The sequence below is a fragment of the Prochlorococcus sp. MIT 1307 genome, from assembly GCF_034092395.1.
Classification (GTDB): Bacteria; Cyanobacteriota; Cyanobacteriia; order PCC-6307; family Cyanobiaceae; genus AG-363-K07.
In genome coordinates this window covers 1,035,621-1,092,022 of sequence record NZ_CP139301.1, presented here as the reverse complement: position 1 = coordinate 1,092,022, position 56,402 = coordinate 1,035,621, and the positions used below count along the sequence as shown (strand labels likewise).

Below are 56,402 nucleotides of genomic sequence, written 5' to 3'. Positions count from 1 at the left end.
GCTGCTCCAATTGGGTGGATTGATAACTCAGGGAATGCTGAGTTTAGAGTTGCTATTCGTTGTGGTATGGCAAGAGGTAGAACGCTAGAGTTGACTGCAGGAGCAGGGCTTGTAAGAGGCTCGATAGCTCAAAGAGAGCTTCAAGAGGTTGGGCTTAAATTGGCAGTCTTAGCTGATCAACTTGACATTCGCTCGAAACGATCTAGTAGTCGTTCCATTACTTGATCGGCTAAAGGAATAGTCATAAGGCGTTCAACTTCTCTAATGCCAGTTGGACTAGTGACATTGATTTCACTTAACATTCCTCCAATTACATCTATCCCAACGAAGAATAAGCCTTGACTTTTTAAGTCTGGCGCTAGTTCTTCACATATTTCTTGTTCACGAATAGATAGTTTTGTTGCCTCTGCTTGGCCCCCTAAAGCAAGATTACTTCGAAAATCTCCCAACTTAGGGCGACGATTTATTGCTCCCAAAGGTTCGCCATCTACTAGCAAGATTCTTTTGTCACCTTCGACTACATCTGGTAAGAAGCATTGCATCATTACTGGCAAGCGTTCTTGATCAGTCATTAATTCGATTAAAGCCTCCAGTCCGGGAGCATTTTTGGCGACTCGAATTACTCCTTGACCACCTTTTCCTCCTAGAGGCTTCACTACAACTTCTCCTTGCTCTCTTGCGAAGTCTGTTAATTCAACAACTCGACTAGCTACAAGTGTAGGTGCCATCAATTTGCTATATCTCAGGGCTCCTAATTTTTCATTCCAGGCTCTTAATGAAGCTGGTTTATTCAAAATGACAACGCCTTCTCGTTCTGCTACTTCAAGTAAATGTGTTGCATATAGAAAGGCTTCATCTACTGGAGGGTCTTTGCGCATCCAGATGCAATGGAAATCAGTTAATGGTTTACTTTGAGGTTTATCTATATCGATCCATGGCTCTGGAATAACAGGATTTGTCACTACCCAAGCCTTATCTCCATGAGCTTGTAAAGCGGAGGGAGTGCAGGTCCAAACTTCAATGGATGCGCGTTGTGCTGCTTGCATCAAAGCAGCTGACGAATCTTTCTCAGGATTTATGTTCTTAATTGGATCGAGTACAAAAAGATGTTTCATAGCCTTAATTCACGAAACCAAGCAGAGTGTTGAGTTGTTTCTTGTCTTCAAGAGCGTGTAACTCATCACATCCACCAATCCCTTTCTCATCAATAAAAATTTGGGGCACTGTGGTCCGACCATCTGCTCGATCAGCCATTGCTCTACGAGCTGCTTGGTCTCCATCAATTGCATATTCAATGTAATCGACACCTTTGCTTGTTAGTAGGCTTTTTGCACGCATGCAAAATGGGCATGATTGCCAGGTGTAAATTTCAACTTTTGCCATTGGGTCATTTTTAGTTGTTGAAGATCCTATGAGGCTTCTTAAACTGATAGCGTCTTTGTGCTTTGAGACTTGACGATTGCTCGACCTAACTGACTTTAAAAGAGATCTGTCTGAGCTCACTGACCGCCTGGGCAATGCTCAGGACTGTCTTTGACGTTCCTGCGTTAAATGCTCGAAAAAAAGATCTTGAACAACTTGCAGCACAGCCGGATTTTTGGAACAACCAGAAGAACGCTCAAAAGCAAATGCGAAAGTTGGACGAGGTGAAGGCCCGATTATCAGAATTAGTGAGATGGCAAAGCGCTATTGCAGACGCAAAAGCCACACTTGAGCTTTACGAGCTAGAACCCGATATGGAGATGCTTCATGAGGCCCAAGATGGCTTGGCTCAGTTGAGGATAGACCTCGATCGATGGGAATTAGAACGTCTTTTAAGTGGCCCTTATGATAATGAAGGAGTTGTTTTATCTATAAATGCAGGAGCAGGAGGGACTGATGCTCAGGATTGGGCGCAGATGCTCTTGAGGATGTACACACGATGGGCCGAAGATCATGGTATGAAAGTCACCGTCGATGAATTGTCTGAAGGAGAAGAGGCTGGAATAAAAAGTGCAACTGTTGAGATTGAGGGGCGGCATGCTTATGGCTACCTTCAGAATGAGAAAGGGACCCATAGGTTGGTCAGGATCTCTCCTTTTAATGCGAATAGCAAGCGTCAAACAAGTTTTGCAGGTGTTGAGGTCATGCCCAAACTCGACCATGAAGTTCAGTTGGAAATTCCTGAAAAAGACCTAGAAGTAACGACAAGTCGTTCTGGTGGAGCTGGTGGTCAGAATGTCAATAAAGTTGAAACTGCCGTACGTATCTTGCATATTCCTACTGGTTTAGCGGTTCGTTGTACTCAAGAGCGTTCTCAATTACAAAATAAGGAGAAGGCAATGGCTTTGTTGAAAGCTAAATTACTGATCATTGCCGAGGAACAACGTGCTGCTGAGATTGCTGATATAAGGGGTGACATAGTTGAGGCAGCATGGGGGAATCAGATTCGAAACTATGTCTTTCATCCCTATCAAATGGTCAAAGATTTAAGAACCGAGTATGAGACGACGGATGTCCAAGCTGTAATGAACGGAAAGTTGGACCCATTTATTCAATCTCTTTTAAGGCAAGGTTTAGATCGTTCAGATATCAACTTAGATAATTAAAAAGCTCACATCAATAAAAATTCATCAATGAAGAATTCAGATTCGCAGAAAACACCTTCCCCCAGTTTTGTGAAATTGGCGATGAAGAATATGGTTCAAAAGGGTAATCAGAGCCTGACACATTTTGCCTTAACAGCCTTTGGCTTTGTTGTGTTTATAGTTGTTGTTGCTTCATTAGGGCGTCCTACACTTCCGCAATAAAGTGATAATGAAAAGATCTTTAACTAGCGGGATAGATCTTCAGCTTGACTTGTCTTTTACTGGAGCCAATCAGGACGTGTTGGCGCAACTTTCAGATCAACCTACAAAAAGTTCTCTTATTGAAGCTGCTCCTTGGGAAAAGGCCCTAAGAGAATGGATACATTTTATTCGGTCTGATAATTCCTTACATTGCCCTGAATCAGTTAGGAAAACACTAGTTGTAAGTATGGGGTTGCAATTTACGGACGATAAAAATATCACTTTTTTAAATTCTACCTGGTGTGGTAAATCAGAAAAAACAGATGTTCTTTCATTCCCTATCATTGATGACAAGATTATTGTTCCAAAAGATCAATCTATAGAGTTGGGAGATATTGTTGTTTCTTTAATTACAGCAGAACAACAAGCTATGGAACAAAAGCATACTTTAGAAGAGGAACTTAGATGGTTGGTCAGTCATGGACTCTTGCACTTATTGGGCTGGGAACATCCCAATCCTCAGAGTTTAAAAGCGATGCTTTGCTGTCAAGAGCAACTTTTGTGTATCGACGGTAATCTTCCAACAAATGGAGGTAACGAGTAAGAATTTAATGACGCCACTTGAACGAGCCAATTCTTTGGCAGGAAAAATTACTCCACTTTCGACTCGGTTCAGAAGGACTAGAAAACGTGGTTCTTGGAGAATCTCTAAAGACCTTCCTTCCAGTTTTCGCTATGCGGCTCAAGGAATTGTTTATAGCTTTTTGAGCCAAAGGAACTTTCGTATTCATGCAGTTATTGGCATTTTTGTATTTGCTCTGGGAATTTATTTAAAACTTAATGCCAACCATATGGCTGTGTTGGTGTTAACTGTAACTGCTATTTTAGTATTAGAGTTATTAAATACTGCTATCGAAGCTGTTGTCGATCTGGCTATTGGGCGTCGTTTTCACCCTTTGGCACGCATTGCTAAGGATTGTTCTGCTGCAGCTGTTCTAGTAGCCTCATTTAGTTCTTTGATTGTTGCACTTCTTCTTTTATTACCACCTTTACTAACCCAATTGGGGACATAAATTCAGTAGGCTCATGATTCTTGTTATTGATAACTACGATAGCTTTACTTTTAACCTTGTTCAGTACTTGGGGGAGTTAGCCCAAGAACATCCTGTTGCGGCTGATGTAAAAGTAGAGCGTAACGATTCTCTTTCAATTAGTGAGATTAGTGATCTTGCACCTGAAGCAATTCTTCTGTCACCTGGTCCAGGTGATCCAGACCAGTCTGGAGTTTGCTTAGAAGTTTTGAAAAGCCTGGCTCCTAGCATTCCTACTCTTGGAGTTTGTTTAGGCCATCAAGCTTTAGCTCAGGCATATGGAGCGAGGGTTGTGAGGGCTCATGAATTGATGCATGGGAAAACATCACAAGTCTTTCATCAAGGATTAGGCGTTTTTGCAGGTTTGTCTCAACCATTTATTGCGACTAGATATCACAGCCTTATTGCAGACAAGGAGACTCTGCCTGACTGCCTTGAAATTACTGCCTGGTTAGCGGATGGAACGATAATGGGATTAAGACACCGTAAATACCCTCACCTTCAGGGAGTTCAATTCCACCCTGAGAGCGTGCTAACAGAAGGTGGGCATAAGTTGCTGAGCAACTTTTTGGGCCTCATTTAATTCAGCTAAGGAAACTGCTAATTTCCTGGGCCTATAGGTTTTTAATTAATGCCAATCAAATTTTGTTTCTGGAGCTCTTTTTTTAAAAGAGTTTTACTGGCATTTGCCTTAGTGAGCTCTTCAGGCCTTTCTGCTATGGCTGGAGGGGTCCGGATCACTAATCATGGCCATAGCTCTCTCTTGATTAAAGGGGGTGGACAATCTGTTTTGTTAAATCCTTTCAAGGCTGTGGGATGTGCAGCAGGACTAAAGGAGCCAAGATTGACTGCCAATGTGATTCTGGCCAGCTCGGAATTGGCTGATGAGGGCGCACGAGTTGCTAAAGGAGTATTTCTTGTCAAGCCCGGGTCATATCGAGTCAACGGATTGGCTTTGGAAGGCTTTACTGCTCCTCATGATCGTTTTGGAGGGCGTAGATATGGACTTGCGACTCTTTGGGTGTGGAATCAGGGTGGTTTGCGCTTCGCTCATTTGGGTGGCAGTGCAGCGCCTCTTTCTGGCGAAGATAAGGTCTTGTTGGGTCGCCCTGATGTATTGATTATTGCAGTTGGTGGCGGAGCAAAAGTCTATGACGGGATTGAAGCAGCAAAGGTTGTTAGAGATTTACGTCCTAAGCGGGTTATTCCAGTTCACTATCAACGGGGAACCAATACATCTTTGAGTAATTGTGATCAAGGAGGTGTTCAACCGTTTTTAGATGCTATGCAAGGAAATGAGGTAAGAAAAGTAGGAAAAACTCTTTACCTCAAAAATAAACTTTCCGATCAAACTGTTATCAACGTTATGCGATAGAGACCAACTTTCATTCAATTGCAGTCGACTTTTAAAAAAGTTTTCCAAAATTGCTTCATTTGATCAGTTGTGCCGATACTTATTCGTAAGGCTCCTTCTAGTAGTGGTTTCCTATCCATATCCCTAACTAGAATGCCTTCTTTCCTAAGAGACTCTGTTACTTTTGATGATTCGTTGTCAGGCCAAATCAAAAGGTAATTACCCCCGTCGATATGATGACGTTTCCCACTTGTGATTAGCTGATGTTTTAGCCATTCTCGTGCTCGTAATACTTCTTCGACATAATCATTTGTATATGCTTGGTCTTCAAGAGCAGCTAAAGCTGCTGTTATAGCAAAGCTATTGACATCATAAGGACCAGTCACACGACAAATTCGTTCTACAACATTAGCGTTCCCAATTGCAAATCCAATTCGCAAGCCAGCTAAGCCTGCTGTTTTGGAGAGAGACCTGAGTACTAAAAGATTTGGCGTCTTATCAAAATCAACTTCTGATAAGACGCTGTCACCTGTGAAGGCTTCATAGAGCTCATCAACTATCACCAAAGTGTTAGGTGCAATTGCTGCAAAGTTCAGTATTTTTTGTGCTTCTAACCTTGTACCAGTTGGATTATTTGGATTGCAGATCAATAAGAGCTTTGGTTTTTGCTTTAGCAATGCGACTGTGACCTTTTGTGTGGGGAACTTGAAGTTGATTCCTTCATATTCGATTGCGACTATTTCCATTCCTTGCATATGGGCGCAGGGCGTGTAGTAACCAAAAGTTGGCGATGTTGTAATTAGTTGCTCACCTCGGTCGCCGTAAGCATGAATAGTTGCATGTATTGCTGCATCAACTCCGTTGAAGAGTCCAACTTGTTCAGGCTCTAAGTTTTTGGAAGTCTCTATAGAATTGAGATTGGCTATCAGTGCTTCTCTCATCCCATCATATTCTGGGTAGATAGAGATGTGATGTGGTGGAATGTTTTGAAGTGCTTTTACTACAAGAGGACTTGGTCCAATTGTATTTTCATTGAAATCAAGTCGAAGCAATTTACGCCGACCTTCTAATGGTGCTTTATAGGCACACATTCTTTCTACTTCACCTCTAGGTGAAGGCCCTTTAAATATTTGAGGTCTTTCTAAAAATCCCATTACATCCTTTCGAGAGTAGGAATGCCTAGTAGTGTCATTCCTAGCTTTAGAGTGTTAGCAGTTGTTCGACAGAGCGCCAATCTGCAACTTCGGTTTGGTTCATTGGCTTTTAAGACAGGCACTTTGTCGTAGAAGCGATTAAATACTTGACTCAGGTCAAATAAGTAACTACAGAGACGATTGGGCAGTAGCTCTTCTTCTACTTTGATAATCACTTCATCAAATTTCAGGAGTTCTCTAATAAGGCACCACTCTTGAGGCTGATTAAATTCAAGAGTATCTATATTAATTCCAAGATTACCTCCTTTCCTGGCAATACCAGCTATTCGTACTAAGGCATAAAGTAAATATGGCGCGGTATTTCCCTGCAAGGCAAGCATTTTATTAAAACTAAATTGATAGTTCGTTATTCTGTTCTGACTTAAATCGGCATACTTGACTGCTGCTATCCCTACAGTGGTAGACACATGTTTGATAAAGGCTTGACTCTCGTCTCTCCCTTCTTTTTTTAGTCGAATTCGAAGATCTGATTCAGCACGATCTATTGCTTCATCCAGCAAGTCTCGTAGTCGTACGGTTTCACCTGAACGAGTTTTTAGCTTTTTACCATCTTCACCTTGAACAAGGCCAAATGGTACATGTTCAATGTGACAACCATTTGGTATCCATTTTGCACGCTCCGCAATTTCAAATACTCCTGCAAAATGATTAGATTGGCCTGCGTCGGTTACGTAGATCAAACGTTGAGCTCCATCTCCATCGGGATAGCTATTCAAACGGTATCTGATGGCCGCTAAATCTGTTGTAGCGTAATTAAAGCCGCCATCTTGTTTTTGAATGATCATTGGAAGTGACTTACCGTCTTTCCCAGTTATGCTTTCTAGAAATACACACTTGGCTCCCTCATCAGTGACCAACAGTCCTAAGTCATCAAGATCATTTAGTACATTTTTTAAATAAGGGTTATAGAACGATTCGCCTCTTTCATTGAGACGAATATCTAATCGATCATAAATTTTTTGGAATTCTTGTCTTGATTGGTCACAAAGTAATTTCCAAGCTTTCAAAGCTTGAAGGTCTCCGTTTTGTAGCTTTATGACTTCTTCACGAGATTCATCTTGAAAAAGCTCATCTTCATCAAAGCGCTGCTTTGCCTGACGGTAGAAGTTAACAAGATCACCTAAGTCAATTGCATCAGCGGTTGTCAGGGCTTCAGGAGCAACAAGTTTGAGATGAGATATCAGCATTCCAAATTGTGTCCCCCAGTCTCCTACATGGTTGAGGCGCAATACAGAATGGCCTCGAAATTCCAGTACTCTTGCTAGTGAATCACCAATAATTGTTGATCGTAGGTGACCGACATGCATTTCTTTTGCAATATTTGGACTAGAAAAGTCAATGACTATTGGGGCACTTCCCCCTGATGTTTTTGACAAATCTATTAATGGAACACCAAGTCGGTGGTCGTTCATTTGGTTGTTTATTTCTCTTATGAGGCATTGGGTTGTGAGAGTTAGGTTTATAAAGCCAGGGCCTGCGATTTCTGGAGACTTGCATAAGTTTAAAAATTCTTCATCTTCGTGTAATTGTGCGACGATCGCTAAGGCAATATCGCGAGGTGATTGTTTTAAGGCTTTAGCTAAGTTCAATGCCCCATTCACTTGAAAGTCACCAAATTCGGGCTTACTTGCTGGAACTAGTACTGGGTCGAGAGTTGAGCCTGATACTCGGGCTGCGTTTGCTGCATTTGGGAACGCTCTTTCTAGAGCTTTTTTCAGCTGAATATTGAGGATATTAGAAAGTCTGAGCATGGGTGTTAATTGGCTACTTTTTGAGCAGAAGGACGTTGCTTGTGACTAGTAGGTAAACCTGTTTCATTGATTAACTTGTTTCGAAACGCATGCTGAAATCGATCCAGCTACTACGGGTCATTGGAGCACTGGTTGAGATCAAATCAATCCCAGTCCCGGCATATGCTTTCAAATTCATAGGATCTATACCTGAGACCTCAATGACAATTTGATTAGAGCCCTCATATTGTGTTCTTGTTGACGCTAACTTCCTTAACTGCGGAACGAGGTTGTCAAGTTGTGCAGGAGTGAGTTCATCAAGTAGCACTCCGTCAGCGCCCGCCTGGATGGCCTCTTTTGCTTGTTCTGGGTACTCAACTTCAACAATTATTTGTGAAGGCCACGGGGTTGTTGCCTTTATAGCTTGCATCGCTGGCTTAATACCTCCAGCCCATGCAATGTGATTTTCTTTAAGCATCGCTGCATCATCAAGGCCAAGGCGATGATTAATACCACCGCCACATCTAAATGCATATTTTTCAAGAACACGAAGTCCAGGTGTTGTTTTTCTCGTATCAGCAAGGAGGATTCCTGTTCCTTTGAGTTCGTTTACTAAAGCTGCTGTGGCAGTTGCAATACCTGATAGACGCATGGCTAGATTTAATGAGGTTCTTTCCCCTGAAGCCAGAGTTGCTGCTGGGCCTTGGATTTTTAATAACTTTTGTCCGCTTTCGAAGGATTCACCATCTTTGATGAGCAAATTGACTTCGATAGATTTATCCATTCTCTTGAAAATTCGCTCAACCAATTTTCCTCCACAGAAAATCCCGTTTTGTTTTGCAATCCAGTGGGCGGATCCTGTTCGATCTACAAGTGCAATGTTGGTGAGATCTCCACGACCTAAGTCTTCATCTAGCCAGCTGTCTAAGAGATTATTCAATTTCGGGGTATTGATATCCACGATGGCTTTTGGCAGGCAAGTATGTCTAAAAGAGCTTATGCAGTCATGAGCCTTAGCCATCATTTGCAACTTTCTATTTACCAATACAAAATCGTGAAAAGATTCGATCTAATAAAGCTTCTGTCACTTCAATTCCTGTGATCTCACCTAAACTATGAATAGCTTCTCTGAGATCAATAGTCCAGAAATCCCAGGGTAATTGTTGATTTGCGACTTCTTCAGTTCTCTTCAACGCAGCAGCAGCAGAGGCAGCAAGGTCCTTTTGTCTTTCATTTAGGGCAATTTGCAGTCCCTGAGTTTCATTGGCACCACAAATGTGCAGTAAGGATTGAATAAAAGGTTCTTCTCCTTCGCCTGTAAGTGCACTAAAAATCAGATCAGGTTTGATAGCAGCAATCTTTTTGGCTTGCTGAGTAATAGTCAATTTGCTTTTGATATCGGCCTTATTTCCTACCACTAGTCTTGGAATCTCATTTGGAACCTTGGCGAGAAGGGCAGCGTCTTCTTCCGTCCAGCCTTGACTCAGGTCAAAAAGCAACACAACGATATCCGCTGTTAACAAGGCTTCTTGACTTTTTGCTATTCCAAGTTGCTCTACAGCATCTTCTGTTGGGCGCATACCAGCGGTGTCAAGGAGGGTGATTGGGACACCTTCAAATAAGACTTCGCTTTCAAGAAGATCTCTTGTAGTTCCTGGGATATTGCTGACTATCGCTCGCTCTCTTCTACTGAGCCTATTTAATAAGGAGCTTTTCCCAACATTGGGGCATCCGATGATTGCAACCCTTAGTCCTTGACGTACCAAAGCACCTCGTGTTGCGTCATCTAACAGCTCATAAAGCTTGGATTGAACTTTTAGTATTTCTTTTAACACTTCATCTCCATCGAGGGGAGGTAATTCATCTTCAAAATCCACCCTGGCCTCTAATTCAGATAGTTGATCTAATAACGCTTCTCGAAGTGCAGTGATACGTCGTTGGATTCCTCCATCAATTCCGGCCATCGCAAGTTGTGCGGCTCTACGACTGCGCGCTCCGATTAGTTCACTGATTGCTTCTGCTTGAGTGAGATCAAGACGACCATTAAGTACTGCGCGCTGAGAAAATTCTCCTGGTAATGCTCTGCGAACCTCAGGGTGGGTTAGAACTCTTTCCAATACACGCTGGACGGCTATTAAGCCACCATGACAGTGAATTTCTACGACGTCTTCTCCTGTGAAACTTCTTGGCCCGCGCATAATCAATATCAAGACTTCATCAATATGTTCATTTTTTTCTGCATTCATGACATGGCCATAAAAAACCTTATGACTGGTCCAAAGTTTTTCTCCTGGTACAGATACGATGCTTTCGCACACTGTTAATGCCTTGGGCCCTGAGATACGTACTACAGCAATTCCTCCTTGCCCAGCTGCTATTGCGGTAGCAATTGCAGCGATTGTTTCTTCGATAGGAAATGGCAGAGTCATTAATAACTAATCCTTTGCTCTTTCTTGCAATTTCCTCCAGTCTGTAACTTCGCAGCTCAGTTGGCTTTGTTATGGTTCAAATACGACGATACTTGAGTCATTTACTTCGTAGCTTTTTTCGTTGGCTTTTGCAGCAGGAAGGTTCTCCTGGATATAAAGCGCGAGGGTTAGGCATAGGTATTTTTTGTGGATGTTTTCCCCTGTTTGGCTTGCAAACAATCTTGGGCATAACGTTGGCAAGCTTTTTCCGAGGAAATTATTTGTTTGCCATTAGTGGAACGTGGATTAGCAACCCTGCAACTTATTTGCCGCTTTATTGGTTGAACTATCAGGTTGGCTCAGTCCTCTTAGGTTATGAGATCCAGATGAGCGAAGTTAGTCAATTTGCTTGGCGAGAAATCTGGAGTCAGGGTTTGATCGTCTGTAGCCGATTATTATTGGGCTCTGCTGTGGTAGGTGCCTTTTTGGGGGTATTGACAGGACTCATTGTTTATTGTTTCTTAAAGTCTCGTTCTTATTGAAGTGGCTTCAGCTCAGAATTCATTTTAATCATTCATTTTATGTAGGCAGATCGTTTTTAACCAAGATTGGAATGGCTCCCAGTTGTTATGTTGTTCAATTGATGTCCAGATATTTTCTATGTTTGACCTTATTGGAGTTTGAGAAAGATTCCAACGTTGTAGACGTTTAGGGATAGCTCGAATTTCTTCTGGATCAGCTACTGATGCTAAATGTTGATGATTCCACCAGCTATCTCGCCATTCTAACCAGGTGGTTCGAGGGGGAGCTGAGTCACTAAAGAGCATGTGCGACAAAGCTTCAGGTTCCTGAGGAAGACCATATGTATTGATTTGGTTAGTTAAGCCTGTAAAAAACGAACCATACGAAATTGACCACGTTCCTAATAGATTCAGGGTTTTTTGCAGTAGGTCACGATTATTAATGTCTCCAGAATTAGCCGGATTGTCTAGGTACTTGAGATTAGGAGGTAAGCCGATACGCCTGTTCATACAAAATTGGTAGTGACTTGCATAAATAGGGCCAAAACGATCTAATAGTTCGTTCATTGCTTCCTTTGGCAGAAGCATTGCGAGTGGTTCTTGCAGTAGTCGAAGATTGCTTTTGCAGATACTTGGCTGACGGCCAAAGGAATAGATGCCATTTTCATCAAAGTACGCAGCTGTAAAGTTGGGATCTAATTCTTCAATGAATGCGAAAGGCCCGTAGTCGAAGCTCTCCCCTGCGATAGACATATTGTCAGTGTTGAGAACACCATGGACAAATCCTGCTGCCATCCATTCAGCCGCAAGCTTGGCAACTCTCTCAATGAGACTTGCGTAAAATGCAAGAATCTGGGATTCCAGTACGGAATGAGAGTCTCCAGATTGATAAGGATGTGAAATGGCAATATCTGGATAGTAGATAGTAATTATATGACGAAGTAATCGTTCCAGTCGTTTGGGTTGCCTTAGATAAAGCAATCTTTCGCATGTGCCAAAACGTAAGTGTGTATGGGCGACTCGAACCATGACCGAACTCCTTGTTGGTGATGGTTCATCTCCTCTCCACAGACTTTCTCCTGTTTCTATTAAGGAAAGGGTTCTGCTTGTCTTTACTCCAAGTCTATGCAGTGCTTCACTCGCGATGATTTCTCTAAGACCACCTTTTAATGTTAGACGTCCATCACCTCCTCTACTCCAAGGAGTCGTTCCAGAGCCTTTGGTCCCTAGATCTTGTAGATTCCCATCCCGATCTCTTAGCTGACCATAAAGAAATCCACGACCATCTCCAAGACAAGGGTTATAGGTCCCAAATTGATAGCCGTGATATCTCAAGGCAAGGAATGGAGTGCGCCCTTTAAAGGTGCCAAAAGCTTCTTCAAAATGGATGTCTTGGATTGATGTAGAGTCCAGGCCTAGTTGTTTGAGTACTGCGTCATTTCGAAAACATAATTTTGTGAAGGGAAACTCAGCTGCTTTCACTACGTCCCAATAAGAGTCTCCTAGCTCTTCTAGATAGGGTTCAAATGGGAGCGATAGCAAAGGATTATTCAAAGTATTGAACGCACATTAACTTGATTGAATTGTATGGAAAGATAAGAAATTCTTCTGGTATTTAACTTAAGCCTGTACGTGCAATATCAATCACGTCTGCCATTGATCTAATTTGATCCATGGTTTTATCTAATTGGATGGCACTTTTCAGTTCTACCCTGAGATCGATACAGGCAGGCTTTCCAAAAGAAGTTTTAACTCTGGCATCACTTACATTAATTCCACCATCTGAAAGGCGCATCAGGATGTCTTTGAGTATGCCTACACGATCGATGACTTCAATGCGTAATTGAATGGGAAACCTTGCATTTTCTATATCTGATTTTTGACTCCAATGCACTGGTAACCTCCTTTCACTGGGTATTGATGTCACATTTGTACAGTCTTGCCTGTGAATAGTTATGCCGTGATTACCTAAAGCAACAGTCCCTAGTATTGGCTCACCAGGAAGGGGGCTGCAACAGCCTCCTAGCCGGTAGTCAAGTCCTTCTACTCCAATTATTGGAGTATGCTGGGTAGAGTGTTCTCTTGCAGGAGATGTATCTTGTTGCTCTATTAGTTGTTTAGCAACATCTGTATTAGTCGGTGGACTCTCTAAAGTCAGATTTTGTAGCCGTACCTCTTCTCGAAAGCGATTTAGCACTTGTTGAAGTGCGATTGCACCAAATCCAAGTGCTGCCAATAGATCTTCTGTGGTTTGTAAGTTGCATCGCTCGGCCACTTTTTTCATTGCATCACTGTTGAGTAGTGCATCGAAGCCATTACGGCCTACTTCTCTTTCTAAGAGCTCTTTTCCACGTTGAATGGTTTCATCTCGGTGGCTTTTTTTGTACCATTGACGAATACGATTGCGAGCTGTAGGAGTGGCGACAAAATTTAGCCAATCGAGGCTTGGATGTGCTGTTTTGCTTGTCAGCACCTGAACAAAATCACCATTTTGTAGAGGAGTTGATAACGTGCACAGACGATCGTTAATACGCACACCATGGCAATGATTGCCTACTTCTGAGTGAATTCGATATGCAAAGTCAACTACGGTAGAACCTTTTCGAAGGCCAACCACATCACCTTTGGGAGTAAATACAAAAACTTCTTCGTCAAAAAGATCTTCTTTGATAGACGCTAGGTAATCATTATGGTCTTTACTTGCACCTTCTTGTTGCCAATCTACTAGTTGACGCAGCCAATTAAACCGTTCAGTATCACCAGCTGCTGGAGAACCACCTTCTTTGTACTTCCAGTGAGCTGCTATACCAAAATCTGCGACTCGATGCATTTCTTCAGTCCTAATTTGAACTTCGATGGGCCTATGTCTACCAATGACAGCTGTATGTAGAGATTGATACCCATTTGGCTTAGGTAGCCCGATGTAATCCTTGAAACGTCCTGGAATTGGTCTGAAGCTTTCATGAACGACTGCAAGTGCGCGGTAGCAGGCCTCGACACTTGGCACAATGATCCTGAGTGCAGCTACATCGTAAATTTCATGAAAGGCTTTTTCTTGCCTTTGCATTTTGCTCCAAATGCCATAAAGATGTTTGGGCCTACCTTTTACATCACAGTCTTCTAGCCCAATTGCAGCTAAACGACTTTTTAGTAATTGCACTGTTACCCCTAAACGATCTTCTCTCTCACTGCGTTTGGTAGCCACCTGTTGCTGGATCTTACGGAATGCATCAGGCTCAAGAAGCTTAAAAGCTAAATCTTCGAGCTCCCATTTAAAACGGCCAATACCAAGACGATTGGCTAATGGAGCATAAATCTCACGTGTTTCACGAGCAATGCGTTCTTGCTTGTCTGACTGTAAGGAACCTAGCGTTCGCATATTGTGCAATCTGTCAGCCAGCTTGACTAGAACAACTCGAATATCACTAGCCATAGCTAGAAACATTTTGCGCAGGTTTTCTGCTTGTGCTTCGGTGCGATTCGTAAAATGGATACCGCCTAATTTTGTCACTCCTTCAACTAAACCCCGTACCTCACTACCAAAAAAACTTTCTAATTGCTCTGGCGTAATGTCTGTGTCCTCAACGACATCATGTAGGAATCCTGCTGCAATAACACTTGGACTCGCCCCAATGTCCCTTAAAAGATCGGCCACTGCTAGTGGGTGGACTATGTATGGCTCTCCACTTGCTCTAAATTGTCCATCATGTAGCTGGAAAGCTAAATCAAAAGCCCCAGCCAGTAGCCCCTCTGCATCCCTAGGACAGGTCTTCCCAAGAGCAGGAGGACTGTTGGTTAAGCAATCTTTTAACCACTTTGGTAGATCTATCCCATAATCTTCAATACAACGTATTGGATCAGGCCTGAGGTGCGGTTCAGAAGGCAGCTTGGACTTGCAGACCATATCGGTCTGTTTCAAATTGGTCGTAGAGCTTGCATTAAGCATCCGATTCACCGGATTAATACATGATATTCAGGCTGAGGAACCCGTGCTACTCCCTAGGTCCAGTTCTTTAGAACATGTCCTAGAGCTTCAAAGCTTTTGCATGTGCTATCCAGGCAGCATGACTTGGACCTTGGATCAATTGGATTTCAAGGTTGCTTGTGGAGAGCGCTTAGCTCTTGTTGGACCTTCAGGCTGTGGAAAGAGCACTATTGCAAGAGTTGCTCTGCAATTACTTCCACCAGGAAGTCTGACTAAAGGCGGGTTGAGGCTGATTGGCGAGGATCCGAGAACATTGAACTCAGCCGATTTGAGAAAACTAAGAGGCGAAGCTGTAGGGCTTGTTTTTCAAGATCCAATGACCCGACTCAATCCGTTAATGACCATTGGTGAGCATCTTGTTGACACTTTGAAGGCTCATAGACCGAATCAAAAACCTGCGTGTATGAAGACTAAGGCAGAAGTTTTGCTCGGTCGGGTGGGTATTAGTGAAGCTCGTTTTCATGCTTACCCTCATGAATTCAGTGGTGGGATGCGTCAGCGCTTGGCAATTGCCTTGGCAATTGCCTTAGACCCACAGTTAGTTATTGCTGATGAACCCACCACAAGTCTTGATGTTGCTATAGCTGATCAGGTGATGATGGAATTAAGCAGTCTTTGTGAGGATATGGGTAGTGCGCTGCTTCTGATTAGTCATGATTTAGCTGTGGCATCACGTTGGTGTGAACGGATCAACATTATGGAGCGAGGGCAAATTGTCGAGGATACTGATAGTAAAAACTTTGTAATTAGTCCACAATCGTTGATAGGTAATCGTCTTTTGAATGCTGCAAGGACTAGGGAAGAAGGGAGAGCAATCGTAAAACATGATCCAGAATTGGTTTTGGAAGTTTCAAGATTGAGATGCTGGCATGCTTTGGGTGGTTTGCCATGGCAATTGAAGTGGCTGAAGGCTATTGATGAACTGAGCTTCTCTCTTCGTGCTGGGGAAACTCTTGGCGTCGTAGGTGCGTCTGGCTGTGGAAAAAGTACTTTGTGCCGGGCTTTGATGGGTTTGACTCCTATTAGAGGTGGAGAGGTGAACTTAAAAGGTCAGAATATTCTGCGCTTGAAAGGCCAAGCCTTAACTAATGCCCGCAGGTCTTTGCAGATGATTTTCCAGGATCCATTGGCATCACTTAACCCCAAAATGACTATTGCAGAAGCAATTGCAGACCCTCTTTTAATCCATAACTTGTTTTCTGTTGCTGAAGCACATGAAAAGGCCAGAGACCTTTTGCGACAGGTTGGCCTTGTCCCACCCGAGAACTTTCAAGACCGCTTGCCTCATGAGCTCTCAGGTGGTCAGCAACAAAGAGTTGCTATAGCTCGAGCTTTGGCTATGGAACCTTCGGTTCTCATATGTGATGAGAGTGTAAGTATGCTTGATGCTGAGATTCAATCAGAAGTTTTAGACCTTTTGCAAGTCTTACAAGAACGATTGAGAGTAGCTATCTTGTTTATTACTCACGATCTTTCAATTGCAACTGGCTTTTGCCATAGAGTTATCGTTTTGGAACATGGAGGAGTTGCTGAAGAAGGCTCTGGGAAAGAACTTTTAATCTCTCCTCAAGCAGCTATTACTAAAAAACTGGTTGCGGCATGCCCTACGATTACGTCATCATTGAGTTGAACTATTTCCTTTTACGCAAGACAACTAGGAGGTTGTGAAAGACATCTGGTATTGGAGCTTCAAATTCCATACGAATATTTGTAATTGGATGATTTAAAATAAGCTTTATCGCGTGAAGTGTTTGTCCTGAAAGATTGATGGGTAATTTGCGACACCTACTATAAGTAGGGTCTCCAACAATCGGATGTCCTACATGAGCACAATGGACTCTAATCTGATGTGTACGTCCTGTATCTAATTTAAAACTCATAAGAGAATAATCGCTGAGTCGCTCTACTAATTGCCAATGAGTGCAAGCATGACGACCTTTTTCATCACTGACTACAGCGTATTTTTTTCTATCTGTGGGATGCCTTCCGATAGCACCAACGATGGTGCCTGCTTCGCTTTTTGGTGCTCCATGAACTACTGCGAGATAATGACGTGAGGCGATTCGTTTTTGAATTTGAACTTGTAATTTCACGAGTGCTGTTTGGCTTTTAGCGATCACAATGCAACCTGTAGTGTCTTTATCCAGTCGATGTACGACTCCAGGTCGGAGTTTGCCACTGATTCCTGGGAGATTCGGACAATGGTGTAAAAGACCATTAACTAACGTTCCATCTTTATTCCCTGGAGCTGGATGCACTGCTAGTCCAGCAGGCTTATTCACTACTATTAGATGCTCATCTTCAAAGAGTACATCTAAGTTCATTTCCTCTGGCTTTAGATAAGGAAGTGGTTCTGGAGGTGGCACCCATAATTGAACTTCATCTCCATGACGTAGTGGAGTTTTTGCTTGTGCTTGTGTCCCATTTACTCGTACAAACCCTGCGTCAATAAATTTTTGAATTCTCGTTCGACTTTGCTCTGGTCGTTGGCTAACAAGCCAACGATCTAAACGCATTGGTAATGATTTGGAATAAAACAGTTTTAATAGCTGTCCTTTCCCTTCTCCAAAGGATTGAGTAAATTCCTCTGTCATGAGGGGAGTTCAAGGGAGATTGGGCCTAATAGGTTTTTTCTGAAATCGTCTAAAATTCTTTGTGCCATCCGTCTCTTGTCTCCTGAAGTATGGCGTTCTGCAACTTTAATTAACCATTGATCAGCATCTTCAGTGTGGAAAGGAAGTTTATATCTTTGCCCAAGTAGGCCTTGTGGTACGCCTGCCATTTTGTTTATTTCTAATTTATGTAGTGTCTTTATAAAAGCAATGGCTACTAACTCGACGTCATATGCAGCCTGGCCAATGTCATCACATAATGCCAGTCTGAAAGCAACTTGCTGATCATCGAAGCGAGGAGGCAAGACCCCTGGTGCATCCAGAAGGTCAAGATCTTGTCCTACACGAACCCATCGAAGCGAACGTGTTACACCGGCCTTCCTAGAGCTCATAACTACTTTTTTTCGCACTAGTCTATTAATCAATGCAGACTTTCCTACATTTGGAAAACCTAATGTGAGAGCTCTTACGGGTCTGCTTTTCATGCCACGTGCTTGTCGGCGCTCGTTTAATTTTGCTCCAGTGCGAATGGCTGTTTCTTGTAATTGTTTAACCCCAGTTCCATCTTTGGCATTGCACCATAATGGGCTTTGGCCTTCTTTTCGAAACCATGCATCCCATATTTGAAGAGCCTGACTAGAGATCATATCCCGGCGATTAATGACTAATAGATGTTGCTTCCCTTTAATCCAACGTTCTAAATGTGGATGCGAAGTGGATATTGGTATCCGCGCATCACGTACTTCGATTACTAGATCTACTTTTTCGAGATTTCTAGCAAGTTGTTTTTCTGCTTTAGCAATGTGGCCTGGATACCACTGAATTGTGCCTGTTTTCACGGAACTACAAGTACTGGGCAAGGTGCTAGCTGTATTACACGTGCTGCGGTGCTTTTATTGTCTTTCTCAAGATTTATCCCTCTAGTACCCATCACGATTAGGTCCATATTTAAATCATCGGCAACATCGCAGATTACAAAGGCTGGTGTGCCCTGTTTTTCTAAAACATTACATGACACACCCGCTTGCTCTATTTGTTCTTTGACTCGATTTAGAAGAGATGTGATTAATTGTGTCCTATCCATTTCAGTACCTTCTACTTGAAGGACTGAGAGCAAGGTGATTTGACTTTGGTGGTTTTGGGCAATTTGTATAGCTGCCTTAGCTGTTTCAAATGTCTGTCTGCTTTGATCGATTGGGAAAAGCAGTGATTTAAACATTGGCTTTTGTTAACTATGTTTTGGTGTAATTGTGTCGTAACCACGGCCAGTCGGTTTGTCTGCCCTCAAAATCAACCAATGATGCTTATCAAGCGGTAGTCTCACGGCGGTTTCTTATTTCACGACACATCATCATGGCTAAGCGTTCCCTGTCTAGTCTCAGTGCAGAGGCGCTCTCCGGTAAGCGTGTTTTGGTGCGTGTTGATTTCAACGTTCCTCTTAATGAAACGGGCTCTATTACGGATGACACTCGAATTCGAGCCGCTCTTCCAACTATCAATGATTTGATTGGGAAGAATGCTCGCGTCATTCTTGCTGCTCATTTTGGGAGGCCCAAAGGACAGGTAAATGAAGCTATGCGCCTGACTGCGGTTGCAAATAGATTGAGCGAATTACTTGGAAAAAATGTAGAGAAGACTGAGAGTTGTGTGGGTTCTGATGCAAATATCAAAGTTAGTTCTATGCAAAATGGAGATGTTGTTTTGCTTGAAAATGTTCGTTTCTTTGCTGAGGAAGAAGCGAATGATGCAGCATTTGCAAAAAATCTAGCGTCTTTAGCTGATTTGTATGTGAATGATGCTTTTGGCGCGGCTCATCGTGCTCATGCCTCTACTGAAGGTGTAACGAAGTTCCTGAGCCCAAATGTCGCAGGTCATTTGATGGAGAAAGAATTGCAGTATCTACAGGGAGCGATTGATGAGCCGAAGCGACCTTTGGCAGCAATAGTTGGTGGCTCCAAGGTGAGTAGCAAGATAGGGGTTCTTGAATCTCTGATTGATAAGTGTGACAAGGTTTTAATTGGTGGAGGCATGATTTTTACTTTTTACAAGGCTCGAGGATTATCTGTCGGCAAGAGTTTGGTTGAAGAAGATAAATTGAGTCTTGCTAAAGCCTTGGAGGAAAAAGCAAAGTCCAAGGGCGTGCAATTACTTTTGCCTACAGATGTTGTACTAGCTGATAACTTTGCGCCAGATGCCAATCATCAGATTGCTTCAATTGATGCGATACCTGAAGGGTGGATGGGCTTAGATATAGGTCCTGCTTCAGTACAGACTTTTCAGATGGCGTTAAGTGATTGTCAAACTGTTATTTGGAATGGACCTATGGGTGTCTTTGAGTTTGATCAATTTGCTCATGGCACTAACGCCATAGCAACTACTTTGGCTTCATTGAGTACTAAAGGCTGTTGCACAATTATTGGAGGAGGAGATTCAGTGGCTGCAGTTGAGAAAGCAGGGCTTGCTGAGAAAATGTCGCATATTTCTACTGGAGGCGGAGCAAGCTTGGAACTATTGGAAGGGAAGGTTCTTCCTGGTGTGGCTGCGCTAGATGAAGAAATATAGAGGGTAAAATTTCCTTATTAAGAGAGACTGATTTAATTAAAATACAGTAAGTATTGCTATATAGATTATATTTTTTGGTTATTTTTGAGTCATAACTTAAGGTCTAAGTTCAGACTTTTCTGAGACTACGCTTACACGCTTAGTGATAGAAATAAGACTATCTGGATGCGCCAGGATTGCAGCCCAGTTTTGTATTCCAACATTTAATGGAGCTTTTACAGACTTGAACAATCCTCCTCCACCTAGGGGTTTGAGTTTGATATTGGGGGTTGATTTGTTGCTGATTTGTTTAGCTGTTATGTTGCTTAACCCTCCAGCAATCATTGCATTTCCTAGAGGCTTTTCTAAAATAATATCAACATCGTAATTTGCGCCTGTTAACACTGTTTCGGGTATGTTGACAGTAATTGGTAAATAGTTGTTTCCTTTTTGCACTATGGTCTGCTCGCTTATAAGTTTTTGATCAATAATTCTTCCTTGCATAGTTTTTACGTCTAATAATTGCTTGGCTTCCATAAAGTAGTGAATATCTTCAAGCTGTTTTTGGCCTTTAATAAGAATTTCAAAAGATTGATGCCCATTATTCAAAAGCTGAGTTTCTTTAATAGTCCAAGTCGCATTTGGAAAAGACTTTAAGAATGTTTTATATCGACTAGCTAAGTTTAATCCATCTTTTTCAAGGAAAAGTTTGATTATTGGAGAAATATTTTGTGTATTAAATGCATGTTCTAGACGCTTGCTCAGAGAGCTTGTGCGTAAATTATTCCCAAAAGTTGGATAGTGAGGTGTGATTAAGCTCAATAGAATGGAGGCTAAAGCAACCTTTAGTAAATAGTGCACCTTTGTTCTCACAGTAATACCGATAACTTAAGCGCGACACCAGCGCTGTGCTTTTTTTATGCCTAGGGTTTTAATAGCAGCTAGTGGGACTGGCGGACATCTTTTCCCTGCAATTGCTATTGCAGATGAATTGCCTTCCTCGTGGGAAATTACTTGGCTTGGAGTTCCAAATAGATTAGAAACAGAAATTTTGCCAAAGTGTTATCAGTTAATAACTGTTAGGGCTGGGGGAGTCCAATCCCATGGATTGAGGAAATTCTTACAGCTCTTCCAATTGCTTGCCGCTTCTAGGAAGGTAATTGAAGTTAATCGGCAAAAAAAAATTGATGCTGTTTTTACTACTGGTGGCTATATTGCTGCGCCTGCGATTTTAGGTGCGGTTTGGTGCGGGCTACCTGTCATTTTGCATGAATCAAATGCTTATCCCGGCAGAGTGACTCGCTTATTGGGAAGGTTTTGCAATTTAATTGCTTTAGGCTTACCGCCTGCGGCCAAAACTCTTAAAAGATGTAGAACGGTTGTTACAGGGACCCCTGTGCGTACATCATTTCTTACTCCACAACTTTTGCCAGATTGGGTGCCGTTAGATCTTGGCCCACTGATAGTTGTTATGGGCGGAAGCCAGGGGGCTGTAGGGCTAAATAATATGGTCCGAGAAGTACTTCCTTTTCTTCTTGAAAAAGGCTGTCGAGTAGTGCATTTAACAGGGCACAATGACCCTAATAAAGATGAGTTAAGGCATAAAAATTTTGTAGCTAAACCTTTTAGTAATGAAATTCCTGCATTGCTTCAGCATGCTGATCTTGCGATAAGTCGATCAGGAGCTGGTGCGTTGAGTGAGTTGGCAATCTGCAGCACACCAGCCATTTTGGTTCCATACCCTTTAGCACAAGATCAACATCAAGAAGTCAATGCTTCTTATGCTGCTGAGCTAGGCGCAGCTGTAATTGTTCATCAGCATGAACCTGGAATTCATACTCTTCGCAATACTTTATTGCGCTTGTTAAATAGTCGACTATCTGGAAAAACTTTTGACTATGACCCCTTGCTAGAAATGCAAAAAGGTATGAATATATTGGCTATAAGAAACTCTGAAAAGGTTTTAGTTGAGAGATTAAAAAAATTAATTTAAGATATTCTTCATGGCTAATATTATTCTTTTATTATCTTTTTTTTTCTGTAGACTAATGCGTAACCAATTATCTCCTAAACCCTCGAATGAGGCGCATTCTCGAACTAGGATATGATGTTTTCTGAGCAAGGCTCTTAATTGTAATAGAGAGTTTTCACTTTCAATTAATAGAAAATTTGTTGCGGATGGATGAGCTCGTATCCCTGGGAGACTGCTTAATTTAGATTGTAACCAAGGACCTTCTTTTAATATCCAGCTATGAACTTTATTTGTCCATTTCTGGAGCTTTTTATGATCATTCATTAGCATTATGCCTACAGCATCTGCAAGTCCATTAAGAGGCCATGGATCGCGCCAATTTTGCCATCGATACAATCTTTCAGCTTTACTAATTGCATAGCCTAGTCTTAAACCAGCCACAGCAAATAATTTGGTGAGGCTTCTAATAACAATTAGGTTTGAGTTGTTTTCTACAAGGGGAACCAGAGATTGTTTTTCTCCATCAGGAACTAATGATAAAAAAGCTTCGTCACATATGACTAAGCTATGACGCTGCAGTAGTAATTCTAAAGAAGCTCGACTCCATAGTTGCCCTGTTGGATTATGTGGGTTTGTGATCCAAATTACATTGCTATTTGTTGTTAATGGGAATGTTTGAGGTGTTTTAGATGACCAGACCAGGGGAAGGTGTATATAACGATATTTTCCATTCCAACAATTTAAGGCTCTGGCATAGTCAGCAAAACCTGGAGCAATCAATATGCTGGTCCCTTTTTCGGTTGCATCACGAGCAGCCCATGTCAAAAGTTCCGCTGCTCCGTTCCCAGGGAGCACCATGGATGGATGGATGCCATGCCATCTACCTATTGCTTCTCGGAAGTTCTGGTATGTGCAATCTGGATATTTTCTGAGAGAGGTGCCTGAAAAAGTTTTAAGAAGGCAATGATGAATTGACTTAGGTGGTGGAAAAGGAACTATTGAGGCACTTGCATCTAGAATGTTACTTTCTTTGATTCTCAATTTTCGAGCTTCTTCAGTGATATTTCCACCATGTGTTTGATTGGCTGAATTCACGTTGGTGCTTGGATAGATACAAATAATTCTTTTCCATTTGTACTTTAACTGGGTCCTACCAAGAAGCTCTTGAATTGATTGATTAGCTTTTTGGGGCTGAAGTGGAGTCACTTCTTTGAAGTCGGACTTATGAAAGAGTCTTTTCAGATGGATGCTTATTTTCTTGGAGAATTTAGTCCTTTAACCATGGGACATTGCTACCTACAGCTTCAGCGACATTCTCGAATCCATGGCGATCTAATTGAGCTAGAACCCCTTCAAGAATATTGGGCACTAAATCTGGACCTTGAAAAATCCATCCTGTGTAAATCTGTATTAGGGAGGCTCCAGCACTAATTCGTTCCCATGCACTTTCTGGAGAATCGATGCCTCCTACTCCTATAAGAGGCAAATTTGGTCCAGCAGCATTACGTAGTCGTTGAATTACTTCAACTCCACGTTCCCGTAGAGGGGCACCGCTAAGTCCGCCGGCTTCTTCTTTGATAGGACGTCCTGTTTGGGAAAGAACTCTTTGTTCTAATCCGAGTCGGTCAAGGCTAGTATTTACTGCAATCAACCCAGCTAATCCCTCTTCGAAAGAGAGCCTGGCTACTTCATCAATAGCTTTATTATTTAAATCTGGCGCAATTTTTACTAGTAAAGGAGGGCAATTGTTCAATTTTCTTAGCTCTCTAACTAGCCGAAGTAATTGCTTGGAATGTTGAAGATCTCTTAGACCAGGTGTATTTGGTGAACTGACGTTAATTACAGCGTAATCTGCGTGTGAAGAAAGTACTTCAAGTGATGAGGAATAGTCATTTGGAGCTTCCTCTATTGGGGTTATTTTCGATTTGCCAAAGTTAAGTCCAATTGGAGTAGCTCTTTGGCCAGGTGGGTTTAGTTGTTGTCTCTCAAGAGTTTTTCTCATCGACTCTGCGCCATTGTTGTTAAAACCCATTCGATTTAAAGCTGCTTGTTCAGCAGCAAGACGGAAGAGTCTTGGGCGAGGATTGCCTGGTTGAGCATGCCAAGTGACTGTGCCTAGCTCTGCAAAACCAAAACCAAAGATATTCCATATCGCTGCAGCTATTCCGTTTTTATCTAATCCTGCAGCTAGGCCTATAGGATTTTGGAATTTACAACCAAATAGATTTTGCTCTAAGCGAACATCATGACGTTGTAGATCTCTAGCTAAATATTCCAGTAACCATTTAATTCCTGGCCATTTTCTTTGTCTTGATGCTTGGCCGAGTATAGATAGTGCGATTTGAGTCAAATTTTCTGCATCTATTCCTTCATCTTTGGCCAGGATTGGATTAAAGCAATATTTATAAATCTTGCCTGGTGAAAGAAGCTTGGATTTATATGCTCCGGCCATTTTGTACCTCCTCAGAGTGACTTGTTTTTTGTTGTAGGAATTTCAACCTCCATCTGGAATTCCCAATTGGCTCTACCAACCAATCCCTCCATTCCCAAGACTTTTTCTGTTTTTTCAGTTCAGAAATAGGAGTTTCGATTAGTTCTGCAAGTTCTTCTAAATCCAGACCATATCCATTTTTTGCTATATGGCTTGCCATGTCGAGACGGGTCAGTAATTTTTGCAATGTTTCTGGACCAGGTTTATTTGAGGCGATTGTTGCGCTCAAGTTTCGTTTGCCTGCGATTGTTTTATTAGGACTTAACTTTTGCTCAGAATTCAGCTCTGAATAGGTCCCTTTGGAGTAGCTGACTGCGATTTGATCAACTCTTTCATTGTCGGGATCACCACTATGGCCTTTCACGAATTCGAGAGCAACATTTGAAAGTCGAGCACGATCTAATAATTGCCAAAGATCTTGATTGAGTACTGGCTTACCTGATGAAGTACGCCATCCATTTCGTTTCCAGCCTTGCATCCAATTATTCATACCGTTGATCAAATATTTACTATCGGTTCTGATAGTGAGGTTGGGATGAAGAGGTAGATTTTTTAGACAGTTCAAAATTTCTAGTACTGCTTGAAGTTCCATCCGATTATTTGTTGTTTGTGCTTCATGCCCCCCAAATTCCTTAACAGTGCCATCCTCAAAACGTATTAGTGCGCCCCATCCACCTGGCCCTGGATTTCCACTACATGCACCATCACTGGCAGCGCTTATAACACGGCTGCGATCATCATTCATTTTAGTATTTTGTTTAGATACGGTTTGACCTTTGATAGTCTATTAATGTTGAGAAATCAACTTTGAAGGTTGTTTGAAAACGAGTTATTACTGCATGATGCTTTTTATCCTGCTAAGACCTGTCTTAATTTTCTTAGAATAGCTTCTTAAACTTAACTCTCTAAGAAATGGCTTTGAATATTATGTGACTCTAAAAGTCAAGTTTTATTTGACCTTGGCTGGCCTAATATTTGTTGAATAGAAGTAGGTTTTATAAAGACCACTAGAAATAAATGGGTAAATATATTCGCTTTTGTGAGTATCCCTTAAAGTAATATTCAGGTTTTAAACTTAGGATAGATCCCTCAATATTTTGCATTTGCATAACCTTTGAGGGGCTTGTTTGTAGGCTTAATAAAAAAGCCGAACTCCTAAGTTCGGCTTTTTTATTAAGGGTTAGAGGGAGTTAATTGACTTGACTTAGTTCAATAGTGATTATTTCAGACTGACCTTGCCGCCTGCTTCTTCAATTGCCTTTTTCAGGCTCTCTGCATCGTCTTTGCCAATACCTTCCTTGATGGTTTTTGGAGCTGCTTCGACCATAGCTTTGGCGTCGCCAAGGCCAAGACCGGTAGCTTCGCGCACTGCCTTAAGGACTTTGATTTTGGAGGAAGCTTCAAAACCTTCCAGCACAACATCGAATTCGGTTTTCTCTTCGGCTGCTTCGGCTCCACCACCACCTCCAGCGGAGGCCCCAGGAGCGGCCATTACAACACCAGCAGAAGCTGCCGCTGATACGCCAAAAGTATCTTCAATTTGTTTTACCAGCTCAGAAGCCTCAAGTAGCGAGAGTGCTTTGAGCGAGTCGAGAATTTCGTCGGTTTTTGCAGACATGGTTGGAATTCAGCAACTAAGTTAGGGAGAAAAGTCGAATCGAAGTGATGGGTTCAGCTTTCGCCATTGTCGGCGTGCTGCTTTAAAGATCTGGCAAGGCCAGAAGGAACCTCGTTAATACCAACAGCGATTTTGGTGGTCACTGCATTAAGTGCACCAGCAATCTGTGCCATTAGAACTTCCTTCGTAGGAATGCTTGCAATGGCCTTGATTTCATCCTGAGTTAGGAGCTTGCCTTCAAATAGACCGCCCTTGGTCTCAGATTTTTTGGTGTCTTTCTGAAAGGCTTGTACGGCTTTAACCGCACCTCCAACATCGCCCTTTACCAGAACGAATGCATTAGTACCAGTCAGTAATGATTCGAGGTTTGCCCAGGCACCATTTCCATCAATTGCATGACGCATCAAGGTATTTTTAGTTACCTTGCATACTCCATTGTTGGCTTGCAGACGAGTCCGCAAGTCAGACATTTCTTTGATAGACAAGCCCTGATAGTCCAGAACTAATGCCATTTCTGCCTTGTCGAGAAGTCCTTTGAGCTCTTCGACGATCTGTTTTTTGCTCTCCAGCGTGCGGCCCATAGGGATTGGATCGAATCGGGGGAAGAGATGCCGGACACGCGACGACCGCAAATACTCCTAAGAGGCGAGGCCGCTTGTGATTCAATCCTTGGATTAGAAAAACTTTTGCGTATGCCTCGATAGGATTTATACAAGCATTACTTAATCCAATGGGAAGTAAGTAATTTTGATACCTATTGTCTTTGGCCGGGCGCCTGCCCGTTGGCTTTCGCCATCTAATAAAGATACAACAAGAAGGTCATACTTCTTGTTGTATTTCTTGGAGTGCAGTGACATCAATCTCTACTGATGGCCCCATCGTTGATGATAGGTAGAGGCTTTTCCAGTAACGACCTTTGGCACCACTAGGCTTGTTACGGTCAATAACCTCTTGCAAAGTTTTTAGGTTTTCGAGTAAGGCTTCTGGTGAAAAACTCGCTTTTCCGAAACGCACATGAACGATGCCAGCTCGATCAGCACGGAATTCTAGTTTTCCTGCTTTAAATTCCTTTATTGCACCTATGAGGTCGGTAGTGACAGTACCTGCTTTGGGATTGGGCATTAGACCTCGTGGCCCAAGTACTCTTCCTAGTTTGGCCACTTTGGGCATCATGTCAGGCGTTGCTATGAGGAGGTCGAAGTTCATTTCGCCTTTATTGATAATTTCCACTAGATCATCATCACCTGCTAACTCTGCTCCTGCTGACTTGGCTTCTGCAACTTTTTCGCCGCGGGTTATAACTGCAATTCGAACAGTCTGCCCACTTCCTTGAGGGAGCGTAACGGTTGTTCGGAGTTGTTGGTCAGTGTATTTAGGATCTATACCTAACCGGGCATGCGCTTCGATAGTTTCATCAAATTTCGCTGTGGCGTTTTCTTTGACGAGTTTGATTCCTTCAAGAGGATCATATGTTCTATCCTCGACTTTCGACGAGAGACTAGCCATACGTTTTGAATTTTTTGCCATAATTTTTTGGGGTGCTGGCGACAGAAAATGTCTTCCCCTGGAATTGATTAAAAGTTTAGTTTAGAAATGAACTAGAACTGATATTCAGTCGCTGATGGAAACGCCCATATTCCGCGCTGTTCCTTCAATTACTCGCATTGCAGATTCAACGCTAGAGCAGTTCAAGTCAGGAAGCTTTGTCTTGGCAATTTCCTCAAGTTGGGCACGACTAATACTACCTGCTTGGCCTTTTGCTGATTCACCTGAACCTTTATCTATACCAGCAGCTTTGGTAATCAATACCGATGCAGGTGGTGTTTTGGTTATAAAGGTGAAACTTCGATCTTCAAAGACCGATATTTCTACAGGGATAACAAAACCTGCTTTGTCTTGAGTTTTGGCATTGTATTCTTTGCAAAATGCCATGATATTTACTCCGTGTTGACCTAAGGCAGGACCAACAGGAGGGGCAGGATTGGCTTTGCCGGCCTGGAGGGCCAACTTAATAACAGCTACGACTTTCTTGGCCATCGGGGCGAGTTGAATTGGAAGACTGTGGATCACCTGACTTCATTTGACAGGTGTAGCGAGGTGACAAACTTACCTCGGAGACCACCCTCCACAGGGAGGTGGTCTCCTTTGATTTAGTTTTGTTTGGTGATTTGAGAAAACTCCAGCTCGACAGGAGTCTCTCGTCCGAAGATAGAAAGTAGGGCTTTTAACTTGCTGCGTTCACCAGAAACTTCTATTACTTCTCCTTGGAAGTCTTTGAAAGGTCCTGATGTCACAACGATTTGATCACCTTCTGTTAGATCTAATTTGACAACAGTCTTTTTCTCTGCTGCACGTTTAAAGATCCTATCCACTTCTTGTCTGCTCAGCGGCCTAGGCTTTATATGTCCTCGTGACTTGCCTGTTGCTCGACGATCTTCAGCTCCTACAAAATTAATTACATTTGGCGTGCTCCTTACAGCCATCATGGTGTCTTCATCAAGGACCATGCGAACTAAGACGTAACCAGGGAAAACTTTTTCTTCAGTGGATTGACGACTACCATCTTTTTTTAATTTCACTGCAGGGGTTTGAGGAATTTCTATTTCTAGAATTCGGTTGCTGACACCAAGAGTGACTGCACGTTGCTCGAGTGTTGCTTTTACTTTTTTTTCACAGCTTGATGCCACTTGCACTGCATACCATCTGGCTATGGATGTTTTAGCCATGGATGATGTTGTAAGGATGTTGTCCTCTCCAGGGTTAGGAGCAGGTAGATCCATCACCTCTTTTTGTGTTTTGGGTGTGGGATCGAACTCTGACACTTGGGAATTGATTAGGTGAAATGTTTGAGGAAATTGTGTTGAGCTTTGAAGAAGTCAACGGAAAATTTGGGACGCTCCCCATCCGTAAAAGCGACTGACAGCAGCAATTGATGCTGCCGATAGTGTCACCATCAGAATGACAGCAATTGATTCGCTGAAGAGTTGTTGACGACTTGGCCAAACAACTAGCTTCAACTCTTCAAGAGTTGCGGTAAAAAAACCATTTTTTCTGATGGGTTCTACCCCAGTAGAAATTTGAGTTGGTTCTGTGGGCTCTTGGGGAGTGGGGCTTGTCACAAGAAAAAGCCGGAGGCTGACGCCTGTGCACAATTAAATGCACTAGGTGACAAAGTCACAGACTACCGGATGCTTGTTAATTTTCTGCAAAAAATTGCAGTGATTCTGAATCTTTATTTGAAGTTTGGACGCGAATAGCACTTACACCCTTGAATTGTTCTTCCAGCAGTTGCGTTGCAAGAGGGTTCTCAAGTTGTCGTCTTAACACACGCCTTAAGGGGCGAGCTCCATATTCAGGCTCGTAACCTTGTAATGCCAAAGTTTCAATTGCTGATTGATCAACTCGTAATTCAAGACCTTGTTCCGCTAGAAGATTTGTCAGATCTTTCAAGTAGAGCCTAATTATTTGCTGAAGATCTGTTGTTTTTAGTGGGCGGAATCTAATGACTTCATCAACGCGATTTAAAAATTCGGGTCGAAATTTGTTTCTTAGGGCTTCATCAATTTGTTTGGTTAGATTTTGCTCAAGTTCTCTCGTTCCACTGCCTTGCTCTTTAGATAGCTTTGCGGTATCTAGGATTGCTCTACTGGCAAGATTGCTTGTCATAACAATTACAGTGTGCCGGAAGTCGACAGTTCTGCCTTGTGAATCTGTAAGGCGACCATCATCAAGAACTTGAAGGAGCAAGTTGAATACATCTGGATGGGCTTTTTCAATCTCGTCCAAAAGCAAAACTGCATAAGGACGATCACTCACTGCTTCCGTGAGTTGCCCACCTTCTTCATAGCCCACATATCCAGGAGGGGCGCCCAGAAGACGTGCTACGGCATTCCGTTCCATGAACTCGCTCATATCTAGTCGGACCAACGCTTCTTCCTCATCGAATAGAGAAGCAGCAAGAGTTTTTGCTAGTTCTGTTTTACCTACTCCTGTTGGGCCTAGAAATAAAAATGACCCAACGGGACGACGAGGATCTTTCATTCCTGCTCGAGCTCTGCGTATAGCAGCTGATACGGCTTGCACAGCTTCTTTTTGACCAATAACTCTCTCTCCTAACTCACTTTCTAGGTTTAAAAGTTTTTGTCTTTCACCTGCAAGGACTCTTTGAACAGGTATGCCAGTCCATCGGGCAACAACATCAGCAATATCCTCTGCTGCAACTTGGTCATGAATGATTGCTTTCCCAGATGATTGAGCTTCCGCAAGAGAATCTTCAAGATCTTTTCTTCGTTGCTGCAACTGGTGCAGTTGGTCATATTGCAGGCGAGCAGCTGTCTCAAGATCGCCGATACTTTCTTTATCGGCAATTGCGGCTAGTAGTTCTTCGTTTTGTTGCTCTAAGTCTCTCAGTTCATCTAATTGCGAACGCTCTAATTGCCAATACTCTGTCAATTCCTGAAGATGACTAGCGGCTATTGCTCGATCATTTTGTAATCTTGTCAGCTCTTCTTTAGGTGCTTTTGCTGCTTCCAGTAATTCAAGTTCAAGGTTTTTGAGTTGTGATTCTGCGTCTTCAATGATTTGGGGTTTAGAAGTGATTTCTATTTTTAGTTGGGCAGATGCTTCATCGATTAAATCGATTGCCTTATCAGGCAGGCATCGGTCACTTATGTAGCGATCTGCTAATCGATTAGCAGTTGTTATTGCATCATCAGAAATTTTCACTCCGTGATGAAGTTCGTATCGCTCTTTGAGACCACGAAGAATCTGTATGCTCAAGTCAAGATTTGGTTCTTTGATAAGAACTTGTTGAAATTGTCGATTCAGTGCAGGGTCTTTTTCAACAGTTCTACGAAAGTTTTCAGGGGTTGTTGCTCCAATACAACGGAGGTCGCCTCTAGCAAGAAATGGTTTGATCAAGCTTCCAGCATCTGCATTTGAACGATCTGTACTAAAAACAGTATGTAATTCATCCATGAACAACACCACGCCAGCATCAGGATGACTGGCTTCTGCTAGGACAGAACGAAATCGTTCTTCGAATTGACCACGAAACTTGGCCCCAGCAATTAATGCTCCTAAGTCAAGGGAAATTAGTTTTAAACCTTTTAGAGAGTCAGGAACCTCATCAGCAACGATTCGCTGCGCCAATAATTCGGCAATGGCTGTTTTCCCTACTCCTGGAGCTCCAATGAGAACAGGATTGTTTTTACCTTTGCGAGATAGAACCTTTATTAGGCTTTTTATCTCGGAATCTCTGCCAATTACAGGATCTAATTGTCCTAATTGAGCAGCTGAGGTGAGGTCTCGTCCATATGATTCAAGTGCCTTTGGCTCTTCTTTTATTTGCAAAGAATCTTGAGGGCTTGTAGTTATGACTTCTTCGCTTCTTTCAGATTTTGAAACGGAGGAAGAGTTTTGATTCCTTTGATCTCTAGCTTCTGATTTTGAAATTGACTTGGATGCTACATATTGTTTTTTTGATTGTTCCAAGTAAGGAAGAGCAGGTACTGGGGAACGTTGCAGTTCCGCTTCAAGAAGTTCACTTGGCAGACCGAGCTCCTCAAACAATTGAGCGCCTATCCGTTGATCCCGTCCTATTGCTATGAGAATATGCGAAACCTCTATTAATCGGGATCCCCAACGATTCCGGAAATGATCTGCGTTTTCAAGAAGATCTTCAAGGTCATCACCAATAATCAGGCTTTCTCCACGCGACATTGGCTGCTCTGCGAGAAAGCCTTCTAAGCGTTCAAGTAACGCTGAATGATCAATTGGTAAAGCTTCAAGAAAATTTATGTAAGCACGATCGCTGCATAGGACCTGAAGTAGATGCTCAACATCTAAATGTCCATGTCTCCATCTTTTTGCTAAGGACTGAGCAGCTAATAATAAATTCCAGGCTTCATCACTAAAACAATCAGGTTCTGAGGTGAGGCTCCCCTGCATAGAATTTTTGCTGAGAGTCTCAAAAGACATGGAAATTAATTCGCATTACTACTAGGGGCCTTTTCAATTAACTCAATTTTGTAACCATCTGGGTCTTGAACAAATGCAATCACTGTGCTGCCATGTTTCATTGGACCTGGTTCTCTTACAACAAGGCCACCGTTTTGTTTGATGGATTTGCAGGTGGTAAAAATATCGTCCACTCCTACAGCAATATGACCATAGCCTTCTCCAACTTCATATTGATTGATGTCCCAATTGTGAGTTAATTCAAGGACTGTGCTTTCATCCTCTGGACTGAAACCAACAAAAGCCAGAGTGAAACGTCCTGAAGGATAATCCTTGCGGCGTAATAGTTTCATACCAAGAATGTCGATGTAGAACTTTAGAGATTTATCTAGATCACCAACTCGAAGCATGGTATGAAGGATTCGCATGATTGGGAATTTGAAAATCACAGAATGGTTGATTGTGAGCCAAGGTTGCTCTCAGATGACTTGCTGAAATAGCAGGAGTGCAAAACAACTCACAGCCAACTTATGGGTAGACCCATAGGATTTCAATAATCCCCGCGAGACAACGTGATTGATTCTTTAGACCTCATCATTGACACCATCCTGGCAAGGGAAGTTCTTGACTCTCGTGGGAACCCAACTGTGGAAGCTGAGGTTGTTCTTGAGGGAGGAGCAATTGGTCGGGCCATAGTCCCTAGTGGTGCCAGTACAGGTGTACACGAAGCCCATGAGATGAGGGATGGAGAAGAACGATATATGGGGAAGGGTGTTACAAAATCAGTGAATCACATTGAAGAACGAATAGCTCCTTCGCTATGTGGTCTTTCTTCGTTAGATCAAGCAACTATTGATTCTTCAATGCTGGAGCTTGATGGAAGTCCTAATAAATCCGTTTTAGGAGCCAATTCCATTCTGGCTGTAAGCCTTGCTAATGCTCGAGCTGCAGCCAATGGGCTTGGATTGCCTTTATATCGCTATTTAGGGGGCCCTATGGCCTCTCTTTTGCCAGTTCCTTTGATGAATGTGATTAATGGAGGAGCACATGCTGCTAATAACCTCGACTTTCAGGAATTTATGCTTGTCCCTCATGGGGCAAGCAGCTTCCGAGAAGCTTTGCGCATGGGTGCGGAGGTATTTCATACTCTCAAGAGCCTTTTAATTGAAAGAGGCTTGTCTACTTCAGTTGGAGATGAAGGCGGCTTTGCTCCAAACCTTGCAAGTAATCAGGAGGCGGGAGATTTGCTTGTGGATGCTATAGAGAAAGCTGGCTTTCAGCCTGGTAAACAGATTTCCCTGGCATTAGATGTTGCAAGCACTGAGTTCTTTATGGATGGAATTTATAGATATGGTGGTGGAAATTACACCAGTCAAGAGATGATTAAGGAACTAACTAAATTAGTCCATAGTTATCCAATCATCTCTATAGAAGATGGACTTGCTGAAGATGACTGGAAGGGTTGGGCATTGCTTACTAAAGAATTAGGACATAAAGTTCAGTTGGTTGGTGACGATATATTCGTAACTAACACTAGTCGCCTCCAACAGGGCATTGATCAAAATGTCGCAAACTCTATCCTGATTAAAGTCAATCAAATAGGTTCTTTAACAGAAACCATTGAAGCGATATCTTTAGCGAATCGCTCAGGGTATTCAAGTGTAATTAGTCATCGAAGTGGAGAAACCGAAGACACAACAATTGCTGATCTTTCTGTTGCAACTAGAGCGGGACAAATAAAAACAGGCTCATTGAGTAGAAGTGAAAGAGTTGCTAAATATAATCAATTGTTGCGTATAGAAGATGAACTGAGAGGACAAGCCTTATATGCAGGAGCTGTAAATTTAGGGCCAAGAGGTAGAAATTAAAAGCTTTCTTTTTTTGATTGATATTTCTGTTTATTTTCTATCTTGGATTTGATCGATCCTGTTGTCGCGATTAATTCTAAATTGTAATTTTAACCATCCAACACTCAGTGGGATTCCAATAAATAATGGTATAAATGAAAGGATAGGTTTATGGCTAGATCCTAGAAGTGCTGCACTAATACCAAGGCAACCTAGCAATATAGATTGACTCATCGCTCTTTGAGTATTAATCATTCGACGTAATTGTCTGTCAGATTCCCCCATGCGAATTTGAAGTTGGAGGTCACCTTGCTCTAATTTTTCTAAGCTTTCATCTAAACGCTTAGGCAGTGCAACTGCCTTGCTCCCTAAAGCACCAACTTGTCGTCCCAGTTCATTGATCAGGTCATTTGGATTGGAATTGCTTGAATTCATTAGAGGCAGAATGTATGGCTTTGCTATATCTATCAAATTAAAGCTTGGGTCAAGACTACGCCCTACCCCTTCAAAGGTTGATAGGGCTCTCATAACAAAAATTAATTCTACTGGGATTCGAAAGGGTTTCCCATAGACAAGGTCGTAAATATCTCCTGAAAGTTTCTCGATTACATTCGTACTAAATGGAGGAGTTAGTGCTTCTTTTAGCATTATTCTTACTAACCTTCTGACAGGCCCTACTTCTATCCCAGAAGCAATTAAGCCCGCTGCTTGTAATTCTGTTACCAGTCTGGCAGCATCTCTTCCAGCAGCAGCGGTAACCATTGAACCTAATCTGCTGCGAAGTCCACTAGATATCAATCCCATCATCCCAAAGTCGTAGTAGATCAAAGCTCCATCAGTTGCTACTGCGAGATTTCCTGGATGTGGGTCAGCATGAAAAAAACCAAATTGCACCAGTTGTTTTAGATAACTAGTAGCTCCAGTTTTTGCTATTGAAGATGGATCTATACCATGTTCTATTAGTGATATGCGGTCATTGATTTTTATGCCTGGGAGGTAGTCAAGGCAGAGAATTTTTTGTGTGCTTAGTTCCCATACAACTCCTGGAATACGTATGTCTGGCTGTTCAAGAAATTGTTGACGAAACCTTGCTGCATATTGAGCTTCTAATCGAAAATCTAGCTCTCTAAGTAATACTTTTTGGCATTCTTTCGCAATTCCAACAAAGTCTCTGCCATTACTCCAGTTCCGGTTTCGTTGAAAGACAGCTGCTACTTGTTGCATGACTTCCAGATCAAGACGAAATAACTTTTCAAGTCCTGGGCGCTGAATTTTTAATACAACCTGGCGACCATTTTTTAATTGAGCACGATGCACTTGTGCCAGTGACGCTGCTCCTAAAGGTTCTTGATCAATATCAACAATTTCTTTGTATTTTGAGCCTAATTCTTGTTCAATTACAGCTTGAGCTTTTTGAAAGCTAAAAGCGGGTACCTTGTCTTGCAAATCAGCCAGCTCTGTTACCCATCCGGAAGGCAATACGTCTGGGCGGGCTGAAAGAAGTTGGCCCAGCTTGATGAAGGCTGATCCCAGATGAACCAATTCTTTAGTTAACCAGCGAGCTCTAATTTGCTGTCGTGCTTGTTTCTTTTCAAAACTCCTGCCTAGTGGGTAGCTCCAGGCACGTCTATCCCACCAAATAAAAAACAACAGAGATACAACTGCTTTCCAAATGCGAAGTGCACGGAAACCCCGCCTAAGACAATCAAGGAATTTCCAAAAAGCCATTAGCTTTTGGCCTCTAGCTTGCTATTGAGTTCAGCTGCTTTTGCTCTAATTCGATCAATCCTTTCTTGAGGCGTTTCAAAATTTGGATTGTTAGGTTTTTGTTTGGTATCTGAGCTCTCGTGATTTGTTTCTTTATCGAGTCGGTTGGCCTCTTCCATTACTTCCTCTTGGAAAAGTTCCCATTCGGTTCGAAGCCTCTCAGGCGCGTCTTGCGCGATGACGGCTAGTTCAGCAACTGATTTTATAAGCTTTTCCCCTATTCGCACTCCTAGGCGGTTAAGGGTGGCTTTTAGAAGGTTGTCAGAAGCACTCATTAGTTATCTCTCCTACAAGAAACAGTGATAGACCATGGCTTGGTTAAGGTTCAAGAAGTGCTTTAAAAAGCTCATCAAATTTTTTTTCTCTGGCCATTAATTGTGAATTTGAGCTTGGGAACTCTTTTGGTTTAGGTGTGTTTCTAGTTCTTTTTGGTTTCTTTAGTTTCATCTCCTTATCTTGGGTCTCATTGTTTTCCAGAGCTTCTAAAGCAGTTTGCATTTCTGCTTCTTGAAGCTCTGCAAATTTTGAAATCTGTTTTTTCTCTGCTTTCTTGGGCTTTATATTTCCTAAATTTCCATTCGTTTTTAAGCCCGAAGCCATGCCTTGATTAGAACTTTGGAATGCTTCCCGTTTTCTGTTGGAGAACGTGTGAGGGATAGACAAGAATTTTATTTTTGGTCGGTTTTGGTTGTGTTTATTGAGCATGGCTCTATGAGTGACTTCATATCCTGCCGCTAAGCAGCATCCCACCAAGAGTGGGCTAATCCAGAAGCTTGAAATTTTTTTCGTTTTTTCTTGCGCCATCATTTGTAATTGCACACTTACCTGTGATGCTCCATTTGTAAGCTTGTAATAGCTCGATTCAGCTGAATTGGCTTTTTACATTTTGTCTAAGTGCCACTGAGGAGCTTGAAAATTTTCTTTAAGGGATCTTTTCTTCACTAAAGTTCTGAGAGGATAAGAAATGAAGCTAATGAGGGGAGAAGTCGGATTTTTTTAAGGCACTTCCTCTCCTAGTTTCATATGCTGATTCTGTTGCCATAAGTCAAAGCTCTTAAGGAGACCTTCCCATTGGAAACAATAGAAGCTGATGTTGTGATTGTGGGAGGTGGACCTGCAGGTTGTACCTGTGCGCTTTACACAGCCAGAGCCAATTTAAAGACAGTGATTCTGGACAAGAATCCTGCAGTGGGCGCCTTGGCCATCACACATCAAATTGCTAATTATCCTGGAGTATCAAGTGAAATGAGCGGAGAAGCTCTGCTTACTTTGATGCGGGATCAAGCAATTGAATACGGTACGGATTTTCGTCGCGCCCAGGTTTTTGGGGTTGATGTTAATGGAGATTGGAAAACGGTTTATACACCTGAGGGAACATTTAAAGGACGTTCATTGGTACTAGCTAGCGGGGCCATGGGCCGACCAGCTTCCTTTAAGGGAGAGGCTGATTTTCTTGGACGAGGAGTGAGTTATTGCGCTACATGTGATGGTGCATTTTATAAAGGGCGTGAAGTTGCAGTAGTTGGCACAAATAAGGAGGCTGTCGAGGAGGCTCAGGTACTGACAAAGTTTGCTTCGATAGTCCATTGGATTACGTCCAATGATCCTAAAGATGATGATTTAGAGGCTAAAGCTTTAATTTCTCAGCACAATGTTCGCCATTGGAGCAAAACAAGGTTGATGCAAATAGAGGGAAATGAAAGTGGTGTTAGTGGAATTAAAGTGAAATCTCGCTCAGACGAGAATCAGCAATCTTTATCTTTAGAGGGGGTTTTTGTGTATATGAGTGGCTCTAAACCGATTACTGATTTTCTTGGAGGCCAAGTTGCTTTAAGAGAAGATGGGGGTGTTGTTGTGGATGACTTTATGTCTACTACTTCTGAAGGTGTTTGGGCTATTGGTGATATTCGTAATACTCCTTTTAAGCAAGCAGTAGTTGCAGCATCTGATGGATGTATTGCAGCAATGGCCATAGATCGATTTTTGAATAGTCGTAAATCAATTCGTGTGGATTGGGTGCATGCTTGAGAGAAGATATTTACATTGAAAAACAATTCAAATTAATATAAGGATATGCTTAGATATAATCAACTTAGGTAATTGCTTGCTTCTTGATTAGAGTGGATTCGCTTCAGAAGTATAAGCAACGCCACCGTAATAACTAAGAATAGGCTGGATATTGACTTTTATTCTCTCTAATAATTCCTCTGGGCAAAAAATAATTACATGTGCATTCGCTCCAAGGCCGGTAAACTCCATGTCTTCTGAAACAACTCTTTCAGGCCCTCTCCCAGTTACATGCTTCATAACTGTATAACCAGGAACTTCTGCTTTTTCCAGGCATTTGATCATTTCATCTAATTCTCTCTCACTAAAAATAAGATCTAAACGCTTCATGTTTTTCATTTGATCAGGATGTCAGTGGGATTAATCGATTTACTAATCCCATATAGACTGGGATACCTATAACTATATTGAATGGGAAAGTAAGTCCAAGTGTTGTTGAGATGTAATAGCTTGATTTTGCTTCTGGGACTGTCATTCTCATTGCCGCTGGAACAGCAAGATAAGATGCGCTTGCACATAGCACCACAAATAACAATGCATTTCCTGGGCCTAGCTCCAACATTTTTGCAACAAATACACCAATTACTGCATTGAAAATTGGCATGCCTACGGCAAAAACAATTAAGAAGGAGCCTGCTTTTTTAAGTGCAGGAAGTCTTTGAGCTGCAACAATTCCCATATCAAGTAGAAAGAAGCATTCGACTCCATAGAAAAGTTTGACAGTAAAAGGTTGCATTTTTGTGACTCCTAAAGGGTTAAATGCAACTGTTAAGAACCCTATTAATAAGCTGCCCAATAATAAGTAAACTGAACCATTTAACATTGATTCGTGGAGGATTTCTCTCCACTTCATTGTTCTTTCTAAAGGCCTTTCTTTCGGAGCTGCTATTTTTACAAGTAAAAGACCAACTATTATTGCTGGTGACTCCATGATTGCGAGAGCAGCAACCATGAAGCCATCGAATTGAATATTTTGACTGTATAAGAAACTTTCTGCAGTTATGAATGTAACTGCACTGATTGAACCATAAGCAGCTGCAATTGCTGCAGAATTAAATACATTTAACTTTATTCTGAGGATGCAAAAACAAATAAGTGGTATTACAAGAGACATTACTATTGCTGCAACTATAGTTGGGATAACAGGACCTCCAAAGCCACTTTGATATAACTCAATTCCCCCTTTAAAGCCAATTGCAAGAAGTAGATATAATGAAAAGAGCTTTGGCAGTGGTGCTGGAATCTCTAGATCAGATTTAAGTAAGACGGCTGAAGCTCCAAGAAAGAAGAAAAGAACCGGAGGCGTTAATACATTTTGTAGGATGAGGCTTGTATCCATATAATTCTTGTGAAATTAGTTGAGTGTTAAAGGGATTGATTGATATATCTGAATTTATACCTGAATATCATTTAAAGCAGCTTCAAGTGCCTCTTTCCTAGTTGCTAACACTCCTTCAATACCAAATTTAGCAAGACGATCTCTGACATTCCCACTTATTCCTGCTCCAGCAACATAAGCTTTTCGCTCATTTGCTTTCGCTTCTTCAACCATTTCTTCGATTGCCAAAGTAGCTGTTACTCCTAAACGTGGTACATCAGTGATATCAAGAATCAGCACCTTGTAATTTCTAACGAGCATCATTCTTTCGCTAATACCTTTTGCGGCCCCAAAGCTCATAGGTCCACGAAGCCTGAAAAGCATTACCTCACCTGAGCACTTATCTAGCAGTGTTTGCTCTTCGAAGGGTAGAGGTAACTCGCTAAAATCATCTCCTGTGGAATCTCTGAGAGGGTTATCTGCTTCCATTCCTTGTAATTGTGTTTGAGTTATAGAGTCAATTGTCAGCATATTTGCAACAAATACACCTACTAAAACAGCAGAGATAAGATCCCAGAAAACTGTCATTAATAGCACTCCATACATTACTGCTGCGGTTTTTAAGGAAAGACGATGCGCTCTTTTCAGAAAACCCCAGTCAATAATGTCAAGACCAACTTTTATAAGAATTCCTGCCAACAAAGCCTTTGGAATTTCTGCAGCCAATGATCCTGCACCTAGCAAAACTATTAGCAAAACTATTGAATGAACCATTCCAGATATTGGCGTACTTCCACCAGACTTCACATTTATCACTGTTCTCATTGTTGCTCCTGCTCCAGGGAGCCCACTAAATAGGCCTGCGACACTATTACCAATTCCTTGACCTATCAGCTCTCTATCAGAGTTATGACGTGTTTGTGAGATATTGTCTGCTACTAGTGATGTGAGAAGGGAATCAATTGCACCAAGGACTGCTAAAACAAGTCCTGCTTGAATTATTACAGGAAAATTATCTTGAAGATTAGGTAAAGAGAAGGATAGACCTCCTTCAGGGATAGTTCCAATCCGAGGTAAAGGATTCACTCCCTTTTCGATTAGAGATGAATCATTAAAAATCCAAACTGACAAAGGAGTAACTATTAATAATGCTAGAAGAGGAGAAGGTATCCATTGACTGATCTTTCTTGGTGTAAGAAAAACTATTGCAAGAGTCATTATTGAAACTGATATTGCGGCTCCATTTGGTTCAAAATTCTCAACTAATCTTTTTAAAGACTCGAGTACTCCTCCACCTGTAGTTATCCCTAAAAGAGGACCTAATTGAATTGTGATAATAATTACTCCTATTCCTGACATGAAGCCAGATACAACTGAATAAGGAACAAGAGTGATGTACTTACCGAGTTTCAGCAAACCAAAAAGAATTTGAAATAGCCCCCCAATAACGACTGCAGCCATAACCATTGGTAATATTTCGCCTGCTCCAAGCTCAGGATTTACCCCTATTGCAGTAAGGCTTGCAATTACTCCAGCCACCGTGACACTCATTGGCCCCGTGGGACCACTGACTTGGGCCGGTGTTCCTCCAAATAATGCAGCTAGAAAACCGACCACGACTGCCCCGTAGAGGCCATAAATTGCCCCTCCATCGCCAAGAGCAGCCTCTCCAAAGGCAAGGGCCAGAGGTAAAGCCACTACTGCCGCTGTTAGACCTCCTAAGACATCACCACGTACATTTTTTATGTGAAATCCATTGATCAAAGCTGCCACTCTTGCTTCCCTCCAATACTAAATTTATTGAATCGAGCCTATCTGGAAGAGGGTGATCTGCTCAAGTAGGTCAATCATCAAACGTAAGGATATTTTTTGGAGAACAGTCTTTGAGAATAAGAATTAACGATTAATGGCTTGCTAAGTAATTGATTTTCCTACTGCTTACCGTAATTCTTTTTTACCATTCATTGAGGGGGGGGAGGTTATGCGTTCGGACTTCCCTCCATTAGGAATGTTCTTAGTTCAACCTTGAACTGAGAACATACAATTCTGGGCAATTCATCCCAAGGGAATTCATGGCAGCTAGTGGTTACCGTGATTATTTCAAGGTTCTTGGGGTTGAGCGAAATGCTAATACTGATTCTATTAAGCGGGCTTTTAGGAAGTTGGCCAGGAAATATCATCCTGATGTGAATCCTGGCAATTCAGAGGCTGAATCCAAATTTAAGGAAATCAGTGAAGCTTATGAAGTACTTTCTGATCCAGATAAACGGCGTAGATATGAACAGTTCGGCCAGTATTGGAATCAAACCAATGGTATGGCGGGGAACAGACCCGGAGGAGCGGGGTTTGATGCTGATTTTGGTAGTTATGGCAATTTTGATGATTTTGTAAATGATCTTTTAGGAAGATTTGGAGGCTCGAGAGGGGGAGGATCTGGGTTCCCAGGAGGGTTCCCAGGAGGGGTCCCAGGAGGGTTCCCAGTGGGTTCTGGATTCCCTAGAAGTACTTCAAGGCCTCCAATAAATCTTGATGCTGAAGCTACTTTGAAGGTCACTTTTTCTGAGGCCTTTAATGGCACAGAACGTACTCTTTCTGTAAATGACGAAAAGGTTAGTGTTCTGATCCCTAAGGGGATAAAGTCTGGTTCCAGGCTTCGTTTAAAAGGTAAAGGGAATATTCAGCCAGGTACTGGCAGGCGAGGAGACCTCTATTTGAATCTGGTGGTTCAATCGCACACTATTTGGCGGTTGGATGGAGATCTATTGAGAGGAGAACTCCCGGTTGCTTTTGATGAGCTTGCTTTAGGTGCTGTAGTAAAAGTGATGACACCTGACGGTGAAGCTCAAGTCAACATTCCTGCGGGTACATCTCCTGGTAGGAGTTTGAGACTGAAAAGAAAAGGGTGGCCTATTAATGGCGATCGAGGGGATTTAATATTGACCCTGATTTTGGATTTTCCTGATCAATGGTCGGTTGAAGAGCTCAAATTCATTAAGGAGCTTCAACAGGTCCGTTGCAATGACCCCCGTAAATCTTGGCTCAAGTCAGCATGCATATAAGCTCGGATTTACCATGATTACGATGCTTCTTTGGGCCCTATGGATTTAACTTATCGGCCTCGAAGGCTGCGCAGGACTTCTTCACTGAGAGGAATGGTGCAAGAGCACAGCCTCAAAGCAGCTGATTTTATTTATCCATTGTTTGTGCATGAGGGTGCGAATGTGGAGCCAATTACGGCGATGCCTGGCGCAAATCGCTGGGACCTGGATGGATTAATTGCAGAAGTCGAAAGAGCTTGGAAACTTGGGATTAGATGTGTTGTACTTTTTCCCAAGGTTGATGAATCTCTTAAAACTGAAGATGCTGCAGAGTGTTTTAATCCAAATGGGTTGATTCCCAGGGCTATTCAACGGTTGAAACAAGAGCTGCCAGAAATGACAGTGATGACTGATGTTGCTCTAGATCCTTATTCATGTGATGGCCACGATGGAATAGTTAGTTCTGAGGGAGTGGTTTTAAATGATGAGACTATTGAATATCTATGTCGTCAAGCAGTAGTGCAGGCTAATGCTGGTGCTGATTTAATCGGACCTAGTGACATGATGGATGGTCGTGTAGGCGCTATTCGTGAAGCCCTTGACGATGAGGGATTTGAGCATGTTGGGATCATTAGCTACACAGCAAAATATTCTTCTGCCTATTACGGCCCCTTTCGTGAAGCTTTGGATTCAGCCCCTCGAGCAGCATCTGCAAAGCCTATTCCAAAAGACAAGAGCACATATCAAATGGATCCAGCTAATGCACGAGAAGCTATTACGGAAGCCCAACTTGACGAGCAAGAAGGAGCAGACATTCTAATGGTTAAGCCAGGACTTTCCTATTTGGATATTATTTATCGATTAAGGCAAGAATCTGAGTTACCTATTGCGGCCTATAACGTTAGTGGAGAGTATGCAATGGTGAAAGCTGCGGCAGAGAGGGGGTGGATAGATGAAAAGGCAGTAGTACTAGAAACTTTGCTGAGCTTCAAAAGGGCCGGGGCTGACTTGATCCTTACATATCACGCTTGTGAAGCGGCAGAGTGGCTACAAGAGAGATGAAATTATTGTTAGGGTTTAGATAAGTCAATTTTCCTTGGTTTTACAGCAGATATGAATAAATTAGATATCTTGAAAAAGGACTTTTTTATTTAAAATAATGTTAGACGAAGTTCTTAAAAACACTAATTTTAATGTCCAAAGACTAGGGCATATAGCGATTCGAGTTAAGGATATCGAACGTGCTAAGAGTTTTTATATGAGTCTTGGTATGAAGCTGATTTGGGATGATAAGGATTGGTGTTATTTGGAAGTTGGTTCTAGTAAAGATGGCTTAGCTCTATTGGGTCCAGAATATAAAGCAGCTGGGCCTCATTTTGCCTTTCACTTCACTGACAAAACTGAAGTAGAAGATATTCACAGACACTTGTCTAAGAAAGGAAGATATGTAGGTCCATTGCATGACCATAGAGACGGGACAGCCTCTTTCTATTTAAAAGATTCTGAGGATAACTGGTTAGAGATGCTTTATCACCCTCCTGAAGGAATCCCAACAAACCAGCAAAAGGCAATGAATTTCTTGGAATGAGTTCTTCAGGAACTGGCTCTCATATGTCAGATACTGAGAAAGCGCTAAAGGACACTCTGGAGTTATTAGAGTGGCCAAGACTTTGTGAATACCTTTCAAAATTTGCCAGCACTTCTCAGGGTTGCCGTGAATGCAAAAGACTTTCTTTGCCATTGGATGTGAGTGCTAGTCGGCAGCGTTTGGCTGAAACAATGGAAATAGGTGCTTTAGATGAACTTATTGAAGGAGGCCTCAGTTTTCAGGGAATTCATGATTTAGAAGATACCTTGTTTCATTGCTTCAAAGGTGGAGTTGTTTCTGGAGAGCAATTGCTGGAAGTTGCGGAGACTCTTTCATCAGCTCGCCGTTTACGCCGTCAAATTGATGACCCACAGGTTCGCCCGGTTTTGACGACATTGCTTGTTGACTTAGCTACTTTGCCAGAGTTAGAAAAGCTTTTGAAGTTTGGGCTTGAAGAAGGGGGACGTGTTGCTGATCGGGCGAGTGAAAGGCTGAGAGACCTTCGCCAAAAGTGTCAACGCCTGCGCTTAGATCGACGTGCAGTTTTGCATGAGCTCCTACGAAGGAATGCTCCTATTTTTCAAGATACTGCGATCGGAGATCGTAGTGGGAGACCTGTTTTGGCGCTAAAAGTGGGGGCAACAGATAAGCTCGCAGGTATTGTTTATGGCAACTCGGCATCCGGTAACACTGTTTTTATAGAACCTCATGCGGTCATCCCTTTGGGAAACAAAATCGCTTCAATTGAGACGGAAATCTGTAATGAGGAGCATCGATTATTAACTAGTTGGAGTAAAGAAGTTGGTGAGAACTTTTCTTCTTTAGAGCACCTTGGCAAGGTTATGTTGCAAATGGACTTAGCTCTAGCACGGACTCGCTTTGGGAAATGGATAGGTGGGGTTCCTCCAACGTTGTATGAAGAATTTGACTCGCCTTTCATGTTTAGGGATCTTCGACATCCCCTACTTGTTTGTCAGCAGCTTAACTCTCAAGGACCAGTTGTCGTCCCAGTAAGTCTTGAAGTTGGGAGTACTGTGAGAGTGGTCGCTATTACTGGTCCCAATACTGGCGGTAAAACGGTCACGCTTAAGAGTGTTGGCTTGGCAGTATTGATGGCACGCTCTGGACTCTTGTTGCCATGTGTTGAGAGTCCTTCTTTGCCTTGGTGTAGCCAAGTGTTGGCAGATATAGGTGATGAGCAATCGCTTCAACAGAATTTGTCAACTTTTAGTAGTCATATTACTCGTATTGGCCGAATTCTTCAGGCAGTTGAGGATGTAGAGGGTCCATCTTTGGTCCTCCTGGATGAAGTTGGAGCAGGTACAGATCCAAGCGAGGGCACGGCCTTGGCAATTGCGTTATTGCGCAACTTTGCTGATAAGGCAAGATTGACTATTGCAACTACACATTTAGGAGGACTTAAGTCTCTTAAATATAGTGATTCCCGCTTCGAGAATGCTTCTGTTGGGTTTAACAGTGAGACGATTCAACCTACGTATCGCTTGCAATGGGGAATTCCTGGTAGGAGTAATGCCCTTGATATTGCTAGAAGGCTAGGGCTTGATTCTGTTGTGGTTAAGAATGCTGAAGACTTGATGGGCCCAAAGGGGTTAGAGGATGTCGATAATGTCATTAGAGGCTTAGAAGAGCAAAGACAGCGACAGCAAATTGCAGCTGAGGAGGCGGCCGCTTTGCTGGCCCGTACTGAATTACTTCATGATCAGTTAATTAGTCAATGGCAAAAGCAATGCCTGCAGTCTGAAGAAATGCAAGAGTTTGGACGTAAAAAAGTTGAAAACTCTATTCGCAAGGGACAGAAAGAGGTCCGTAGTTTAATTCGTCGTTTGCGTGATGTGGGTGCTGATGGTGAAACTGCTAGACGGGTCGGTCAAAGGTTGCGCCAGTTAGAGAATGACTACCAGCCAGCGATTATTAGTGGCAATAGTCAGGATTGGGCACCGCAAGTTGGGGATCAAGTTAGGTTGCTTGCTTTAGGTAAAGCTGGCGAGGTAATAGCTATTTCAGATGACGGATTACAGCTGACAATTCTTTGTGGTGTTTTTCGAAGCACCGTCTGTTTGGCTGATGTGGAAAGTCTTGATGGGCGCAAGCCTAGGGATGTAAAAACAGTAGTGAATGTTAAACCTTTGAGTGCATCCGGCCCTAACCCCTCTGTGCGTACTTCCCGAAACACTTTGGATGTGCGTGGCTTGCGTGTACATGAAGCGGAAGTTGTGGTTGAGCAATATTTACGGACTAACTTTGGCCCTCTGTGGATCATCCATGGAATTGGAACTGGAAAGTTAAAAAGGGGTTTGCGGCAATGGCTTGAGAGTCTGCCTTATGTAGAGCGAGTTGCTGATGCTGAACAGCGTGATGGTGGGACAGGTTGCAGTGTTGTTTGGTGTAAGTGAATTTTTTTGGTCATTGGGTTCTGTTGACTAATTATTATTTCAAAAATAGAGATTGCCTCTGTTGGCGAGTTTTGGAATTTCTCTCATTCTTAAATTTTCCCTTGAAGTGGGGGAGTTAAAGATGATGATATTTTGTCAGTTCCGTTAACTTGTTGCGTTTGTTCTCCAGTATCAGAATTTTCCACATTTCAACTAGGTGAAAGAAGTAGGTGTTGCTACATACCTAAAATGAAATCAGAAATTAATTTTCTTAGAAACTGGCTAACGTTATGTATTTCCAGACGTGTTCCAGATAATTTTTGCTTCTTGAAAACCCTTGGCATGACCAGAAGAAAATGCAGTTCATAGATCAAGCACGCATAACTGTAAAAGCTGGCCGCGGTGGAGATGGGATAGTGACCTTTCGGCGTGAGAAGTACGTACCTGCTGGAGGTCCGGCTGGAGGCGATGGGGGACAAGGGGGGCAAGTTGTACTTCAAGCTGATGCAAACCTGCAGACACTTTTGGACTTCCAATTCAAGAGATTATTTCTTGCGGAGGATGGGCGGCGAGGAGGACCAAATAAATGTACGGGAGCTTCAGGTAAGGATTTAGTCATTAAGGTCCCCTGTGGTACTGAAGTAAGACATCTCACCACAGGGATCATTTTTGGGGACTTGCTAGAAGCTGGGCAACGCCTTGTGATTGCCTTTGGAGGGAGAGGTGGCCTTGGTAATGCTCATTTCTTGAGTAATCGCAATCGTGCGCCTGAACATTGCACTGAAGGGAGAGAAGGAGAGCAATGGCTACTGCAGTTGGAGTTGAAGTTATTGGCGGAGGTTGGAATTATTGGGTTGCCAAATGCTGGTAAAAGTACTTTGATTGCAGTTCTTTCGGCTGCTCGCCCAAAGATTGCTGACTACCCTTTTACAACATTAATTCCAAATCTTGGAGTCGTGCGAAGGCCAAGTGGGGATGGTACTGTCTTCGCTGACATCCCAGGTTTGATTTCAGGAGCTGCGCAAGGGGCTGGTTTAGGGCATGATTTTCTTCGGCATATAGAGCGCACACGACTTCTTATACATTTGATTGATGGAGCGTCTGATGACCCGGTGAATGATTTAAAAGTTGTTGAGAAGGAACTGGCTGATTATGGACGTGGGTTGCTTGGTCGCCCCAGGTTGTTAGTGATCAACAAAAGAGAGCTTTTGGATCAAGAGTGGGAGAACTATTTAGTTGAGGCGGTTCATAAGGCAACTAATCAAAAGGTGATATGTATTTCAGCAGCTACTGGGAAAGGTTTGGATATTTTATTAGAAGAGGTGTGGAGAGAACTTGGGAAATGATATGTGTGAGTTTAAACTTCTACTTGTTTAGTTTTAAATAATTAGTCATAAATAAGGGGCAGTTAATTGATTTATGACTTTCTACAGTTGTTTTGATGGCCACGGGAAGGTTATTGCTCGTTGTCAGACCTCTCAAGACATTGAAGTTCTTAAACGCATGGGACGACCTATTGCAGAAGTTCGTGAGATGAAGCACGAGGAATCAGTTGTGTGCTCTCTCACAAGCAGTCCTTCAGATTTCAATATGGATTATTGAGCTTTATTATTTGTTTTCATTAAAAAACAAGAAGCGGTTTGTGTAGCGGCTTCTTGTTTTTTAATGATTTGTGTGAAATTAATCAGTCGTCGTAAACGAGGCACTCAGGCTCATCAGGATTTGCATCACAGAACAATTCCAGAGCATTTGGATCATGTTTGTCGCCGGGATGGTGATCCTTGTACTCCTGCAGAGAAGTTAGTTCTTCAGTTAGGTGACGCACCTTGGCATTGTCGCCATGGGCCTTAGCGGATTGGATCTCTGATTGATCCTTCTGAATGTGTTCGTCGATAGATTTCATAAAGGGCTGGGCCTACACCGGCCTAGGTCGACAAGCACACCATACGGCCTTCGTGCAGTTGTGCCATGGGTTATTTCGTTACTTGGTTTGCGTTACAACACCATTGCCAAGAATACGGAGCGGTGGCTATCAGCTAAGTATGAGCTAGAGGCTGATTTAATGGCGCACATCCGAGAAAGGCACGGCCGCCACTTCGTTGATGATTGGGGAAATATGTTTTGGATTAATGGCCCGGAAGCTTTTTGTTATCTTTCTGAGCAGCGACAATGGCGAAAAGGACTCACTTTTTTACAAATAATCGAGTGGAAGCAGTGTGCACCTTCTGGATTGGTTAGTCAGCGATTTGGATCAATTGTTGATGCATGCGAAGCGTTTGAAACCAATCGCATTACTTGGTCTCATGATTCTTATTTGCATCGTATAGGTGAGCAGATGGCAAGGCATCGATCACTTAAAAATTATCGGCCAACTTATATGAAAAAGCTTGAGGCAGAAGGAGCACCTGTTAGAAGGCCGCCATGGATTGATTCGTCCGATTCACTGTGCATTGCATTTGCAGGTCCTCGGTGTATTTGGCCTGACCCAGTAAAAAGATGTTCCCCTGAGCCCTTGAGGAAAAAATACTTGAATCCTGCTTGTCAAAGCTTTAAGGCTCCAGCTCGCTGAGTTCTAGCCATCGATCTTCTGCATTCCTAAGCTTTTCGACACATTCGGCAAGCTTTTGGCTGAGCTCAGTTAAGTTTCCTTTCTTTTTAACAAGCTCCTTCTCTAAAGATATTTTTTGTGCTTCTAGTAGTAATAGATCATGATTTAGTTTTTCGAGTTCTTTTGATTCTTTAAAGCTGCGTCTCCGAACTGTCTGCGCCTCTTGTGTTGCTCTTGAAGCTTCTTGCGAGAACGATTCTATAACTGCATTCTTTGTGTTTCTTGTTGATTGCTTTAGCCTCAAATATTTGCTGCTTTGAGATTCTATTTCAAGTCTTTTTTCCGTATATTGTTTGTTCTTCAGAAAAGCACTGTAATTGCCCTCAAATTTATTGATTAGGCCTTTTTCAAAGCTAAAGATTTTATCTATGGTGCGATCTAGGAAATAGCGATCATGGGATACAACTATTACGCAACCATGGAAATCTTCTAAGAAGTCTTCAAGAACACTGAGAGTCTGTATATCTAGATCATTTGTTGGCTCATCTAGTAAAAGAACATTTGGAGCCTGGATGAGTATTCGACAAAGCGTAAGTCTTCTCTTCTCTCCTCCCGAGAGTCGTTTCAAAGGGCTGTGTTGCTGCGCAGGAGGAAATAGGAATCTTTCTAGTAATTGAGATGCTGTGACTTTCTCATTCCCTAGGTCGATCCATGATGCAGCTTCTTCTACAAAATCTATGACCTTTCTCTCTAGACCTTTGCCGCTTAATAAATCATCAGTCTGTTGATCAAGGTATCCAAGATTGACTGTTTCCCCAAGACGTATTTCCCCTCTAGTGGGAAGTTTTCGACGAGCAATTAGATCAAGAAGTGTGGACTTCCCACTTCCATTCAGGCCGATAATCCCTACACGATCTTCAGGGCTGAAGCTATAGGAGAAATTGTCAAAAAGTAATTTCCCATTATTTGTTACTTGTAAGTCTTTGGCTTCAATTACAAGTTTTCCTATTCGTTTATTAAGGGTAGATATTTGTAAAGAATGATTGATTGGTTTTGATGAATTTGAGCGCATTTTTTCAATTCTTTGTATCCGAGCCTTTTGTTTGGTGCTTCTTGCTTTTGCTCCTTGTCTTAACCAAGCCAATTCTCTTCTTAAAACACCTTTTAACTTTGCTTCTGATGATGCTTCTGACTTTGCCTCTTGAGTTTTTTGTTTAAGGAAGTTGCTGTAGTTTCCTTCGTAATTGCGTGCTTTACCTTTATTGACTTCGATCATGCGGTTAGTAACTTGATCAAGAACGTAGCGGTCATGGGTAACAAGTATTAATGCCCCATGAAATTGCTTTAGCCAATCTTGTAGCCATTCCACGGCCGAGGCATCTAGATGGTTTGTTGGTTCGTCTAAAAGCAGTACATCAGGCTTTGCTACTAAAGCGGATGCGAGCTTGACTCTTTTTTGATATCCACCTGAAAGTTCTTTGGCTGGGCGAGAAAGGTTACTAATTCCAAGATGATGAAGTACTTCTTTGCATTGTTGCTCCAGACTCCAGACTTCAGCATTATCCATTTGCTCACTAACTCGACTCAGGTCGTTGAGAAGGGAGGAGTCTGTTGGCCTTTGGGCAACTTCTTCGCTGAGTTGATTGAAACGAATTAGCAAATCTCTTTTTTCACCACAATTTGCTAGAACTTCTTCAATAACTGTCCGATTATTGTGAATAGTGCTTTCTTGGTTAACTAGCTCTAATTTGATTCCCGACTTGTATCTTCGCTCTCCATCGCCAAGTGGCTCGTCCCCGGCAAGAATTTTTAGAAGTGTTGATTTGCCAGCTCCATTTGGTCCGATCAACCCAAGTCTCTCTCCTTCTTTAATGTGAAGGGTGAAATTATTAAATAGACTATGAATTCCAAAGTCTTTAGATGCTCCAATTAAACTAATTAGGTTCACAAACTTTTTGCAATATGTTGATTATCTAGATAGGCAAAGACACTTTTGTCTCCTACATCAGCTGCTGCATCCATTCCAAACTTGCGAATTGCAAGTATTAACAATAAAAAGGCAGAACAGCTTAGTAATGCCATAACTATTTCTCCACTTATCAGGGTTGTTAAATGTCCGATAAGAGCTATTGGAACTAATAGTGTTAGGCCTATTGCTTCTAATCTCCGGAAACAGAAAAATTCTTTGAAACCTAAGCCTGTTAGGGCGGCGAACAAAGGACCTATGGCTAAAGTCCAGATTGGATCTTCAGCAAGGCTAGTAAGTAAGTTTGCGCCGCCTAGTGTTAGTAAAAGGATGGCAATTCCTATACACCCTGTAGCCCAGAGAATTTGAAGAGTTTTGTGTAGTGGACGCAGATATATATGGATCCACTTCAGTGCAAGACCAAGGCCAATTGCAATGGGAAATAACCATAGCCAGGCCAAAGATGGCCCGATAAAAAGCCAATGTCCTATCCCTGCACAAAACGCTATACCGCAAAGAAGCACAGAGATTCGATATCGTTGGACTTCAATTTGATCGGTTTTGGTAATTTTGTAATTTCCGTACAACCCTTGAAATTCAGGTTCTTCAAGACTTTTGTTTTCAGGCATAAAAGTTGAAGATTGGTCTTTTTTCACAGGTCTGGAACTTTGCTATTTACCATTTTGATCAGATTTGGACCTGCTGGGACAATGTTGCTTGGTCTTAACGGAAATAGGGCACCGAAGTAGTCATTGCGCCAGGCAGAGGAGTCACAGGTCTTTTGGACTGATGGTAGTGCAAGAAATTGTTGTCTCCAGCGCCAAAGATTTGGGAATGACCAAAGTGGCTCTTGACTGCATCCAAACAAGGGTTGATAGACCATCTCCCAGCGAATCAGAGTTGGGAATAGCCTTACATCTGCAAGGGTAATTTTACGGCCACAAAGCCATGGTCCTTTATTGGAAAGACTTTTTTCTACTTCCTTGAGGCCTTGGAAGAGTTCCTTGCATGCTTTGTCATAAGCAGATTGGTTTCGAGCAAAACCACAACGATAAACTCCATCATTGACTGAGCTTTGCAAAAGGTTTTGCCAATTTTTGATGTCCTGTTGAAGCTCTTTAGGAGATAGATCTAGAGAGTTAGTAGTAGTTGGCCATTGATTCAATACTTCGATTAGTTGAGTGCTTTCGTTTCCAAGCAGTTTGGGACTGTCGTTAGCTGTTGCGCCAGGATCGATAAGTGCAGGGACTGTGGCTCTGTGATTAGGAGGTTCCCCACATTTTTGGTAAAGGCTTAGAAGAGAATCACATCCCAGCCATGAAGGTTCAATTTGCCAGCGACCCCTCTTTTTATCAGGATTTGCAATCAATATATTTAGGTTGCTCTGCAGGTTACGCAACTCATATACCAGCCAGGTGCGATGTGCCCATGGACAGCTTCGTCCAATTATGAGGTGCGGAAGCTCGTCTTGTGATCGACCAGCTAGATCATTGTGCTTTGGTATTACTGCGTTTTGATGTTGGCTTGGGGGCCGTTGATAATTTCCAAAACGATCAGCAGGCGCCAACCCGTTCATCAATTGATTCCATTGCCATTTCCAACCCATTCGAGCTGTGGCAACTGCAATTGGAGGAATTGACATTGAAAAGTTTCCTTTCTTCCTGTTTTCAGTCAGGCTGTAACTAGTTGTTGAATGTTGATGTCTGGGTCTCAGGTGCTTTTAATCGCAGGAACCCATGGGAATGAAATTAATGCTCCTTGGCTTTTGGATCAGTGGAAAAATTATCCTGGATTGATCAATAATAATGATTTAACGGTCTTAAAAATTATAGGTAATCCAGAAGCCCTCAAAGAGGGTAAGCGTTATATAAATTGTGACCTTAATCGTTGTTTTCGTAAGGAATTATTGAATGATAACTCTAATAAGGATTATGAAGTTGTTCGTGCAAGAGAAATTATCAAAACTTTTGGGCCGAAGGGGTCGAATCCATCTCAAATAACTATTGATTTACATAGCACTACTTCATCAATGGGAAGTAGCATTGTCGTTTATGGAAGAAGATTTCCAGATTTAGCCTTTGCATCTTTAGTGCAATCAAGATTAGGCCTGCCTATATACCTGCATGAGGGTGATAACACTCAGCAAGGCTTTTTGGTTGAGTCATGGCCCTGTGGCTTGGTAATTGAAATTGGCCCTGTTCCACAGGGTGTACTTCATCCAAAAATTATTGATCAGTCTCGATTAGCGATAGAAATTTGCTTTGAAGAATTAGCCAAATTGAACAAAGGATTAGCTTGCTTCCCTGAAAAAATTGTAATTCATCGTCATATAAGAAGCATTGACTTTCCCCGTGCAGAGAATAAAAGAATATTGGGCGTTGTCCACCCTGAGAGACAAGGTGCAGACTGGAAGCCTTTAAGTAAAGGATCACCTTTATTTATGAAACTAGATGGAAATATCGAGACTTTCGAAGAGAATGAACCTTTAGTACCAGTATTTATCAATGAGGCTGCTTATGCAGAGAAAAATATTGCAATGAGCCTAACCAAAAGAGAAGTTTGGAATGTTTTGGATGATTGGAAGTATGAATTATTAAATCTAATATGTCTTGGAACTAATTAGTTATCTATAGAGCCGAGCTGATTATATTTAACGTGCCAGGCCATGCCTCTTTCTTGTTTTGATTGATTGTTACTTAGTACTTGTTATTTTCATTAAGAGATATTAGCAGGCAGGCATTGATGAATTATTTTGTTAAAGCAACTCATCTCTTATTCGTCGAGCTTGATGAATAGCAATGACTTCGGGATGTTTTGTTTGGCATATGCATGCGATTAAATCTTCCCTCCTTTACTTAAGATGCCTTAAGTTGAAATCTCTTCTGCTCGATGCTTTGCATCTTTAAAGGAATGACCTTTTCTATAAGCTTTCTTGTGCTTAGTCATTGAATAAGCAAAAACTCTAACACTAGAAAAATTTCCTTTTGGAATCTTAAACTAATTACTTCTTTTAGTGGGCTTCTTTGATGTGCATTAGTTTGTTCCATTTTCGATTTTAACGAGTTTTCTACAATGTCTTTTTGATTGGATGAGCTTTCAATCTCTTTATTTTTGAAGTCTCATATAGAAAAGGGTCCGCAGGTTAGGGCAAGTGAATCATTCGGTTGATTGCTATGGAGGTTTTTTTTATGGTGAGTTCTTATCTTGTAGTGAGAATTAGTTTTTCATGGGAAGCACTTTTGGGAAGTTGTTTAGGGTAAGTACCTTCGGGGAGTCTCATGGAGGGGGGGTAGGAGTGATCTTGGATGGATGTCCTCCTAGGTTGGAATTAGATCGTCAAAAGATTCAGGCTGACTTAGATAGGCGCAAACCGGGGCAAAGCAAAATAACTACACCTCGCAAAGAAGCCGATCAAGTTGAGATTCTTAGCGGATTGGTTGGGAATATGACTCTTGGGACACCTATTGCTCTTGTTGTTAGGAATAAAGATCATCGACCTGATGATTACAAGGAGATGAAGGTGGCGTTTCGGCCTTCCCATGCAGATGCTACTTATCAAGCTAAATATGGAATTCAAGCACCAAGTGGAGGAGGTAGAGCCTCTGCACGAGAAACGATTGGACGTGTTGCGGCAGGTGCGATTGCTAAGCAACTTTTATGTAAGGTAAATGGTACAGAAGTTTTGGCGTGGGTTAAGCGTATTCACAATATTGAGGCGAATATAGATTTAGACCACGTCAATTTGGCTGATGTTGAGTCAAATATTGTGCGTTGTCCTGATCAAGAGATGGCCAATTTGATGGTCCAACGTATCGACGAAATAAGTCAAGAGGGCGATTCTTGTGGTGGTGTTATTGAATGTTTGGTTCGTAATGCACCATTAGGTCTAGGCATGCCAGTTTTTGACAAATTGGAGGCTGATCTAGCAAAGGCTTTGATGTCTTTGCCAGCTACTAAGGGGTTTGAAGTGGGATCAGGTTTTGATGGGACTCTCTTAAAAGGGAGTGAGCACAATGATGCTTTCCTTCCTTCAAAGGATGGTCGGCTTAAAACAGCGACTAATAATTCTGGAGGCATCCAAGGTGGTATTAGCAACGGCGAAGATATTGTTGTTAGGGTTGCTTTTAAGCCAACCGCTACTATCCGCAAAGAACAGCAAACCATTGATACGGAAGGTAATTCAACGGTTCTTGCCGCTAAGGGACGCCATGATCCATGCGTTTTGCCTAGGGCAGTTCCAATGGTAGAGGCAATGGTTGCGCTTGTACTCGCCGATCACGTTCTCAGACAAACGGGTCAATGCAACCTTTGGTAAGACGTGTGGATTTAAAATTAAATAATTTTTTGGTTGCAGTGGAGTAAAAAGATTTTCAGCTTTCGTGCTGATATGTCGATAGGTTTTAGGCCCTGTCTGATATGTATCTTGTCATCACTATGTCGACTCAGTGTAGTGATTGCTTTGACTCTCGCGATCCTTTAACCATTTTTGCAAAAGAGGATCAATCTGATGATTTTGGATTAGCCCTCTGCCTAGAGCAATTGCTCCATAACCTTCTTTCAACCATGGATTGACGTCATCAACTGTTAATCCGCCAGCAGCAATGATGAATGGTAAAGAGCGAATAGGAGCTTTTAAATGATTTATGTATTTGACACCCAGCGTTGATGCTGGAAAAAGTTTAATTAGTTGACATCCAAAACATTTGGCTTGATGGATTTCTGTAGGGGAAAATACACCTGGGACTAAAAGTTGTTTTAATTTTCTGGCTTTTAACTGCATTGTGGGATTCCAGATAGGAGTCATTGCATAGTCAAGTCCTAATTCTAGGATTGAATCCAAGGCATGAGAATTTGTTATTGAGGCTGCTCCTAGCGAAATATCAGTAAAGCTTGTCTTTAACACTTGCATTAGACATATCCAGCTTGGATGTTGCGACCAAGCTATTTCTATATGCTTGACCCCTGCCCACTGAAGTTGTTCTATTAAAGAAAATAGAGGGTTATTCAAATAGGGCTCTCTAAAATCTATTTCTTCTGGACGAAGGACTACTGCTAGAGGCTGGAATTGCAAAGAAGCAATGAATGCTTCTTGTTGATCCTGCCATGCGGAGTAGTGATATGTATCAGACGTATTCTGCAACTCGGACGTCGCGAAGTATTAGGAGATCTTGTAGTTCTTCTGAGTCAACTGTTTCTTTTTCGACAAGCATTTCTGCTAATTCATCAAGTACAGCACGGTTGTCTACTAGAACTTTTGTAGCTCGCTTATAGGCTACATCAACCAACTCAGATACTTCAGAATCTATTGTCGCAGCTGTATCTTCTGAGAAGTCTCGCTCCGCAGCAATGTCGCGACCAAGAAACATGCCACCTTGTGATCTTCCTAAAGCGACAGGACCTAATTTGTCACTCATCCCAAATCTAGTAATCATTTGTCGAGCGACTTGGGCTACTTGTTTGAGGTCGTTTGAGGCGCCAGTTGTGACTTCGTCTTCACCAAAAACAATTTCTTCGGCTACTCGTCCCCCAAGTGCTACAGCCATTTGGTTTTGTAAGTATGACCTTGAATAGAGTCCGGATTCCATTCTTTCTTCGCTGGGAGTGAAG

At 42.2% G+C, this 56,402-nt stretch carries 58 protein-coding genes and 1 pseudogene (2 of these 59 cut by a window edge); 22 read left to right on the top strand and 37 right to left on the bottom strand.

From position 1 onward, the window contains the following. On the top strand, nt 1-225 hold the 3' portion of the coding sequence (locus tag SOI82_RS05680) for an isochorismate synthase (RefSeq protein WP_320666498.1). Its footprint begins 1,185 nt before the window's first position; the window shows 225 of its 1,410 coding nt (coding positions 1,186-1,410); its start codon lies beyond the left edge, outside the window; its stop codon occupies nt 223-225. On the opposite strand, the gene gshB is transcribed toward SOI82_RS05680, so the two are convergent. Beyond that, nucleotides 177-1,115 carry a glutathione synthase gene (gshB, locus tag SOI82_RS05675; RefSeq protein WP_320666497.1) on the bottom strand — a complete coding sequence of 313 codons (939 nt, stop codon included), beginning with the start codon at nt 1,113-1,115 and terminating at the stop codon, nt 177-179. The two genes, SOI82_RS05680 and gshB, sit on opposite strands and share 49 nt — an antisense overlap. 4 nt (nt 1,116-1,119) lie before the next feature. Then, nucleotides 1,120-1,383 (bottom strand): glutaredoxin 3, encoded by a 264-nt coding sequence (grxC, locus tag SOI82_RS05670; protein WP_320666496.1) that lies wholly within the window; start codon nt 1,381-1,383, stop codon nt 1,120-1,122. Between the two features lie 76 nt (nt 1,384-1,459). Between grxC and prfB the strand changes: the two genes are divergently transcribed. The 6 genes from prfB (at nt 1,460) to SOI82_RS05640 (ending at nt 5,234) form a co-directional block, all read left to right on the top strand. Continuing rightward, a protein-coding gene (prfB, locus tag SOI82_RS05665) for a peptide chain release factor 2 (protein ID WP_320666495.1) occupies nt 1,460-2,588 on the top strand; the annotation gives its coding sequence in 2 pieces (ribosomal slippage) (nt 1,460-1,534 and nt 1,536-2,588; 1,128 coding nt in all). A gap of 27 nt (nt 2,589-2,615) precedes the next feature. Beyond that, complete coding sequence (locus SOI82_RS05660; protein ID WP_320666494.1) at nt 2,616-2,789, top strand: DUF3285 domain-containing protein; 174 nt, start codon at nt 2,616-2,618, stop codon at nt 2,787-2,789. 7 nt (nt 2,790-2,796) lie between these two features. Next, nucleotides 2,797-3,372, top strand: a complete 576-nt coding sequence (ybeY, locus tag SOI82_RS05655) for an rRNA maturation RNase YbeY (RefSeq protein WP_320666493.1) — start codon at nt 2,797-2,799, stop codon at nt 3,370-3,372. 7 nt (nt 3,373-3,379) lie between these two features. Further along, nucleotides 3,380-3,841 carry a diacylglycerol kinase family protein gene (locus tag SOI82_RS05650; RefSeq protein ID WP_320666492.1) on the top strand — a complete coding sequence of 154 codons (462 nt, stop codon included), beginning with the start codon at nt 3,380-3,382 and terminating at the stop codon, nt 3,839-3,841. Between the two features lie 13 nt (nt 3,842-3,854). Next, on the top strand, nt 3,855-4,442 hold the full coding sequence (locus SOI82_RS05645) for an aminodeoxychorismate/anthranilate synthase component II (protein WP_320666491.1): 588 nt from the start codon (nt 3,855-3,857) through the stop codon (nt 4,440-4,442). 135 nt (nt 4,443-4,577) lie between these two features. Continuing rightward, nucleotides 4,578-5,234 carry an MBL fold metallo-hydrolase gene (locus SOI82_RS05640; RefSeq protein WP_320668350.1) on the top strand — a complete coding sequence of 219 codons (657 nt, stop codon included), beginning with the start codon at nt 4,578-4,580 and terminating at the stop codon, nt 5,232-5,234. A gap of 14 nt (nt 5,235-5,248) precedes the next feature. On the opposite strand, the gene SOI82_RS05635 is transcribed toward SOI82_RS05640, so the two are convergent. From SOI82_RS05635 to mnmE, 4 genes are all read right to left on the bottom strand, one after another. Next, the gene (locus SOI82_RS05635) at nt 5,249-6,367 is read right to left on the bottom strand and encodes a histidinol-phosphate transaminase (RefSeq protein WP_320666490.1); all 1,119 of its coding nucleotides are present in this window, start codon (nt 6,365-6,367) and stop codon (nt 5,249-5,251) included. Continuing rightward, nucleotides 6,367-8,178 (bottom strand): arginine--tRNA ligase, encoded by a 1,812-nt coding sequence (gene argS, locus SOI82_RS05630; RefSeq protein WP_320666489.1) that lies wholly within the window; start codon nt 8,176-8,178, stop codon nt 6,367-6,369. The genes SOI82_RS05635 and argS overlap by 1 nt, the downstream gene beginning before the upstream one ends. Before the next feature lie 70 nt (nt 8,179-8,248). Then, nucleotides 8,249-9,118: a carboxylating nicotinate-nucleotide diphosphorylase gene (gene nadC / locus SOI82_RS05625; RefSeq protein WP_320666488.1), complete on the bottom strand. Its 870-nt coding sequence runs from the start codon at nt 9,116-9,118 to the stop codon at nt 8,249-8,251. A 73-nt stretch (nt 9,119-9,191) separates the two neighbouring features. Next, on the bottom strand, nt 9,192-10,586 hold the full coding sequence (gene mnmE / locus SOI82_RS05620) for a tRNA uridine-5-carboxymethylaminomethyl(34) synthesis GTPase MnmE (protein WP_320666487.1): 1,395 nt from the start codon (nt 10,584-10,586) through the stop codon (nt 9,192-9,194). Nucleotides 10,587-10,657: 71 nt separating this feature from the next. Between mnmE and SOI82_RS05615 the strand changes: the two genes are divergently transcribed. Continuing rightward, nucleotides 10,658-11,107, top strand: a complete 450-nt coding sequence (locus tag SOI82_RS05615; RefSeq protein WP_320666486.1) for a DUF2062 domain-containing protein — start codon at nt 10,658-10,660, stop codon at nt 11,105-11,107. A gap of 24 nt (nt 11,108-11,131) precedes the next feature. Here the strand turns inward: SOI82_RS05615 and SOI82_RS05610 are convergent, their stop codons facing one another. Both SOI82_RS05610 and SOI82_RS05605 read right to left on the bottom strand, forming a co-directional pair. Continuing rightward, nucleotides 11,132-12,640 carry a protein adenylyltransferase SelO gene (locus SOI82_RS05610; RefSeq protein WP_320666485.1) on the bottom strand — a complete coding sequence of 503 codons (1,509 nt, stop codon included), beginning with the start codon at nt 12,638-12,640 and terminating at the stop codon, nt 11,132-11,134. Nucleotides 12,641-12,701: 61 nt separating this feature from the next. Next, complete coding sequence (locus tag SOI82_RS05605) at nt 12,702-15,032, bottom strand: bifunctional (p)ppGpp synthetase/guanosine-3',5'-bis(diphosphate) 3'-pyrophosphohydrolase (protein ID WP_320668349.1); 2,331 nt, start codon at nt 15,030-15,032, stop codon at nt 12,702-12,704. Nucleotides 15,033-15,132: 100 nt separating this feature from the next. Between SOI82_RS05605 and SOI82_RS05600 the strand changes: the two genes are divergently transcribed. Then, nucleotides 15,133-16,701, top strand: a complete 1,569-nt coding sequence (locus tag SOI82_RS05600; protein WP_320668348.1) for an ABC transporter ATP-binding protein — start codon at nt 15,133-15,135, stop codon at nt 16,699-16,701. Nucleotide 16,702: 1 nt separating this feature from the next. Here SOI82_RS05600 and SOI82_RS05595 read toward each other — a convergent pair whose 3' ends face one another. From SOI82_RS05595 to SOI82_RS05585, 3 genes are read right to left on the bottom strand one after another with little or no spacing between them, the layout of a single operon-like run. Then, complete coding sequence (locus tag SOI82_RS05595; RefSeq protein WP_320666484.1) at nt 16,703-17,665, bottom strand: RluA family pseudouridine synthase; 963 nt, start codon at nt 17,663-17,665, stop codon at nt 16,703-16,705. Beyond that, complete coding sequence (ylqF, locus tag SOI82_RS05590; RefSeq protein WP_320666483.1) at nt 17,662-18,522, bottom strand: ribosome biogenesis GTPase YlqF; 861 nt, start codon at nt 18,520-18,522, stop codon at nt 17,662-17,664. Before ylqF ends, SOI82_RS05595 begins: the two co-directional genes overlap by 4 nt. Continuing rightward, a complete protein-coding gene (locus tag SOI82_RS05585) occupies nt 18,519-18,902 on the bottom strand; it encodes a universal stress protein (protein WP_320666482.1) in 384 nt (127 codons plus the stop codon). Before SOI82_RS05585 ends, ylqF begins: the two co-directional genes overlap by 4 nt. Before the next feature lie 134 nt (nt 18,903-19,036). On the opposite strand from SOI82_RS05585, the gene SOI82_RS05580 reads away from it, so the two are divergent. Beyond that, nucleotides 19,037-20,245 carry a phosphoglycerate kinase gene (locus SOI82_RS05580; protein ID WP_320666481.1) on the top strand — a complete coding sequence of 403 codons (1,209 nt, stop codon included), beginning with the start codon at nt 19,037-19,039 and terminating at the stop codon, nt 20,243-20,245. Between the two features lie 96 nt (nt 20,246-20,341). Here the strand turns inward: SOI82_RS05580 and SOI82_RS05575 are convergent, their stop codons facing one another. Continuing rightward, complete coding sequence (locus SOI82_RS05575; protein ID WP_320666480.1) at nt 20,342-20,833, bottom strand: hypothetical protein; 492 nt, start codon at nt 20,831-20,833, stop codon at nt 20,342-20,344. A 310-nt stretch (nt 20,834-21,143) separates the two neighbouring features. Here SOI82_RS05575 and SOI82_RS05570 point away from each other — a divergent pair, with 310 nt between their 5' ends. Then, nucleotides 21,144-22,217, top strand: coding sequence for a UDP-N-acetylglucosamine--N-acetylmuramyl-(pentapeptide) pyrophosphoryl-undecaprenol N-acetylglucosamine transferase (locus SOI82_RS05570; protein WP_320666479.1), 1,074 nt, complete (start codon nt 21,144-21,146; stop codon nt 22,215-22,217). Here the strand turns inward: SOI82_RS05570 and SOI82_RS05565 are convergent. From SOI82_RS05565 to gloA, 12 genes are all read right to left on the bottom strand, one after another. Then, nucleotides 22,209-23,291, bottom strand: coding sequence for a threonine-phosphate decarboxylase (locus SOI82_RS05565; protein WP_320668347.1), 1,083 nt, complete (start codon nt 23,289-23,291; stop codon nt 22,209-22,211). The genes SOI82_RS05570 and SOI82_RS05565 overlap by 9 nt on opposite strands. Before the next feature lie 172 nt (nt 23,292-23,463). Then, nucleotides 23,464-24,648, bottom strand: a complete 1,185-nt coding sequence (locus SOI82_RS05560) for a quinone-dependent dihydroorotate dehydrogenase (RefSeq protein WP_320666478.1) — start codon at nt 24,646-24,648, stop codon at nt 23,464-23,466. Next, on the bottom strand, nt 24,632-25,432 hold the full coding sequence (gene rnhA, locus SOI82_RS05555) for a ribonuclease HI (protein WP_320666477.1): 801 nt from the start codon (nt 25,430-25,432) through the stop codon (nt 24,632-24,634). Before rnhA ends, SOI82_RS05560 begins: the two co-directional genes overlap by 17 nt. 474 nt (nt 25,433-25,906) lie before the next feature. Beyond that, nucleotides 25,907-26,305: a 50S ribosomal protein L7/L12 gene (rplL, locus tag SOI82_RS05550; protein ID WP_320666476.1), complete on the bottom strand. Its 399-nt coding sequence runs from the start codon at nt 26,303-26,305 to the stop codon at nt 25,907-25,909. Nucleotides 26,306-26,358: 53 nt separating this feature from the next. After that, the gene (rplJ, locus tag SOI82_RS05545; RefSeq protein ID WP_320668346.1) at nt 26,359-26,856 is read right to left on the bottom strand and encodes a 50S ribosomal protein L10; all 498 of its coding nucleotides are present in this window, start codon (nt 26,854-26,856) and stop codon (nt 26,359-26,361) included. Then, nucleotides 26,768-26,971, bottom strand: a complete 204-nt coding sequence (locus SOI82_RS05540; RefSeq protein ID WP_320668465.1) for a hypothetical protein — start codon at nt 26,969-26,971, stop codon at nt 26,768-26,770. The genes rplJ and SOI82_RS05540 overlap by 89 nt, the downstream gene beginning before the upstream one ends. A gap of 153 nt (nt 26,972-27,124) precedes the next feature. After that, nucleotides 27,125-27,832 (bottom strand): 50S ribosomal protein L1, encoded by a 708-nt coding sequence (gene rplA / locus SOI82_RS05535; RefSeq protein WP_320666475.1) that lies wholly within the window; start codon nt 27,830-27,832, stop codon nt 27,125-27,127. Nucleotides 27,833-27,916: 84 nt separating this feature from the next. After that, entirely contained in the window at nt 27,917-28,342 is a 426-nt protein-coding gene (gene rplK / locus SOI82_RS05530) for a 50S ribosomal protein L11 (protein WP_320666474.1), read from the bottom strand. A 113-nt stretch (nt 28,343-28,455) separates the two neighbouring features. Further along, on the bottom strand, nt 28,456-29,085 hold the full coding sequence (nusG, locus tag SOI82_RS05525; RefSeq protein WP_320668345.1) for a transcription termination/antitermination protein NusG: 630 nt from the start codon (nt 29,083-29,085) through the stop codon (nt 28,456-28,458). Nucleotides 29,086-29,181: 96 nt separating this feature from the next. Continuing rightward, on the bottom strand, nt 29,182-29,424 hold the full coding sequence (secE, locus tag SOI82_RS05520; RefSeq protein ID WP_414153487.1) for a preprotein translocase subunit SecE: 243 nt from the start codon (nt 29,422-29,424) through the stop codon (nt 29,182-29,184). A 76-nt stretch (nt 29,425-29,500) separates the two neighbouring features. Next, nucleotides 29,501-32,284 (bottom strand): ATP-dependent Clp protease ATP-binding subunit, encoded by a 2,784-nt coding sequence (locus tag SOI82_RS05515; protein WP_320666473.1) that lies wholly within the window; start codon nt 32,282-32,284, stop codon nt 29,501-29,503. Between the two features lie 5 nt (nt 32,285-32,289). Continuing rightward, nucleotides 32,290-32,691 carry a lactoylglutathione lyase gene (gloA, locus tag SOI82_RS05510; protein WP_320666472.1) on the bottom strand — a complete coding sequence of 134 codons (402 nt, stop codon included), beginning with the start codon at nt 32,689-32,691 and terminating at the stop codon, nt 32,290-32,292. Nucleotides 32,692-32,835: 144 nt separating this feature from the next. Here gloA and eno point away from each other — a divergent pair, with 144 nt between their 5' ends. Continuing rightward, complete coding sequence (gene eno, locus SOI82_RS05505; RefSeq protein ID WP_320666471.1) at nt 32,836-34,131, top strand: phosphopyruvate hydratase; 1,296 nt, start codon at nt 32,836-32,838, stop codon at nt 34,129-34,131. A gap of 30 nt (nt 34,132-34,161) precedes the next feature. Here eno and SOI82_RS05500 read toward each other — a convergent pair whose 3' ends face one another. The 3 genes from SOI82_RS05500 to SOI82_RS05490 are packed head-to-tail and all read right to left on the bottom strand — an operon-like array spanning nt 34,162 to nt 36,696. Beyond that, nucleotides 34,162-35,838 (bottom strand): AarF/ABC1/UbiB kinase family protein, encoded by a 1,677-nt coding sequence (locus tag SOI82_RS05500; RefSeq protein ID WP_320666470.1) that lies wholly within the window; start codon nt 35,836-35,838, stop codon nt 34,162-34,164. Next, nucleotides 35,838-36,152: a DUF6825 family protein gene (locus tag SOI82_RS05495; RefSeq protein WP_320666469.1), complete on the bottom strand. Its 315-nt coding sequence runs from the start codon at nt 36,150-36,152 to the stop codon at nt 35,838-35,840. The genes SOI82_RS05500 and SOI82_RS05495 overlap by 1 nt, the downstream gene beginning before the upstream one ends. Before the next feature lie 43 nt (nt 36,153-36,195). Further along, complete coding sequence (locus tag SOI82_RS05490; protein ID WP_320666468.1) at nt 36,196-36,696, bottom strand: hypothetical protein; 501 nt, start codon at nt 36,694-36,696, stop codon at nt 36,196-36,198. 252 nt (nt 36,697-36,948) lie between these two features. Here SOI82_RS05490 and SOI82_RS05485 point away from each other — a divergent pair, with 252 nt between their 5' ends. After that, entirely contained in the window at nt 36,949-37,905 is a 957-nt protein-coding gene (locus SOI82_RS05485) for an NAD(P)/FAD-dependent oxidoreductase (RefSeq protein ID WP_320666467.1), read from the top strand. An 87-nt stretch (nt 37,906-37,992) separates the two neighbouring features. Here SOI82_RS05485 and SOI82_RS05480 read toward each other — a convergent pair whose 3' ends face one another. Genes SOI82_RS05480 through SOI82_RS05470 form a run of 3 tightly spaced genes read right to left on the bottom strand, consistent with a single transcriptional unit; the run spans nt 37,993 to nt 41,035 of the window. Then, a complete protein-coding gene (locus SOI82_RS05480; protein WP_320666466.1) occupies nt 37,993-38,274 on the bottom strand; it encodes a P-II family nitrogen regulator in 282 nt (93 codons plus the stop codon). 13 nt (nt 38,275-38,287) lie between these two features. Further along, entirely contained in the window at nt 38,288-39,283 is a 996-nt protein-coding gene (locus tag SOI82_RS05475; RefSeq protein WP_320666465.1) for a sodium-dependent bicarbonate transport family permease, read from the bottom strand. A 54-nt stretch (nt 39,284-39,337) separates the two neighbouring features. Beyond that, nucleotides 39,338-41,035, bottom strand: a complete 1,698-nt coding sequence (locus SOI82_RS05470; RefSeq protein WP_320666464.1) for a SulP family inorganic anion transporter — start codon at nt 41,033-41,035, stop codon at nt 39,338-39,340. 299 nt (nt 41,036-41,334) lie between these two features. Between SOI82_RS05470 and SOI82_RS05465 the strand changes: the two genes are divergently transcribed. The 6 genes from SOI82_RS05465 (at nt 41,335) to SOI82_RS05440 (ending at nt 47,883) form a co-directional block, all read left to right on the top strand. Continuing rightward, nucleotides 41,335-42,321: a J domain-containing protein gene (locus SOI82_RS05465; protein WP_320666463.1), complete on the top strand. Its 987-nt coding sequence runs from the start codon at nt 41,335-41,337 to the stop codon at nt 42,319-42,321. Between the two features lie 39 nt (nt 42,322-42,360). Further along, the gene (gene hemB, locus SOI82_RS05460) at nt 42,361-43,362 is read left to right on the top strand and encodes a porphobilinogen synthase (protein ID WP_320666462.1); all 1,002 of its coding nucleotides are present in this window, start codon (nt 42,361-42,363) and stop codon (nt 43,360-43,362) included. A gap of 97 nt (nt 43,363-43,459) precedes the next feature. Then, entirely contained in the window at nt 43,460-43,888 is a 429-nt protein-coding gene (locus tag SOI82_RS05455; RefSeq protein ID WP_320666461.1) for a VOC family protein, read from the top strand. Then, nucleotides 43,885-46,302, top strand: a complete 2,418-nt coding sequence (locus SOI82_RS05450) for an endonuclease MutS2 (RefSeq protein ID WP_320666460.1) — start codon at nt 43,885-43,887, stop codon at nt 46,300-46,302. Before SOI82_RS05455 ends, SOI82_RS05450 begins: the two co-directional genes overlap by 4 nt. 335 nt (nt 46,303-46,637) lie before the next feature. Continuing rightward, nucleotides 46,638-47,627 (top strand): GTPase ObgE, encoded by a 990-nt coding sequence (obgE, locus tag SOI82_RS05445; RefSeq protein WP_320668343.1) that lies wholly within the window; start codon nt 46,638-46,640, stop codon nt 47,625-47,627. Between the two features lie 73 nt (nt 47,628-47,700). Next, nucleotides 47,701-47,883, top strand: coding sequence for a hypothetical protein (locus tag SOI82_RS05440; RefSeq protein ID WP_320666459.1), 183 nt, complete (start codon nt 47,701-47,703; stop codon nt 47,881-47,883). A gap of 82 nt (nt 47,884-47,965) precedes the next feature. Here the strand turns inward: SOI82_RS05440 and SOI82_RS05435 are convergent, their stop codons facing one another. Beyond that, nucleotides 47,966-48,184, bottom strand: coding sequence for a CP12 domain-containing protein (locus SOI82_RS05435; protein ID WP_320666458.1), 219 nt, complete (start codon nt 48,182-48,184; stop codon nt 47,966-47,968). Between SOI82_RS05435 and SOI82_RS05430 the strand changes: the two genes are divergently transcribed. Next, nucleotides 48,164-48,850 carry a hypothetical protein gene (locus SOI82_RS05430; protein ID WP_320666457.1) on the top strand — a complete coding sequence of 229 codons (687 nt, stop codon included), beginning with the start codon at nt 48,164-48,166 and terminating at the stop codon, nt 48,848-48,850. The two genes, SOI82_RS05435 and SOI82_RS05430, sit on opposite strands and share 21 nt — an antisense overlap. On the opposite strand, the gene SOI82_RS05425 is transcribed toward SOI82_RS05430, so the two are convergent. The 4 genes and pseudogenes from SOI82_RS05425 to SOI82_RS05415 form a co-directional block, all read right to left on the bottom strand. Beyond that, nucleotides 48,831-50,105: an ABC-F family ATP-binding cassette domain-containing protein gene (locus SOI82_RS05425; RefSeq protein WP_414153526.1), complete on the bottom strand. Its 1,275-nt coding sequence runs from the start codon at nt 50,103-50,105 to the stop codon at nt 48,831-48,833. The two genes, SOI82_RS05430 and SOI82_RS05425, sit on opposite strands and share 20 nt — an antisense overlap. 123 nt (nt 50,106-50,228) lie before the next feature. Next, nucleotides 50,229-50,711, bottom strand: a pseudogene (locus tag SOI82_RS10530) (ATP-binding cassette domain-containing protein); the annotation flags it as partial. A 62-nt stretch (nt 50,712-50,773) separates the two neighbouring features. Beyond that, a complete protein-coding gene (locus SOI82_RS05420) occupies nt 50,774-51,424 on the bottom strand; it encodes a DUF2301 domain-containing membrane protein (protein ID WP_320666455.1) in 651 nt (216 codons plus the stop codon). 23 nt (nt 51,425-51,447) lie between these two features. Next, nucleotides 51,448-52,437, bottom strand: coding sequence for a glutathione S-transferase family protein (locus SOI82_RS05415; protein WP_320666454.1), 990 nt, complete (start codon nt 52,435-52,437; stop codon nt 51,448-51,450). 57 nt (nt 52,438-52,494) lie between these two features. On the opposite strand from SOI82_RS05415, the gene SOI82_RS05410 reads away from it, so the two are divergent. Both SOI82_RS05410 and aroC read left to right on the top strand, forming a co-directional pair. Next, nucleotides 52,495-53,418 carry an aspartoacylase gene (locus SOI82_RS05410; RefSeq protein ID WP_320666453.1) on the top strand — a complete coding sequence of 308 codons (924 nt, stop codon included), beginning with the start codon at nt 52,495-52,497 and terminating at the stop codon, nt 53,416-53,418. A 603-nt stretch (nt 53,419-54,021) separates the two neighbouring features. Beyond that, complete coding sequence (aroC, locus tag SOI82_RS05405; RefSeq protein WP_320666452.1) at nt 54,022-55,110, top strand: chorismate synthase; 1,089 nt, start codon at nt 54,022-54,024, stop codon at nt 55,108-55,110. Nucleotides 55,111-55,227: 117 nt separating this feature from the next. Here the strand turns inward: aroC and SOI82_RS05400 are convergent, their stop codons facing one another. Beyond that, complete coding sequence (locus SOI82_RS05400; RefSeq protein WP_320666451.1) at nt 55,228-55,935, bottom strand: bifunctional 4-hydroxy-2-oxoglutarate aldolase/2-dehydro-3-deoxy-phosphogluconate aldolase; 708 nt, start codon at nt 55,933-55,935, stop codon at nt 55,228-55,230. Then, nucleotides 55,919-56,402: the 3' portion of an ATP-dependent zinc metalloprotease FtsH3 gene (ftsH3, locus tag SOI82_RS05395; RefSeq protein WP_320666450.1), read on the bottom strand. The gene runs 1,367 nt beyond the window's last position; only the last 484 of its 1,851 coding nucleotides appear in the window; the start codon falls outside the window, past its right edge; its stop codon occupies nt 55,919-55,921. Before ftsH3 ends, SOI82_RS05400 begins: the two co-directional genes overlap by 17 nt.

What these genes read in the sequence shown, in the direction of transcription:
- gshB (WP_320666497.1), bottom strand. Translation starts at nt 1,115, where the DNA reads ATGAAACATCTTTTTGTACTCGATCCAATTAAGAACATAAATCCTGAG.
- grxC (WP_320666496.1), bottom strand. Translation starts at nt 1,383, where the DNA reads ATGGCAAAAGTTGAAATTTACACCTGGCAATCATGCCCATTTTGCATG.
- SOI82_RS05660 (WP_320666494.1), top strand. Translation starts at nt 2,616, where the DNA reads ATGAAGAATTCAGATTCGCAGAAAACACCTTCCCCCAGTTTTGTGAAA.
- ybeY (WP_320666493.1), top strand. Translation starts at nt 2,797, where the DNA reads ATGAAAAGATCTTTAACTAGCGGGATAGATCTTCAGCTTGACTTGTCT.
- SOI82_RS05650 (WP_320666492.1), top strand. Translation starts at nt 3,380, where the DNA reads ATGACGCCACTTGAACGAGCCAATTCTTTGGCAGGAAAAATTACTCCA.
- SOI82_RS05645 (WP_320666491.1), top strand. Translation starts at nt 3,855, where the DNA reads ATGATTCTTGTTATTGATAACTACGATAGCTTTACTTTTAACCTTGTT.
- SOI82_RS05640 (WP_320668350.1), top strand. Translation starts at nt 4,578, where the DNA reads ATGGCTGGAGGGGTCCGGATCACTAATCATGGCCATAGCTCTCTCTTG.
- SOI82_RS05635 (WP_320666490.1), bottom strand. Translation starts at nt 6,367, where the DNA reads ATGGGATTTTTAGAAAGACCTCAAATATTTAAAGGGCCTTCACCTAGA.
- argS (WP_320666489.1), bottom strand. Translation starts at nt 8,178, where the DNA reads ATGCTCAGACTTTCTAATATCCTCAATATTCAGCTGAAAAAAGCTCTA.
- mnmE (WP_320666487.1), bottom strand. Translation starts at nt 10,586, where the DNA reads ATGACTCTGCCATTTCCTATCGAAGAAACAATCGCTGCAATTGCTACC.
- SOI82_RS05615 (WP_320666486.1), top strand. Translation starts at nt 10,658, where the DNA reads ATGGTTCAAATACGACGATACTTGAGTCATTTACTTCGTAGCTTTTTT.
- SOI82_RS05605 (WP_320668349.1), bottom strand. Translation starts at nt 15,032, where the DNA reads ATGCTTAATGCAAGCTCTACGACCAATTTGAAACAGACCGATATGGTC.
- SOI82_RS05600 (WP_320668348.1), top strand. Translation starts at nt 15,133, where the DNA reads ATGTGCTATCCAGGCAGCATGACTTGGACCTTGGATCAATTGGATTTC.
- SOI82_RS05595 (WP_320666484.1), bottom strand. Translation starts at nt 17,665, where the DNA reads ATGACAGAGGAATTTACTCAATCCTTTGGAGAAGGGAAAGGACAGCTA.
- SOI82_RS05585 (WP_320666482.1), bottom strand. Translation starts at nt 18,902, where the DNA reads ATGTTTAAATCACTGCTTTTCCCAATCGATCAAAGCAGACAGACATTT.
- SOI82_RS05580 (WP_320666481.1), top strand. Translation starts at nt 19,037, where the DNA reads ATGGCTAAGCGTTCCCTGTCTAGTCTCAGTGCAGAGGCGCTCTCCGGT.
- SOI82_RS05570 (WP_320666479.1), top strand. Translation starts at nt 21,144, where the DNA reads ATGCCTAGGGTTTTAATAGCAGCTAGTGGGACTGGCGGACATCTTTTC.
- SOI82_RS05560 (WP_320666478.1), bottom strand. Translation starts at nt 24,648, where the DNA reads ATGGCCGGAGCATATAAATCCAAGCTTCTTTCACCAGGCAAGATTTAT.
- rnhA (WP_320666477.1), bottom strand. Translation starts at nt 25,432, where the DNA reads ATGAATGATGATCGCAGCCGTGTTATAAGCGCTGCCAGTGATGGTGCA.
- rplL (WP_320666476.1), bottom strand. Translation starts at nt 26,305, where the DNA reads ATGTCTGCAAAAACCGACGAAATTCTCGACTCGCTCAAAGCACTCTCG.
- rplA (WP_320666475.1), bottom strand. Translation starts at nt 27,832, where the DNA reads ATGGCAAAAAATTCAAAACGTATGGCTAGTCTCTCGTCGAAAGTCGAG.
- rplK (WP_320666474.1), bottom strand. Translation starts at nt 28,342, where the DNA reads ATGGCCAAGAAAGTCGTAGCTGTTATTAAGTTGGCCCTCCAGGCCGGC.
- nusG (WP_320668345.1), bottom strand. Translation starts at nt 29,085, where the DNA reads ATGGATCTACCTGCTCCTAACCCTGGAGAGGACAACATCCTTACAACA.
- SOI82_RS05515 (WP_320666473.1), bottom strand. Translation starts at nt 32,284, where the DNA reads ATGTCTTTTGAGACTCTCAGCAAAAATTCTATGCAGGGGAGCCTCACC.
- gloA (WP_320666472.1), bottom strand. Translation starts at nt 32,691, where the DNA reads ATGCGAATCCTTCATACCATGCTTCGAGTTGGTGATCTAGATAAATCT.
- SOI82_RS05500 (WP_320666470.1), bottom strand. Translation starts at nt 35,838, where the DNA reads ATGGCTTTTTGGAAATTCCTTGATTGTCTTAGGCGGGGTTTCCGTGCA.
- SOI82_RS05495 (WP_320666469.1), bottom strand. Translation starts at nt 36,152, where the DNA reads ATGAGTGCTTCTGACAACCTTCTAAAAGCCACCCTTAACCGCCTAGGA.
- SOI82_RS05480 (WP_320666466.1), bottom strand. Translation starts at nt 38,274, where the DNA reads ATGAAGCGTTTAGATCTTATTTTTAGTGAGAGAGAATTAGATGAAATG.
- SOI82_RS05475 (WP_320666465.1), bottom strand. Translation starts at nt 39,283, where the DNA reads ATGGATACAAGCCTCATCCTACAAAATGTATTAACGCCTCCGGTTCTT.
- SOI82_RS05465 (WP_320666463.1), top strand. Translation starts at nt 41,335, where the DNA reads ATGGCAGCTAGTGGTTACCGTGATTATTTCAAGGTTCTTGGGGTTGAG.
- hemB (WP_320666462.1), top strand. Translation starts at nt 42,361, where the DNA reads ATGGATTTAACTTATCGGCCTCGAAGGCTGCGCAGGACTTCTTCACTG.
- SOI82_RS05455 (WP_320666461.1), top strand. Translation starts at nt 43,460, where the DNA reads ATGTTAGACGAAGTTCTTAAAAACACTAATTTTAATGTCCAAAGACTA.
- SOI82_RS05450 (WP_320666460.1), top strand. Translation starts at nt 43,885, where the DNA reads ATGAGTTCTTCAGGAACTGGCTCTCATATGTCAGATACTGAGAAAGCG.
- obgE (WP_320668343.1), top strand. Translation starts at nt 46,638, where the DNA reads ATGCAGTTCATAGATCAAGCACGCATAACTGTAAAAGCTGGCCGCGGT.
- SOI82_RS05440 (WP_320666459.1), top strand. Translation starts at nt 47,701, where the DNA reads ATGACTTTCTACAGTTGTTTTGATGGCCACGGGAAGGTTATTGCTCGT.
- SOI82_RS05435 (WP_320666458.1), bottom strand. Translation starts at nt 48,184, where the DNA reads ATGAAATCTATCGACGAACACATTCAGAAGGATCAATCAGAGATCCAA.
- SOI82_RS05425 (WP_414153526.1), bottom strand. Translation starts at nt 50,105, where the DNA reads ATGATCGAAGTCAATAAAGGTAAAGCACGCAATTACGAAGGAAACTAC.
- SOI82_RS05420 (WP_320666455.1), bottom strand. Translation starts at nt 51,424, where the DNA reads ATGCCTGAAAACAAAAGTCTTGAAGAACCTGAATTTCAAGGGTTGTAC.
- SOI82_RS05415 (WP_320666454.1), bottom strand. Translation starts at nt 52,437, where the DNA reads ATGTCAATTCCTCCAATTGCAGTTGCCACAGCTCGAATGGGTTGGAAA.
- SOI82_RS05410 (WP_320666453.1), top strand. Translation starts at nt 52,495, where the DNA reads ATGTCTGGGTCTCAGGTGCTTTTAATCGCAGGAACCCATGGGAATGAA.
- aroC (WP_320666452.1), top strand. Translation starts at nt 54,022, where the DNA reads ATGGGAAGCACTTTTGGGAAGTTGTTTAGGGTAAGTACCTTCGGGGAG.